The sequence below is a fragment of the Nonomuraea sp. NPDC050643 genome (genome assembly GCF_040654715.1).
Lineage (GTDB): Bacteria > Actinomycetota > Actinomycetes > Streptosporangiales > Streptosporangiaceae > Nonomuraea.
In genome coordinates, this window is record NZ_JBFAIM010000068.1 from 1 (window position 1) to 55,560 (window position 55,560).

Annotated in this window: 58 protein-coding genes and 1 tRNA gene; 36 read left to right on the forward strand and 23 right to left on the reverse strand. The window is 69.9% G+C overall.

Annotated features, from left to right (window positions below; translation table 11 throughout):
- Positions 1-165 precede the first annotated feature (165 nt).
- The 4 genes from AB0I15_RS52745 to AB0I15_RS52760 form a co-directional block, all read right to left on the reverse strand.
- Positions 166-894 (reverse strand): toll/interleukin-1 receptor domain-containing protein, encoded by a 729-nt coding sequence (locus AB0I15_RS52745; protein WP_358114626.1) that lies wholly within the window; start codon positions 892-894, stop codon positions 166-168.
- 575 nt (positions 895-1,469) lie between these two features.
- Positions 1,470-2,693, reverse strand: a complete 1,224-nt coding sequence (locus AB0I15_RS52750) for a DUF4238 domain-containing protein (RefSeq protein ID WP_358114629.1) — start codon at positions 2,691-2,693, stop codon at positions 1,470-1,472.
- The gene (locus AB0I15_RS52755) at positions 2,683-3,420 is read right to left on the reverse strand and encodes a HEPN domain-containing protein (RefSeq protein ID WP_358114632.1); all 738 of its coding nucleotides are present in this window, start codon (positions 3,418-3,420) and stop codon (positions 2,683-2,685) included. Before AB0I15_RS52755 ends, AB0I15_RS52750 begins: the two co-directional genes overlap by 11 nt.
- A 646-nt stretch (positions 3,421-4,066) precedes the next feature.
- Positions 4,067-5,296, reverse strand: coding sequence for a helix-turn-helix transcriptional regulator (locus AB0I15_RS52760; protein ID WP_358114635.1), 1,230 nt, complete (start codon positions 5,294-5,296; stop codon positions 4,067-4,069).
- Positions 5,297-5,397: 101 nt separating this feature from the next.
- Between AB0I15_RS52760 and AB0I15_RS52765 the strand changes: the two genes are divergently transcribed.
- Positions 5,398-5,649 carry a hypothetical protein gene (locus tag AB0I15_RS52765; RefSeq protein WP_358114638.1) on the forward strand — a complete coding sequence of 84 codons (252 nt, stop codon included), beginning with the start codon at positions 5,398-5,400 and terminating at the stop codon, positions 5,647-5,649.
- A gap of 51 nt (positions 5,650-5,700) precedes the next feature.
- Positions 5,701-5,967 (forward strand): hypothetical protein, encoded by a 267-nt coding sequence (locus AB0I15_RS52770; protein WP_358114641.1) that lies wholly within the window; start codon positions 5,701-5,703, stop codon positions 5,965-5,967.
- Positions 5,968-5,982: 15 nt separating this feature from the next.
- Here the strand turns inward: AB0I15_RS52770 and AB0I15_RS52775 are convergent, their stop codons facing one another.
- A complete protein-coding gene (locus tag AB0I15_RS52775; protein ID WP_358114644.1) occupies positions 5,983-6,546 on the reverse strand; it encodes a GNAT family N-acetyltransferase in 564 nt (187 codons plus the stop codon).
- The gene (locus tag AB0I15_RS52780; RefSeq protein WP_358114647.1) at positions 6,539-7,351 is read right to left on the reverse strand and encodes a GntR family transcriptional regulator; all 813 of its coding nucleotides are present in this window, start codon (positions 7,349-7,351) and stop codon (positions 6,539-6,541) included. Before AB0I15_RS52780 ends, AB0I15_RS52775 begins: the two co-directional genes overlap by 8 nt.
- A gap of 202 nt (positions 7,352-7,553) precedes the next feature.
- On the opposite strand from AB0I15_RS52780, the gene AB0I15_RS52785 reads away from it, so the two are divergent.
- From AB0I15_RS52785 to AB0I15_RS52820, 8 genes are all read left to right on the forward strand, one after another.
- Complete coding sequence (locus tag AB0I15_RS52785) at positions 7,554-7,745, forward strand: hypothetical protein (RefSeq protein WP_358114650.1); 192 nt, start codon at positions 7,554-7,556, stop codon at positions 7,743-7,745.
- A complete protein-coding gene (locus AB0I15_RS52790; protein WP_358114653.1) occupies positions 7,742-8,071 on the forward strand; it encodes a WhiB family transcriptional regulator in 330 nt (109 codons plus the stop codon). Before AB0I15_RS52785 ends, AB0I15_RS52790 begins: the two co-directional genes overlap by 4 nt.
- A gap of 175 nt (positions 8,072-8,246) precedes the next feature.
- Positions 8,247-8,411, forward strand: a complete 165-nt coding sequence (locus AB0I15_RS52795; protein WP_358114656.1) for a hypothetical protein — start codon at positions 8,247-8,249, stop codon at positions 8,409-8,411.
- A gap of 2 nt (positions 8,412-8,413) precedes the next feature.
- A complete protein-coding gene (locus tag AB0I15_RS52800) occupies positions 8,414-8,638 on the forward strand; it encodes a hypothetical protein (protein ID WP_358114659.1) in 225 nt (74 codons plus the stop codon).
- Positions 8,587-9,702: a DUF2637 domain-containing protein gene (locus AB0I15_RS52805; protein WP_358114662.1), complete on the forward strand. Its 1,116-nt coding sequence runs from the start codon at positions 8,587-8,589 to the stop codon at positions 9,700-9,702. Before AB0I15_RS52800 ends, AB0I15_RS52805 begins: the two co-directional genes overlap by 52 nt.
- 217 nt (positions 9,703-9,919) lie before the next feature.
- Complete coding sequence (locus tag AB0I15_RS52810; protein ID WP_358114664.1) at positions 9,920-12,268, forward strand: AAA family ATPase; 2,349 nt, start codon at positions 9,920-9,922, stop codon at positions 12,266-12,268.
- Positions 12,265-12,486, forward strand: a complete 222-nt coding sequence (locus AB0I15_RS52815) for a helix-turn-helix domain-containing protein (protein ID WP_358114666.1) — start codon at positions 12,265-12,267, stop codon at positions 12,484-12,486. Before AB0I15_RS52810 ends, AB0I15_RS52815 begins: the two co-directional genes overlap by 4 nt.
- Positions 12,486-13,676 (forward strand): site-specific integrase, encoded by a 1,191-nt coding sequence (locus tag AB0I15_RS52820; RefSeq protein WP_358114668.1) that lies wholly within the window; start codon positions 12,486-12,488, stop codon positions 13,674-13,676. Before AB0I15_RS52815 ends, AB0I15_RS52820 begins: the two co-directional genes overlap by 1 nt.
- Before the next feature lie 65 nt (positions 13,677-13,741).
- On the opposite strand, the gene AB0I15_RS52825 is transcribed toward AB0I15_RS52820, so the two are convergent.
- The 4 genes from AB0I15_RS52825 to AB0I15_RS52840 all read right to left on the reverse strand — a co-directional run bounded on the left by AB0I15_RS52825 (position 13,742) and on the right by AB0I15_RS52840 (position 16,260).
- A complete protein-coding gene (locus AB0I15_RS52825) occupies positions 13,742-14,617 on the reverse strand; it encodes a hypothetical protein (RefSeq protein ID WP_358114671.1) in 876 nt (291 codons plus the stop codon).
- A gap of 688 nt (positions 14,618-15,305) precedes the next feature.
- Positions 15,306-15,382 (reverse strand) — tRNA-Ala (locus tag AB0I15_RS52830).
- Between the two features lie 14 nt (positions 15,383-15,396).
- Positions 15,397-16,125 (reverse strand): HAD-IA family hydrolase, encoded by a 729-nt coding sequence (locus AB0I15_RS52835; protein ID WP_358114674.1) that lies wholly within the window; start codon positions 16,123-16,125, stop codon positions 15,397-15,399.
- 15 nt (positions 16,126-16,140) lie between these two features.
- Positions 16,141-16,260, reverse strand: coding sequence for a DLW-39 family protein (locus AB0I15_RS52840; RefSeq protein ID WP_020542320.1), 120 nt, complete (start codon positions 16,258-16,260; stop codon positions 16,141-16,143).
- Between the two features lie 347 nt (positions 16,261-16,607).
- Here AB0I15_RS52840 and AB0I15_RS52845 point away from each other — a divergent pair, with 347 nt between their 5' ends.
- The 4 genes from AB0I15_RS52845 to AB0I15_RS52860 are packed head-to-tail and all read left to right on the forward strand — an operon-like array spanning position 16,608 to position 21,436.
- Positions 16,608-18,011 carry an MFS transporter gene (locus tag AB0I15_RS52845; protein ID WP_358114677.1) on the forward strand — a complete coding sequence of 468 codons (1,404 nt, stop codon included), beginning with the start codon at positions 16,608-16,610 and terminating at the stop codon, positions 18,009-18,011.
- Between the two features lie 59 nt (positions 18,012-18,070).
- Entirely contained in the window at positions 18,071-18,283 is a 213-nt protein-coding gene (locus AB0I15_RS52850) for a heavy-metal-associated domain-containing protein (RefSeq protein ID WP_358114680.1), read from the forward strand.
- The gene (locus tag AB0I15_RS52855) at positions 18,280-19,206 is read left to right on the forward strand and encodes a hypothetical protein (RefSeq protein WP_358114683.1); all 927 of its coding nucleotides are present in this window, start codon (positions 18,280-18,282) and stop codon (positions 19,204-19,206) included. The genes AB0I15_RS52850 and AB0I15_RS52855 overlap by 4 nt, the downstream gene beginning before the upstream one ends.
- Positions 19,207-19,234: 28 nt before the next feature.
- Positions 19,235-21,436, forward strand: coding sequence for a heavy metal translocating P-type ATPase (locus AB0I15_RS52860; RefSeq protein WP_358114686.1), 2,202 nt, complete (start codon positions 19,235-19,237; stop codon positions 21,434-21,436).
- On the opposite strand, the gene AB0I15_RS52865 is transcribed toward AB0I15_RS52860, so the two are convergent.
- Positions 21,419-22,582 (reverse strand): MFS transporter, encoded by a 1,164-nt coding sequence (locus AB0I15_RS52865; protein WP_358114689.1) that lies wholly within the window; start codon positions 22,580-22,582, stop codon positions 21,419-21,421. The two genes, AB0I15_RS52860 and AB0I15_RS52865, sit on opposite strands and share 18 nt — an antisense overlap.
- 68 nt (positions 22,583-22,650) lie before the next feature.
- On the opposite strand from AB0I15_RS52865, the gene AB0I15_RS52870 reads away from it, so the two are divergent.
- Entirely contained in the window at positions 22,651-24,048 is a 1,398-nt protein-coding gene (locus AB0I15_RS52870) for a PLP-dependent aminotransferase family protein (protein WP_358114691.1), read from the forward strand.
- On the opposite strand, the gene AB0I15_RS52875 is transcribed toward AB0I15_RS52870, so the two are convergent.
- Positions 24,004-24,522, reverse strand: coding sequence for a universal stress protein (locus AB0I15_RS52875; protein ID WP_358114694.1), 519 nt, complete (start codon positions 24,520-24,522; stop codon positions 24,004-24,006). The two genes, AB0I15_RS52870 and AB0I15_RS52875, sit on opposite strands and share 45 nt — an antisense overlap.
- Positions 24,523-24,645: 123 nt before the next feature.
- Between AB0I15_RS52875 and AB0I15_RS52880 the strand changes: the two genes are divergently transcribed.
- The 3 genes from AB0I15_RS52880 to AB0I15_RS52890 are packed head-to-tail and all read left to right on the forward strand — an operon-like array spanning position 24,646 to position 30,677.
- On the forward strand, positions 24,646-27,852 hold the full coding sequence (locus AB0I15_RS52880) for a BTAD domain-containing putative transcriptional regulator (RefSeq protein ID WP_358114697.1): 3,207 nt from the start codon (positions 24,646-24,648) through the stop codon (positions 27,850-27,852).
- Positions 27,853-27,887: 35 nt separating this feature from the next.
- Positions 27,888-28,049 carry a hypothetical protein gene (locus AB0I15_RS52885; RefSeq protein WP_358114700.1) on the forward strand — a complete coding sequence of 54 codons (162 nt, stop codon included), beginning with the start codon at positions 27,888-27,890 and terminating at the stop codon, positions 28,047-28,049.
- 48 nt (positions 28,050-28,097) lie between these two features.
- Entirely contained in the window at positions 28,098-30,677 is a 2,580-nt protein-coding gene (locus tag AB0I15_RS52890; RefSeq protein ID WP_358114701.1) for a LuxR C-terminal-related transcriptional regulator, read from the forward strand.
- On the opposite strand, the gene AB0I15_RS52895 is transcribed toward AB0I15_RS52890, so the two are convergent.
- A complete protein-coding gene (locus AB0I15_RS52895) occupies positions 30,674-31,378 on the reverse strand; it encodes a hypothetical protein (protein ID WP_358114704.1) in 705 nt (234 codons plus the stop codon). The two genes, AB0I15_RS52890 and AB0I15_RS52895, sit on opposite strands and share 4 nt — an antisense overlap.
- 125 nt (positions 31,379-31,503) lie before the next feature.
- Between AB0I15_RS52895 and AB0I15_RS52900 the strand changes: the two genes are divergently transcribed.
- The 4 genes from AB0I15_RS52900 (at position 31,504) to AB0I15_RS52915 (ending at position 35,167) form a co-directional block, all read left to right on the forward strand.
- Positions 31,504-32,904 carry an MFS transporter gene (locus tag AB0I15_RS52900; protein ID WP_358114707.1) on the forward strand — a complete coding sequence of 467 codons (1,401 nt, stop codon included), beginning with the start codon at positions 31,504-31,506 and terminating at the stop codon, positions 32,902-32,904.
- 4 nt (positions 32,905-32,908) lie between these two features.
- Positions 32,909-33,445 (forward strand): MFS transporter, encoded by a 537-nt coding sequence (locus AB0I15_RS52905; RefSeq protein WP_358114709.1) that lies wholly within the window; start codon positions 32,909-32,911, stop codon positions 33,443-33,445.
- A 76-nt stretch (positions 33,446-33,521) separates the two neighbouring features.
- On the forward strand, positions 33,522-34,049 hold the full coding sequence (locus AB0I15_RS52910) for a copper chaperone PCu(A)C (protein WP_358114712.1): 528 nt from the start codon (positions 33,522-33,524) through the stop codon (positions 34,047-34,049).
- Entirely contained in the window at positions 34,046-35,167 is a 1,122-nt protein-coding gene (locus AB0I15_RS52915; RefSeq protein WP_358114715.1) for a Dyp-type peroxidase, read from the forward strand. Before AB0I15_RS52910 ends, AB0I15_RS52915 begins: the two co-directional genes overlap by 4 nt.
- Positions 35,168-35,233: 66 nt before the next feature.
- On the opposite strand, the gene AB0I15_RS52920 is transcribed toward AB0I15_RS52915, so the two are convergent.
- Positions 35,234-36,562 (reverse strand): aminotransferase class I/II-fold pyridoxal phosphate-dependent enzyme, encoded by a 1,329-nt coding sequence (locus AB0I15_RS52920; protein ID WP_358114718.1) that lies wholly within the window; start codon positions 36,560-36,562, stop codon positions 35,234-35,236.
- A gap of 34 nt (positions 36,563-36,596) precedes the next feature.
- On the opposite strand from AB0I15_RS52920, the gene AB0I15_RS52925 reads away from it, so the two are divergent.
- The 3 genes from AB0I15_RS52925 to AB0I15_RS52935 are packed head-to-tail and all read left to right on the forward strand — an operon-like array spanning position 36,597 to position 38,067.
- A complete protein-coding gene (locus AB0I15_RS52925; protein WP_358114721.1) occupies positions 36,597-37,250 on the forward strand; it encodes an FMN-binding negative transcriptional regulator in 654 nt (217 codons plus the stop codon).
- Between the two features lie 9 nt (positions 37,251-37,259).
- Positions 37,260-37,724: a transcriptional regulator gene (locus AB0I15_RS52930; RefSeq protein ID WP_358114723.1), complete on the forward strand. Its 465-nt coding sequence runs from the start codon at positions 37,260-37,262 to the stop codon at positions 37,722-37,724.
- Positions 37,725-37,740: 16 nt separating this feature from the next.
- Positions 37,741-38,067, forward strand: a complete 327-nt coding sequence (locus AB0I15_RS52935) for an antibiotic biosynthesis monooxygenase (protein ID WP_358114725.1) — start codon at positions 37,741-37,743, stop codon at positions 38,065-38,067.
- Positions 38,068-38,351: 284 nt separating this feature from the next.
- Here AB0I15_RS52935 and AB0I15_RS52940 read toward each other — a convergent pair whose 3' ends face one another.
- The 3 genes from AB0I15_RS52940 to AB0I15_RS52950 form a co-directional block, all read right to left on the reverse strand.
- Positions 38,352-38,867, reverse strand: a complete 516-nt coding sequence (locus AB0I15_RS52940; protein ID WP_358114728.1) for an ATP-binding protein — start codon at positions 38,865-38,867, stop codon at positions 38,352-38,354.
- Positions 38,868-38,900: 33 nt separating this feature from the next.
- A complete protein-coding gene (locus tag AB0I15_RS52945) occupies positions 38,901-39,626 on the reverse strand; it encodes a hypothetical protein (RefSeq protein ID WP_358114731.1) in 726 nt (241 codons plus the stop codon).
- A 107-nt stretch (positions 39,627-39,733) separates the two neighbouring features.
- Positions 39,734-40,486, reverse strand: a complete 753-nt coding sequence (locus tag AB0I15_RS52950) for a methyltransferase domain-containing protein (RefSeq protein ID WP_358114734.1) — start codon at positions 40,484-40,486, stop codon at positions 39,734-39,736.
- A gap of 242 nt (positions 40,487-40,728) precedes the next feature.
- On the opposite strand from AB0I15_RS52950, the gene AB0I15_RS52955 reads away from it, so the two are divergent.
- Positions 40,729-41,559 (forward strand): SPFH domain-containing protein, encoded by an 831-nt coding sequence (locus AB0I15_RS52955; protein WP_358114737.1) that lies wholly within the window; start codon positions 40,729-40,731, stop codon positions 41,557-41,559.
- 19 nt (positions 41,560-41,578) lie between these two features.
- On the opposite strand, the gene AB0I15_RS52960 is transcribed toward AB0I15_RS52955, so the two are convergent.
- Both AB0I15_RS52960 and AB0I15_RS52965 read right to left on the reverse strand, forming a co-directional pair.
- Complete coding sequence (locus tag AB0I15_RS52960) at positions 41,579-42,010, reverse strand: PPOX class F420-dependent oxidoreductase (RefSeq protein ID WP_358114740.1); 432 nt, start codon at positions 42,008-42,010, stop codon at positions 41,579-41,581.
- A complete protein-coding gene (locus AB0I15_RS52965) occupies positions 42,007-42,924 on the reverse strand; it encodes an NAD(P)-binding domain-containing protein (RefSeq protein WP_358114743.1) in 918 nt (305 codons plus the stop codon). The genes AB0I15_RS52960 and AB0I15_RS52965 overlap by 4 nt, the downstream gene beginning before the upstream one ends.
- A gap of 28 nt (positions 42,925-42,952) precedes the next feature.
- Between AB0I15_RS52965 and AB0I15_RS52970 the strand changes: the two genes are divergently transcribed.
- Positions 42,953-43,345, forward strand: a complete 393-nt coding sequence (locus AB0I15_RS52970) for a MerR family transcriptional regulator (RefSeq protein ID WP_358114746.1) — start codon at positions 42,953-42,955, stop codon at positions 43,343-43,345.
- Here AB0I15_RS52970 and AB0I15_RS52975 read toward each other — a convergent pair.
- The gene (locus AB0I15_RS52975) at positions 43,318-43,683 is read right to left on the reverse strand and encodes a VOC family protein (RefSeq protein ID WP_358114748.1); all 366 of its coding nucleotides are present in this window, start codon (positions 43,681-43,683) and stop codon (positions 43,318-43,320) included. The genes AB0I15_RS52970 and AB0I15_RS52975 overlap by 28 nt on opposite strands.
- A gap of 80 nt (positions 43,684-43,763) precedes the next feature.
- Between AB0I15_RS52975 and AB0I15_RS52980 the strand changes: the two genes are divergently transcribed.
- Entirely contained in the window at positions 43,764-44,222 is a 459-nt protein-coding gene (locus AB0I15_RS52980; protein WP_358114751.1) for a MarR family transcriptional regulator, read from the forward strand.
- A gap of 75 nt (positions 44,223-44,297) precedes the next feature.
- Here AB0I15_RS52980 and AB0I15_RS52985 read toward each other — a convergent pair whose 3' ends face one another.
- Entirely contained in the window at positions 44,298-44,843 is a 546-nt protein-coding gene (locus AB0I15_RS52985; protein ID WP_358114753.1) for a dihydrofolate reductase family protein, read from the reverse strand.
- A 127-nt stretch (positions 44,844-44,970) separates the two neighbouring features.
- Between AB0I15_RS52985 and AB0I15_RS52990 the strand changes: the two genes are divergently transcribed.
- Positions 44,971-45,345: a MerR family transcriptional regulator gene (locus AB0I15_RS52990; protein ID WP_358114755.1), complete on the forward strand. Its 375-nt coding sequence runs from the start codon at positions 44,971-44,973 to the stop codon at positions 45,343-45,345.
- Between the two features lie 23 nt (positions 45,346-45,368).
- Here the strand turns inward: AB0I15_RS52990 and AB0I15_RS52995 are convergent, their stop codons facing one another.
- Positions 45,369-48,827 (reverse strand): BTAD domain-containing putative transcriptional regulator, encoded by a 3,459-nt coding sequence (locus AB0I15_RS52995; protein WP_358114758.1) that lies wholly within the window; start codon positions 48,825-48,827, stop codon positions 45,369-45,371.
- 134 nt (positions 48,828-48,961) lie between these two features.
- Between AB0I15_RS52995 and AB0I15_RS53000 the strand changes: the two genes are divergently transcribed.
- The 5 genes from AB0I15_RS53000 to AB0I15_RS53020 all read left to right on the forward strand — a co-directional run bounded on the left by AB0I15_RS53000 (position 48,962) and on the right by AB0I15_RS53020 (position 53,282).
- Positions 48,962-49,396, forward strand: coding sequence for a peptidase inhibitor family I36 protein (locus tag AB0I15_RS53000; RefSeq protein ID WP_358114761.1), 435 nt, complete (start codon positions 48,962-48,964; stop codon positions 49,394-49,396).
- A gap of 71 nt (positions 49,397-49,467) precedes the next feature.
- Positions 49,468-50,379 (forward strand): hypothetical protein, encoded by a 912-nt coding sequence (locus AB0I15_RS53005; RefSeq protein WP_358114764.1) that lies wholly within the window; start codon positions 49,468-49,470, stop codon positions 50,377-50,379.
- Positions 50,380-50,413: 34 nt separating this feature from the next.
- The gene (locus AB0I15_RS53010; protein WP_358114766.1) at positions 50,414-51,589 is read left to right on the forward strand and encodes a histidine kinase; all 1,176 of its coding nucleotides are present in this window, start codon (positions 50,414-50,416) and stop codon (positions 51,587-51,589) included.
- A complete protein-coding gene (locus tag AB0I15_RS53015) occupies positions 51,586-52,287 on the forward strand; it encodes a response regulator transcription factor (RefSeq protein ID WP_358114768.1) in 702 nt (233 codons plus the stop codon). The genes AB0I15_RS53010 and AB0I15_RS53015 overlap by 4 nt, the downstream gene beginning before the upstream one ends.
- Before the next feature lie 113 nt (positions 52,288-52,400).
- The gene (locus AB0I15_RS53020) at positions 52,401-53,282 is read left to right on the forward strand and encodes a type II CAAX endopeptidase family protein (RefSeq protein WP_358114770.1); all 882 of its coding nucleotides are present in this window, start codon (positions 52,401-52,403) and stop codon (positions 53,280-53,282) included.
- A 134-nt stretch (positions 53,283-53,416) separates the two neighbouring features.
- Here the strand turns inward: AB0I15_RS53020 and AB0I15_RS53025 are convergent, their stop codons facing one another.
- Positions 53,417-53,890 (reverse strand): carboxymuconolactone decarboxylase family protein, encoded by a 474-nt coding sequence (locus AB0I15_RS53025; RefSeq protein ID WP_358114772.1) that lies wholly within the window; start codon positions 53,888-53,890, stop codon positions 53,417-53,419.
- A 189-nt stretch (positions 53,891-54,079) separates the two neighbouring features.
- On the opposite strand from AB0I15_RS53025, the gene AB0I15_RS53030 reads away from it, so the two are divergent.
- Both AB0I15_RS53030 and AB0I15_RS53035 read left to right on the forward strand, forming a co-directional pair.
- Positions 54,080-54,991: an RNA polymerase sigma-70 factor gene (locus AB0I15_RS53030; protein ID WP_358114775.1), complete on the forward strand. Its 912-nt coding sequence runs from the start codon at positions 54,080-54,082 to the stop codon at positions 54,989-54,991.
- A gap of 93 nt (positions 54,992-55,084) precedes the next feature.
- Positions 55,085-55,513, forward strand: a complete 429-nt coding sequence (locus AB0I15_RS53035) for a DUF5980 family protein (RefSeq protein WP_358114825.1) — start codon at positions 55,085-55,087, stop codon at positions 55,511-55,513.
- Positions 55,514-55,560 lie beyond the last annotated feature (47 nt).

Sequence of the window (55,560 nt, forward strand, 5' to 3'; positions counted from 1 at the left end):
AGCACCGCCCACTGCTCATCACTGAGATCCCCACGCATGCAACGATCATGAGGCCCTCAACCCACCTCAAGATCCAATTCGAAAACACGCCCTAGGCGGCTCGGCGAGCATTTCGCTTCTTGACGCTTACATAGGTAGGTCACTTCCGGCGTGGCCTACCTACGTTTAGTCGACTTCAGACAAGACCGCACCCGCGATCTTTTCGGCGATCTCGGCTACGGAGTCGCGGCTAGTCTCGAACCCTGCGAGATCTGGCAGGATGCCGCTGTACTGTGCGACGTCGCTGAACGTAACGCCATGAAGGACTGGGATCAGAGTGGGCTTGTGAAGCAGTGCCCCGAGCTCCCGCTCAGTCCAGAAGCGGCCAGCGAGGTATGCAGGCGTAAGAAGCGCGATACCTGCTTGGGCACGCCGCAGTCCTTGGTCCATCTGGAGAGCTTGGCTCTTACCGGGACGCATAGCGATCTCGTCAAACCAAACCGCCACACCCAAGGTCTCAAGGCGTTCCCTCAGTTCGCCAGCCACCTCCGCTCCGTCAATCCGCGCGTAGCTCAGGAACACGTCATACTCTCGTGGATCCTGAGCCAAGATCGCCTCTTGGACCCGGTCAGCGAGCTGACGCTCTTCCACCGTGTAATGGACCGTGGGGCGTGACTCTGCGGCATGCAGGCGAGCGGTGAGCTGACCAAATGCCTGCTGGTTGTGGCGATTAACCGCATCGACCTGCCGGTTGTAATCCGCGATCACCTTCTGGTTGTGTCGCTCAGCCTTCCGGTTGTGTTGATCGACGTCGCGCTGAAGCTTGGCTTGGGCCTGCTTGATCTGGCGGTTCTGCTCCTGTTGGGCTTTACGCAGAGCCGCCCGTATGTCACTGGAGCTGACCCTTCTCGGCATCCGTCCCCCTAAGGCACACTTCTCCCGCGTAACGCGGTGGTATTGAGAGTAGAGGGTGCCCCCGACAAGAAACCCGCACAGCCGAGCTCGGCCTGGCAGCTCACGCCTCCGAGCCGTTGAGCTGAGCGCATACGTACCCGTAGCTGTACTTTGCTGCTGTACAAGATCGAAAAGGCCACTTCCCGATCATGGGGAGTGGCCTTCCACGTGCAGTGGAGCCTAGGAGATTCGAACTCCTGACTTCCTGCTTGCAAAGCAACTCGAACATCCACTCAAGAGGGTAACGCCAGCCCTGTGACCTGCGGTGAGAGTGCGGGACTGTACGCCGACGTTCGTGATCGGCCACAGCGGTTGTCACGCAGTCTGTCCCTCAATTGACCGCGATACAGGCGACAGGGCCCAGCATGACGTCCCCAGATCTGCAACCGCGCATAACCGCCACAGTGTTCCTCCAAGGATCAAGCGGGGTGGCTCTCTGTGCCGCCCGCTGTCCTCTGCTTGGTCGCATGCTAGACGTGACATCGGGCAATTCTCGCGCACGATCACGCTCGGGGCGCACTATAAGGCAGCGTGCATTACCTACGTCGCTTCTTTCGGGGACGGGAAGGCTGTTGCTTGCGTTCCGGCTTTATTGCCACTCTTTCTCCTGGGAGCATATTCCTGAGGCGGGGCACCCGTTGTGCACGCCATCCCGACCACCATCGGGCAACGGGCCACTGTGGTGCCAATACCTCGTCCCGCCACCGAGTCGGCTTGTAGGAGCGATAAATTTCCCCCTCTGCGCCCTCAATTTGAGGCAGGGGCCCTTCACGCATAAACGGCTTCTCTGGTGCAGGCGGGACTCGCAGACCTTGCGTGATCTTACGAGATGGTCGTTCAAACGCCCACCTTGATGAACCTGCAATGATCTCACGATTGACCTCAGCCGTTTCGGCATGGTCGAGGTTAGGCGAACCGGAAAGACGCGTAGGCATTTCTGGATGGAAAAGAACCAGCAGGTCCGATGGGCTAAGCGGATACATCACAACGCCTGCCGACTCTACCCCCGCACGTTCGCTGCGTGGTGCTCCTGGGCCACCGAGGATGATTACCGGCTCATCACAAGTAACAAGAATTGGAGGCGTTTTATAAACTGCCCAACTCCGCTGGAGCAGACATTCACAGATCACCTCTGCCATTTGAGCAGAGCTTGCGATAACTGCAGCGCTTGGCTTTTCGGCCCATATCTGTCCTGCCTGTAGGCCATCGAGGAAGTCGCGATGCATCGCCACCGTTTCAGGTGTCGGATCAATACCATGTTTTTGGAGCCTGACTCGGATCTCGTCGTCGCTAACTTGAGCGTACTGCAGTCGGTAGAGGTCGGTCAGCAACTCCTGCTGCTCGGCTCGAAAAGCCTTCCCGCGAGTAATAGTGAGAGCTAGATGCAACACGAAGAGCTCGTAACGTTCACGCTCCAGAAGCCGAACGTCTCGATGCTCTATGAGCTCATCGATCGCCCATTTTGCGTTGCCCTCTATCCGACCTAGGATTGTTTCGAAAAGTAGCGGCGGCATCTTCTCCGCATCAATGTCGGGGTGCTCGATGCGGTAGAAGTCCGTCTCTCGAGCAGCCCTCTCAGGCGAACTGAGGTAGCTGCGATCTTCATCAACCACAGTCACCCGCACCTTGGAGTCTTCAGCCCACCGGCGCAGGTATGATGCCGGAACTAGGTGATGCTTCCTTGGCGGTGACCCTTCAGCGTTCCGGCGCGCCTCCTCAAGAAGACGGTGGATCTCCGAAGAGTATTTCTTACGCTTCACTACCAAGCTCCGTACCTCTCGCGTTTCCCAACTCGCCAGAAGTCTCTCTGAGAAAAACCTTTCCGTCGACCTCCTCGAATATCTCCGATGGACTGTCGGGAACTAGAACGTTCCAGCGCGACTCTCCCGTGCACGAAACAAGCATCTCGTCCACGATACGGTCCGTCCTACGTACGAGCCGACGAACTATCTTGAAAAAGTCTTTCACATCGCGCTTGTTGAGCGTGGGTCCGGGCTTGATGCGGTGAACAACGGCATTGCGCATCTCTATATGCGCGTCAAGCGTCTCACAGACTGTCGCGAACCTCGCACCAGTTCGCCACCTTCTCGTAATATCCTCTACTCCGAGAGCGTCCTTGAAGAGCTTTTCTACATTCAAGCTCTTCGGGCTCGCGAAGTAAAACTCACGACGCCTCGCCAGCATCTCAAGGCGATCCTCAATGTAGGTCCGCCAACCGTCACCTGCTAGAGCCCAAGGAGCCAGTTCGGTGTCCCCATTACGTAGCTCCTTAGCGACCACCTTAGTAAGAGCCCGAGGCAGGGCATCCCACTGTGGCGCATACTTCACCATGTGAGCTACGGATTCCGTAACGATATCTTCGCAGTATGCTTCCCAGAGTGAAGCAACAAGAACATATACCGATTTGTTCAGTACGTATACATGCTTTTTGGCGCCATGAAGATTCGACTTTACGAGCATCTGATGCAGGGAATAGTAGGAGATCATGTCTGCACTGTTCAGCAGGAACGTGTGACGCGCCCGACTCGCTGGCACTTGCAAGTTCCGAATTGCAGCATTCTCATGTAGCTGCGGCGGATCGATCATCCTTCTACTCCATCCAGCCGGACCCGTTACGCTTCAGATGGCATACGAAATAGAGCTATCGATTCGGGATCCAAATCGACTCACAGGTCGAACGCTCTCCACGGCACCGAACGTCCGTGCGAAGTCTAGCTGCCTCAAGTAGCGACTTCATGCCCTTTGTGATCGGCACTGCTCGGAGCTGTTCACAAGCATGAACGAGACAGCCATGACGAAGCGATCGCTGGCTGCTCAGGCGACGCGGTTCGTTGCGCAGAGGACGGAATGTGTGCGAAGAATCTCCAGCTCAGAGGTCAGCTAGGACCGTTAAGGAGGGGTGCATGCCGAGCCTCCGCAGCGCGAGGTGATCGGCCAATGAAGTAGATCCGTAGGGTCACCGATGCACAAGCGCTGAAACACCAGGAAGGGCATCGGTGACCGGTACATTCGCTTGATTCAGCAGCCACGGGGACAGCATGGGCATCGCTGTCACCAGCTTGTCCCCGCTGACTTCATGAATATCCGCAGTTCAAGAGGGAGTGAGGGACAACGGGGACAGCGGGGACACTGGCTACAGCTTCGAGCCTGCCAAGGACTCTTTGATCGCCTCGGAACCGGGAGCGCCTGCCATGGCTAGGTCGTGGGCGATGCGGTGGAGTTCGGTCTCGGCGTAGGCGTTGAGCGCCGTGGCGTCTGGAGCGGCATTCAGAGCCGTGGCGACGGCGGCTTCGGCGTCGCCTTGGAGGGCCTGGGCGCGGGCGAGGCAGGCTCCGAACCAGGCGCGGTCGCGGCGGTAGTGGTCGGGCAGGGTGGACAGGCCGCGTTCAAGGTAGTCGGAGGCGCGGCGGCCGTCGCCGAGTTCCAGCTCGGCCATGCCGCGTTGCATGAGGAACCAGCCCTCGTCGTAGAAGTACATCCAGGGCGGCTCATCTTCGGGGTGCTCGGCGGCGGTCCGGATGAGGTCTTCGGCTTCGGCGAGGCGGGTGCGGGCCTGGTTGGCCTCGCCCAGTTTGGCGTGGCCTCGGCCAGCCATCTGGGCTGCCATGCCCTGCACTCCGTAGGTTGTGCGGCCGTCGTGCCAGCGGGATGCCTCGGCCAGACGGACGCAACGGGGTGCGTCGCCCAGGCTCCAAGCCTGGTGAGCGCGCATATTCAAGGTGGTGGAGGCGAGGCAGGCGTCTCCAGCTTCAATGGCCCAGGAGTGAGAGCGGTCGTACCAGGCCAGGGCGGCGGCGTGCTGGCGGGAGTCCTGGCACATCCAGGCGATGAACTGGGCGTACTGAGCCAGCACGGCCACGGCCCGATCGGCGAGTGGGCCTCGCGCTCCTCGGGCGAGATCGGCCACGGTGGACAATTGGGCGTGGATCAACGGCAGGAGCGGCCGGCTGCCGATGGTGTCCTCGACGCGGCGGTGTTCGGCCAGACAGTGTTCCAGCCACTGCACGGTCGCGACATCGACGAGAGAGGGCTGGTCAATGGCGCGGGTGATGCGTTCGTACAGGTCGGTGTCCGGGGCCAGCGTGGGGAGTGCGAGGGCGGGGACCGGTGTGATGACGGTGCCGAAGAGCTGGTCTTCGGTCAGGCCGAAGGCCTTGCAGTAGAGCGTGGTGTAGAAGGCGTCCGGCCGGTGTGCGCCGGTCTCGTGTCCCCGGATGCGGCGGATGAGGTTGGGCAGCTCGGTCAGGGGCTTGTCGGCGGCCTTGGTCAGTTCGCGGGCCAGGTCGCGCTGGGACCAGCCTTGGGCGTTGCGCGCGGCGAGCAGGCGGGTGGCCCAGACGGGGACCTCCTGGGTGTCGGTCATCCAGTGCACCTCCGGGGATGGGCGGACACGGGGGCGGACATCAAGGGTCGCCTCTCAGTGTCCTCTTCTGACGTGGTACCGCGCATGGCCTTGTTGTAGTCGTGCACTTCGACATCGAGGGTTTCTACTCGTGGACGGCTTCTGACGATGACGGCCGGGGATCGTGCGGCATCACCGGTGAGCTGGAGCGGGCCGCCGCGCGGCTGCGGCAGGCGCTGGAGTCGTTAGAGCCCGGCGCGACGGGCGCGGTGCAGTTCGTGCGTCTTGATCGCTACGCATCGGACCCCGCCTACATCTACGGCGTGACTCTGCTGCGTCTGCGCAGGGAGAAGGCCATCGCCGCCGCCGACTGAAGGCCGGCGGATTCGTTTGTCAGATCAGTCATCGCGAAGGGCGGCGTTCGCATGCGCCGCCCTCACTGCGTCTACCGAAAGCACGTCGCCATGTACGAGTGGACGCCGCACGTCCGTTCCAGTTCTCGTCGGGTCCGGGTGACCGAGACCTCGTGTTGCGATGAGTACGAGTGGTGCTGCGAGGCGGGGAAGTTCTTCGTCCTGCGCCACACCGAAGGCATCCGGTACGAGGAGACCGGCCGGGGCCGCTACCCCGCCGCTCGCCTTGTCTGGGCCGCCCTCGTGATCGCCCACGAGCACACGGAACGAGCGTCCTGAGACCACCCGCCCACCTCACCGCTCGACCTGGACGCTGGCTGTGACGATGTTCTCCACCCTCGTCGGAACGGCCTGCCGCTGAAAGCAAGCCCCCGAGTCACGTCCGGGCACCTCCACCGTACGGACGTGCTCGAACCCCTGCTCCAGGTAGTAGCGCTGCAGCCCGTAGTTGGTCTTCCACACGTCCAGGCGCAGCCAGGGGAACCCTCGCTGGGCAGCCTGGTCCACCGACCAGTTCACGATGTCGGCTCCTAGACCTTCACCGGCACGGTCGCGGGCTAGGAGCAGCTTGTACAGGTACAGGGCCGGTCCATCGGCGTCCGGATCCCAGAAGTCCAGGTCCGGGCGGGTGTTCAGGGTCACCGTGGCGGCCACCTCGCCGTCGGCCTCGAACACCCACGTCTCGCGGTTGGCGATGTTGCGGCGGATTTTCTCTCGGCCTATCTCGTCCCACTTCGCTGTCCACTGCTGAATGCCACGCTCGGCCAACCAGCGTTCGGACTCAGCGCGCAACTCGACGACGCGCTCGGTATCGCTCTCGACGGCGAGGCGGGCCACGAGGACAGGACGATCAGGCATCTCTGCACTCCACCTGGTAGACGTACTTCGACCCGTTACCCGGCCTGATCTGGTGCAGAACCAACACCGGCTTGCCTGATGTGGTCAGCGTCGTACGAACGACTTCGAGCACCGCCATGACCCCTGACAGTTGCAGCCGGTCCGTTTCCTGCCGGGAGGCGATCCGTGGGGTTAGTTCGTCGATATGGTCGCGCATCGGACACCCGAGATCGGCCAGGACCTGAGCCGTGTTGACGCTGTCCGGCTCCATGATCCCGGTGTCCTTGACGAGGTTGTACGCGTAGTAGGAGTCGGCCAGCGACTCCGGCTCGTTGGCCGGCTGATCCGGGCCTGGCCCGATGTAGCGGACGCGGCTACGCACCACAACGCGTTCGCTGTCCGGGATGCCCAGCCGCTCCGCGATCGGTGTTCCAGCCACCAGGTGGCTACCGGGCAGGATGCTCACGCTGATGGTCTGACGGTGGGAGTAGCCGGCGACCTCGACGTCCGCCGTCCAGCCGTCGGTCTTGACGTTCTCCAGGCGCTTGGGATCCTGCCACTTCGTCATGTGCCAGGTCATGCACAGCGACTCGCGGACGTAGAAGCCCTTCTTCGGTACGGCCACGACCAGGCCCTCACCGATCAGCGCCTGGTAGGCGTGCCGCACGCTCAGCGACGACACCTGCTCTTGCTCCATGAGCTCTGACGTGCTGGGAAGCCTGTCCCCTTCGGCGTACTCGCCGCTCAGGATGGCCTGTCGCAGGCCATCAGCGATCCGTGCCGACACGTCCCCGCGCAGCGCGTCGCGCCGTCTCTGGCTGGGCATGTTCGAACCCCTCTTCTTCGCCTTATTCAAACAAGCATGCCAGAGGTGGTTGACGCTACTTGTTCGCCTTGTTTAAATAAGACGCACCAGGGCATGATCAGCCCAGCTGACCAGGCCAAACAACGAAGAAAGCCGGGACGCGGTCCCTAGTCGCCAAACCAGTCCCTCATCCCGGCGCCCCTTCAAGAGAGGTGTACTCATCATGACCTACGGGTCCAAGACCATGCGGATCGTCGCTGACGACTTCGCCGAGCCCATCCAGTGGTTCTGTCTCATGTGCGACGGCATCGAGGAGTCCGCGCCGGACGCCGAGCCGCCGTCGCCGCCCATCTGCCCCACCTGCATCCGCCTCGCTCTCGTCCAGGCCCTCAGCGCGCTGGGGGTGCAGCTGTGAACGACCAGCACACCGACCAGTACGGGGCCGACGAGATCACCGATCTGCTGGACGACCTCATCAACGCCAACCCGGCCTGCGACTCCACCAAGGCCGTACTCTTCACCGGCCCCGACATCGAGACCGACGAAGAGCGCTGGCTGCGGGAGGCGACCGCCAAGGCCATCTGCCAGGCACGCTGCCCGGCCCGCGCCGCCTGCCTGTCCTACGCCATGGCGCTCGACCCGGAGGAGGGTGTCTGGGCGGGCTACACCGCAGAGGAACTGCGGGACGTACGTCCGCTTCTCACCTTCCTGCCGCCCCGCCGCGCGAACGAGGTGGCGTGATGGCCACCCGCTTCCAGTGCTGCGAGTGCGGCAAGCGATCCCGAAGCCCGTTCGGCTGCCGCTGCGGCGGCGGCCGTCCGGCCCAGCGCTGCGTCATTCACGGCGCTCGCTGCCAGCCCGGCTGCCGCGTCTGCCGGATGCTCATCCGCTCCGGCCACTGAACGGAGATCAGCCCATGTCTCACGACCAGCCGCCGAACACCATCACCGACCAGCAGTGGGCGCGGCTCCAGGAGAACGCCCGCAAGGCCAACCCGCACCTCGATCGCTTCTCCGACCCGGAGGCGATCAAGCGTCGCAAGCAGTCCGCCCAGCAGCTCAAGAACCACAAGTGGAGCTAATCATGATCACAATCCTCACCTACGTCCTCACCTTCCTCCTCGGAGGCCTCTTCATCGAACTGGTGCGCATGGGCCAGGAGCGCTACCGGCTCTGGCAGGTCTCCCGCGCCACCGCCCGCCAGGGCGGCTCTCTGGAAGCCGTCGCCTGGGGCTGGGCCGCATCACCTCGGAACTGGTGCAGCAAGCCCGGCTGCCCGCGCTGCTGGGGACGGCGGTGGGGCCGATGAACCCGACCCCCGACCGCCCCGAAGAGCCGCCGAACGGAGCACTGGCCATGAACTCCACCACCAGTCCGCGCCCGCTGTCGGAGGGAGAACAGACCCTGATCTCGGTCACCGCCGCCGCTGTCGGCGTGCTGGGCCTGATCGGGTTCGTCATCTCCTTCGCCACCGTCATGGAGGCGGCCAAGCCCACCTTCGGCCCGCTCGCCTTCCTGCTACCCCTCGGGGTGGACCTCGGCATCGGGGTGTTCTCCGCGCTGGACATCGTCCTGGCCCGGCTGAACATGCGGGTGCGCTGGCTGCGATTCGTCCCCTGGACGCTCACCGCCGTCACGGTCTACCTGAACGTCGCCGCCTACGCCAACGCATCCGGCGGGCCGAACTGGTTCGCCGTCATCGCCCACGCGATCCTGCCCGGCCTGTGGGTGGTGGCCGTGGAGATCGGCACGCACGCCGTACGCAAGCGCGCCAACCTGGCCAGCCCCTCCCGCCGCCTCGACAGCATCCGCCTCTCACGCTGGATGCTGTCCCCGCTGCCCACGTTCGCCCTCTGGCGGCGCATGGTGCTCTGGGAGGTCCGCTCGTACCCCGACGCCCTGAACCGCGAACGCGACCGCATCCTGGCCAAGACCGACCTGCAGGACCACTACGGCCTCCTGTGGCAGTTCAAGGCCAGCCGCCGCGAGCGCGCCCTGTACAAGCTCGGCGAACTAGCCCCCGCCAGCACACCGGTCAAGGCCGAGACGGTACGGCTCACGCCGCCCTCGGCTCCCCAGCGCCCGGCCCTGACCGCCGCATCCGCTCACAAGCCATCGCCCCGTAAGCCCAAGTCGCGCAAGCCCGCCCGTCCGTCCATCGCCCCGTCCGAGGTGGACGACCTCATGCCGCTGGGCTGGCAGGTAGCCGCCGACCACGACGCACGAGGCGTCACCCTGACCCGGGATCGGCTCCGCGACGCCATCCGCCAGACCGGCCAGTCCATCTCCACCGACCGCGCCGGAGCGCTGCTCGCCCGCCTGCGGACCGAGCCCGGTCCGACCGCCGAGAACACGGAGCAGGAGGCGGCCTGATGGACCTCACCCTCGCCCGGCCTTCGACCAGCGACCCACCACCGGTCGGACCGCACGGACCGACCGCCGACATCACGACACCTGCCCGCACGGACGAGACGCGGTCCGACCGCGCATCGTCCCTGACCAAGCCAGTACGGGACGCGGCCTCATCCGCCAAGACTCCGGCCGCGCCCCGCAACCCCGCTCGCAGCTACGCATACGAGGTGCACACATCATGACTCACCACCCGCACGACCACGAAGACCACTCCGACGAGGAGGACGGTCCGACCGCATCCGAGACCGGTGCCGAGGTCGTCCCGCTGGACGCGGCCCGGCGCCGCGCCCGCCGCACCGACGAGCAGGAGACCGACCGCGACGAGGACGAGTTCTTCGACCGCGAGACCATCGCGATCGAGGGCACGGTCCTCGGCCCGCCGGTCGACCCGCCAGACGATGATCTGCCCTACCGCTCCACCAACGACCAGCGTCGTGTCCCGATCATCCCGGCCACGCTGCGGTCCTGGAAGGGCACGCGGTCCATGCTGGTCTGGGCGGCCAAGGACACCGGATACGTCATCGGCTACCACGCCGTCCGCTCACCCAAGTACGCCGCCAAGGCCAGCCTGTACGCCCCAGTCGGGTTCTTCCGCGCCACCGGCAAACTCCTGCACTGGGCCACGGCGGAGGAGGGCAACTGGGCTCTTCGCCAGTACGCCGCTGACCGCAACGACCCGGAGACGTGGCTCAAGCTGGACAAGCAGCGCCAGCGGCAGTCACGGTGGCGCTGGTGGGTCGTGGCTGCCCTCGCCGTAACGGGCCTGGTCGGTTCTCTGGTCTTCCTGCTGGCCGACATCCCGTCGTGGGGCCGCCTCCTGGCGGTAGGCGTGGCGGTGCCGCTGCTGGCCCGCGCCGGTAGGCCCACGGACAAGCCCATCACCGACCGCGTCAGCGAAGGACCCCGCTACCGCAAGCTCACCGCCGAGCTGGTCCGCCGCGCGCTGCTGTCCTGCGGCATCTCCGGCATCAACCAGGCCGTGAGCAAGGACCAGCACGCCATCAGCTTCCCCCAGGACATCCACCGCGACGGCCCCGGCCACCTGGCCATCATCGACCTGCCCTTCGGCGTGGAGGCCGCCGACGTGGTGGCCCGGCGTGGCCGGCTGGCCTCCGGCATGCGGCTCCCGCTGGACCAGGTCTGGCCTGAGCCAGGCGACGGCCACCCCGGACGCCTGGCCCTGTGGGTCGGCTACGAGCCCGCCTCGCAGATGAAGCAATCGTCCTGGCCGCTGCTCAAGGACGGCAAGGTGGACGTCTTCAAGCCGTTCCCATTCGCCACCACCCCGCGCATGGACACCGTCCACGCCTCCCTGATGTTCCGCAACTGGCTGGTGGGAGGCCAGCCCGGCTCCGGTCCTGCGCGCCGGAGCCCGCCGACCCCGAACGGTGGCCGCATGACCGACCAGCCCACACACCTGCGCCTGGTCAACGGTGATGCCGTCCAAGCACCCGCCCAGGCCATGCCGTTCCGCACCTCCTGGACCGCCGACGAACTGATGGCCATGACCTTCCCGGAGCCCCGCTGGGCCGTCCCCGGGATCATCGCCGAAGGACTCAGCCTTCTCGCGGGCCCGCCCAAGGTCGGCAAGTCCTGGCTCAGCCTCGGCCTGGGCATCGCCGTCGCCAGCGGCGCCAAGGCCCTGGACGCCATCGAACTGGAGCCCGGCCCCGTCCTCTACCTCGCCCTGGAAGACACCGCCCGCCGTCTCCAGAACCGCATGGGCAAGATCCTGAGCGGCCAGCCCGCACCCAAGGACCTGACCCTGGCCACCACCTGCCCCACCCTCCCGCAGGGCGGGGAAGAAGCCATCGCCCGCTGGCTCGGCCGCAGCCCAAACGCCCGCCTGGTCGTCATCGACGTCTTCGCCAAAATCCGAGGCAACACCGCGCCCGGCCTATCCGCCTACGACGCCGACTACACCGCCATGAGCCGCGTCAAGCGCCTGGCCGACACCTACGGCGTCGCCGTCGTCCTGGTCCACCACGTCCGCAAGATGGCCTCCGAAGACTTCCTCAGCGAGGTCTCCGGCACCAACGGCATCGCCGGAGCCGCCGACGCCACCCTCGTCCTCAAACGCGCCCGAGGCACCGCCGATGGCGTCCTGCACGTCACCGGCCGCGACGTCGAAGAAGCCGAATACGCCATGGCCTTCCAACCCGCCGCCGGCACCTGGCACCTCCTGGACGGCCCACCCGAAGACCACACCCTGTCCGACACCCGCGCCGCCATCGCCCGCCACGTCCGCACCAACCCCAACAGCACACCCAAAGCCATCGCCGACGCCACCGGCCTGTCCCACGACAACGTCCGCAAGACCTGCCAGCGCATGAACGCCGACGGCCAACTCTGCGTCAACGCCACCGGCCACTACCGCCTGCCCGGAACAGAGGCACCAGGAGCTGTCCCCGCAGTCCCAGCCGTCCCTGACCACGCCACCACCAGCACCAACACCCACCACCACGAGGGACAAGCCACCCTGCTGGCCGTCCCCGCTGTCCCCGCCGATGAGGAGAACCACCTTTGACCACCTCACCGCCGGACAGCATCCGGCCCGCCGACACCCAGCTCTACCGCGTCACCGACGCCATGCACCTCCTGCGCATGAGCCGCACCGTCATCTACGACCAGATCCGCACCGGCCGCCTTCGCTCCGTCAAACAAGGCCGCGCCCGCCTCATCACCCCCGCCGCCATCCGCGCCTACATCGCCCTCCTGGAAAAGGAAGCCGAGGAAGCAGCCTGATGACCAAACGACGCAGCAGAGGCGATGGCGGCCTCCACTGGGACGACAAACGCCAACGCTGGATCGCCACCGCCAGCCTCGGCTACGACCCCAGCGGCAAACGCATCGTGAAACGAGGCAGCGGCAAGACCAAGACCGAAGCCAAGACCAAGCTCAAGGAAGTCCTACGCGACTATGAAGACGGGCTAGCCATCGCGCCAGCTGACTACACCGTGGGCGATGCCGTGAACTATTGGTTGGAGCACGGGCTCAAGGGCCGAGACGCCAAGACTGTACGGCTGTACACAGACTTCGCACGGCTACATGTCATCCCGGCTCTCAGCGCCCGCAAGCTACGAGACCTGTCGGTGGAGGATGTGGACAAGTGGCTGGTCATCAAGGCGGCGCTGCTCAGCACACGGTCCCTCAAGCTGATCTATTCCATCCTCAACCGCGCCGTCAGAAACGCCATGAAGCGGGACAAGGTCAAGCGCAACATCGTGGACCTCTACGACGTCCCCGAAGAACGCGTGGGGCGCCCATCCCAAGCACTAACGCTGCTCCAGGCGGAAGCCGTCGTGACTGCCGCTGAGCAAGCAGAGGTCCGCATCCGCGCCTACATTCTCCTGTCCATGCTCACCGGAGCACGGACGGAAGAGGTACGCGCGTTGACCTGGACACACGTGGTGGCCTTCCACCAAAAGCGAGGAGTGTGGCTGTCCGTCGAGGAGGTCGGATGGGACCACAAGGAGTTCGCCGTCTACGTCTGGCGATCCGTACGCAAGAAGGGCGACACAAAGACCGTCAAGTCGCGCCGCACCCTCAAGTTGCCCGCTCGGGTAGTGAAGGCGCTGCGGGTGCTGATGGAGGACCAGGAGCAAGCGCCAGCCCTGTTGCATGGTGGGACTGACGGGCTGGTGTTCTGTACAAAGACTGGCACGGCCCTGAGCGCCACCAACGTTCGGCGAGACTTCCGAAAGGTCATTGTGAGGGCGGGCCTGGTCAGCGGCGAGTGGACGCCACGCGAGCTGCGGCACAGCTTCGTGTCGCTCCTGTCGGACTCCGGTATGCCGATCGAGGACATCTCACGCCTGGTAGGCCACGCGAACACCGTGGTGACCGAGACTGTCTACCGCTTCCAATTGCGGCCTGTGCTTTTGGAAGGAGCAGACGCCATGGACAACATCTTCCCGATGGACGGAACAGCTTAGCATCCGCCGCCCCTCCGATCCAGCGCTCCTGCCCAAAACGGCGGGAGCGCTTTGTCGCCTCCAAGCTATCTTTGCTCCTCCCGCGTATGCCCAAGAACTGGAGGAGGCTCTTCAATCCTGGAAAATTCCTGAATATACCGTGTGGCATCAGTAGAATCCGCAAAGAAAAGCCCGATGGACAAAAGCTCTAGATAGCAAGAATTAAGATGCTCCAACAGCCCCCACTGGCTATCGAGAAGCTGCCATTCAACGGGATTCCTCTGACCACCCCCATGAGCACCACCAAGCCTATTAGCTACATATTTTATTATCTCTCGCCGGTTGATGGTGGTTCCAGAGATAAGCGCAGCAGGGGATCTCAGAAGATCAGATATTGCATAGGTACCCCATTCTCGCTTACCGCCGAGATTGCCAGCAACTTCCTGGCTGAGAGCTTCCGCGCCCTTCCCATCCGCTTCCGCCCGCGGGATTAGTATCATGACAAGTCCTAGCCCTTGATTATATCCCGGGGCAGTAATCAGCAGATCGCCCTCCTGTGGAGATGGCGATTTGATAGTTAGCTGTTGCATGTCGACTGTCAGGCGTCGAGCGAGAGGGGCGAACGCGTAAGCCACGTACTTACGGTCCACGCTTCCTAGAAAGCCATCGAGCGACGTGGCTCTCACCATCGGCTGCCGAGAAAGACCCACGGCCCGCCATGCGCGTGCATATTCATCTTCAACGAGCATCCTCCGGAGAAGAACACTTTCGCGACGAAGTACCGCCTCGGGCATCTCGAAACTCCATGTACTTCTTATATGCTCGAGGTCCTCTGCTACACGTTTCGCCAGATCGTAGATCTCTCTATCGAGAATCACCTGCACCACTTCACCCTCCCTACTGCCCATGCAGAGTAGTGCGATGAGTAGCGAAGTGTCCACCGAAATAGGTAGAACTATCACGTTGCATAGCTTGTGGGATCTTGTTTACTTCTGAGCCATCTCGTGCGGATTATCGGCGGACAGAGCATTACTGCCCGCTTTGATCACAACGGCAAGGCGCACGTCACCCCTGTGCAGTAGAGTGCGGGAACTTTGCGGAGGAGAGGAAGCATGGAACGGTATGACGGAATGCTTCGGGTGGACTGCACCTGCTGCGGGCTCCTTCAGAAAGTACGCGACCGCGATGGAGCCATGCCAAGGATGTGCGATGAATGCCATCAACACCAAGGACAACTCCCCGAGACGCGCGCCAGGCGCGCAGAGCACCACGAAGCAGAACTCCGTCAGCGCCTCGACGCCTGCCGACGCAGTGAGCAACGAGCACAGGAGAAGGCGAAGGCAGCAGCCGAGGGTATACAGGACCGACTGGCAGAGGCTCGAAGGCAGGCAAGCCGAGCACTTGCCAGTCGCGGACGGCTTGCGGCCCGGATCATGGTAGCCACTGATCAGGCGCGCGGACACAACTGCCCTGCACAAGCGATTGGCCGGGATCCCGAGGTCATTCGATGGGCTGAGTACGACAGCCCTTGAGATCCGCAGACCTCCCATACACGTGCCCGGAGATCAGCAGCCTCATGGCAGTCCGGGGTAGTCACTCAGATAGTCACGCACCCCCGCTACGGAGTAGGCAGCGGGGGTGCATTTTCGCTGGTGGAGCCTAGGAGATTCGAACTCCTGACTTCCTGCTTGCAAAGCAGGCGCTCTAACCAACTGAGCTAAGGCCCCTCGACGAAGATAGCTTACCGGGCTGAGGAAGCTGTCTGCGTCGCACCAAGGTCGTCGCTGAGGATCAAGCTCGGAAAGTCCGCGATCGAGTCCAGGATGTGTGTGGCGCCGCCCTTCAGGAGTCGCTCCTTGCTGTGCACGCCCGTCATGACCCCCGCCACGATCGATGCGCCGGCTCGCCGGCCGCACAGCATGTCGCTTTCCGAGTCGCCGATGACGGCCACCTGGCGTACGTCCTCCACCCCCAATCGGAGCACCGCGTGGAGCACCATGTCCGGCCAGGGGCGGCCGCGGCCGCCGGCGTCCTCGGGGGAGATGGCGAGGTCGATCTTGTCGTGCCAGCCCAGGACGCTCAGGACGCGGCTCAGGGTGACGCGGCTGAAGCCGGTGATCACGGCGAGCTTGATGCCGGTGCCCCTGAGTTTGTCGAGGACCTCCAGGACCCCGGGCATGGGTACGAGACCCGCCCGCTCGAGCGCCCCCTCGTAGGAGCGTTCGAACGTCAGGTTCGCCGCCTGGGCTTGGGCCTCGTTGCCGGGGAAGATGCCCCGGAAGACATCGATCTTGGGACAGCCCCGGGACCGGTGCACGTGAACCATGGCACGCGCGTAAGCTCCGGTCCCGGGCACTATGCCCTGGGTCGCGATCGCCTCGGCGAAGGCGCGCTCGACCATGGCGATGTCACCGACTGTGGTGCCCGCCAGGTCCAGGCACGCCAGCTTGATGGGGACGACGTCACTCATCGCCTCGCCGGTCGGTTAGTTCTCGCTGCCGGTCGCCTCGGTCCAAAGATCGAGCTCTGCGCGGTCGGCCTGCACCTTGCGCCAGATCAGCAGCCCCCCAAGGGCGATCAGCGCCAGAACAAGCAGCTTCTTCACGGTGTGACCCCACTTCTTAGACGGCCTCACCTGCCGGGGTGAGACCCAACGGTTGACATGCAGCCTAGCAAGGGATGGCTGCGCTCCCTGTGTTGCGCACGGACCAGATGTGCGGAATGTGCGAAGGACGGGCGTTCAACCCCTGGTGGGGCCGCTATACCCGTCCCATCTTGGACAACATCCCGGACCGGGTTCGGGGCGTCATCTTGGACAACAGCTCGATCATGCCAAATATCCCGCCCGGGCGCGCGCCGTCGCGGGCGCTTGACATACCCCTTGGGGGTATATTACGTTCCTCCGCATCCACAGATACCCCCTATGGGTATAAGACAGAGAGGAGGGAACTCATGAGTGACAACAAGCGCTGGTGGGCTCTGATCGTGCTCGCCGGCGCCCAGTTCATGGTGATCATGGATACCTCGATCATCGGCGTGGCACTTCCCGACATGCAGCGTGACCTGGGCTTCTCCCCCGGCGGGTTGCAGTGGGTGTTCAACGCCTACGTGGTCGCCTTCGGCGGGCTGCTGCTGCTCGGCGGGCGGCTGGCCGATCTGTTCGGGGCGCGCAGGGTGTTCGTGACGGGATGGGTGGTGCTGATCGCCGGTTCCGTGGTCGCCGCCGCCGCCACGACCGCCTGGGCCGAGATCGCCGGACGCGCCGTGCAGGGCGTCGGCGGGGCCCTGATCGCGCCTGCCGCGATGACGCTGCTGATGATGCTCTTCAGCCACGACCCGCGCGAGCTCGGCAAGGCCATGGCCCTGTACGGCGCCGCCGCCCCCGCCGGTGGCACCGCCGGGGTGTTCCTCGGCGGCGTGATCACCGAGTATCTGAGCTGGCCATGGGTGTTCGTCGTCTATGTCCCGATCGGCCTGGCCACCCTGGCCGCGACCAGGCTGCTGCCCGCCGTTCGTGGCAGGCGCGGCTCGGTCGACCTCGTCGGCGCCGTGTCGGTCACCGCCGGCATCGCCCTCGTCGTGTACGCCATCGTGGCCGCGAACTGGCCGGCCGGTCTCGGCGGTGCGGCGCTGCTGGCCCTGTTCCTGCTCGTGCAGCGTACGGTCAGGGACCCCCTCATGCCGCTCGCGATCTGGCGCACCCCCGGCCTGGCCACCGCCAACCTGGCCATGGCCCTGCTCGGCGCGGCCTGGATCCCGATGTGGTACTTCCTCAACCTCTACCTTCAGCAGGTCCTCGGCTATGGGGCCTTCGCCGGCGGCGCGGCGCTCCTGCCAATGACCGTGGCCATCATGGTCTTCATGATCGGTGTCACGGCCAGGCTGATGGGCCGGTTCGGGGCCAAGGCTCTCATCGTGGCCGGCCTCGCGGTGCTGGCGGCCGGGGTGGCCGGCATGTCCGGGGCGAGCGACGTAGCCGGGGCGGCCGGTGGCTTCGCCGCGTACGTGCTACCGATGAGCCTGGTCGCGGCGATCGGCATGTCCCTGGCCTACATTCCGGCGATGATGTCGGCCATGTCCGGCGCGCGCCCGGAGGAGGCGGGGCTGGCCTCCGGCATCGTCAACACGACCTACCAGGTCGGCTCGGCACTCGGCCTGGCCGTCATGACGGCGGTCTTCACCACATATCAAAGCGCCGCACAGCAAAGCGCCACAGAATCGGTCGCCTCGCTGCTGGAGGGCTTCCAGGGCGCTTTCGGGGGCGCCGCGGTGGTGGCCGTGCTGGGCGCGATATTCACAGGCGCCCTGATGCGCCGTTCATCCGTACCACAAGTAGAAGCGCGAAAGACCTCCTAGATACCCTATGGGGGTATGGTGTCAGACTCTGAAGGACGAGACCGATGAAGGAGCCGACGATGAGCACCGCCACCTACACCGTCAAGGGCATGACCTGTGGACACTGCGTGAGCTCGGTGAAGGAGGAGGTCAGCGAGGTGGCCGGCGTCACAGGCGTCGAGGTCGACCTGGCCACCGGGCTGCTGACCGTGAACAGCGAAGGCCCCCTCGACCTGGTGGAGATCTCCGCCGCGGTCGAGGAAGCCGGTTACGAACTGGCGGGCCGGTCATGAACACGGCCGCCAAGCTCGGCACCTACGCCCTGGGGCTGGCCGTCGTCTTCGGCGGCGCCCTGGGCGTGGGCAGGGTGGTGGGCCCCTCATCGACCAGCCCCACGGCCGCGACGACGGAGGACCACACCTCCACGACGGGGTCGGGGCACGGTGACGGGCACGCCACCCAACCAGTGAAGAGCGATACCCCCGGGGGGCTCCAAGTGTCTCAGAACGGCTACACCCTCAACCTCATCTCCCCGATCCCGACCGGCGTGCCCACGGACTTCCAGTTCACCGTGATCGGCCCCGACGGTAAGCCGGTCACCGACTACCAGGTCGAGCACGACAAGAAGCTCCACTTCATCGTCGCCTCCCGCGACCTGACGAGTTTCCAGCACGTGCACCCGGAGATGGCCCCCGACGGCACCTGGTCGGTCAAGCTGACGCTGCCGAAGGCGGGGTCGTACCGCGCGTTCGCCGACTTCTCCCCCACGGGCGGCGAGAAGCTCACGCTCGGCGCCGATCTGCAGGCCGCGGGCGACTATCAGCCCGAGCCGCTGCCGCACGTCAGCCGCGTCTCCGCCGTCGACGACTACACTGTCAACCTCGCCGGAGACCTGGTCCCCGGCCGATCGAGCAAGCTCACGCTGACCGTCAACAAGAACGGCGAGCCGGTCGACGACCTGCAGCCCTACCTCGGCGCGTACGGCCACCTGGTCGCGCTCCGCGCCGGCGACCTGGCTTACCTGCACGTACATCCTGAAGAGAGCGACAAGGCGGGGCCGGAGATCACCTTCTACGCCGAGGCGCCCAGCCGTGGCGACTACCGGCTGTTCCTGGACTTCCAGCACGAGGACAAGGTCCGTACGGCGAGCTTCACCGCCACGGCCACCCTCTCCGACGGGCACGCCCCCTCCGCCACCCACGACCACGCCCACTGACGCACGGGACGCGAAGAAAGGAGAGGTGATGTCCACCCTCACCGAGGACAAGGCCGTCGAGCTCACGATCGGCGGCATGACGTGCGCGTCCTGCGCGAACCGCATCGAGCGCAAGCTCAACAAGATGGACGGCGTGACCGCCACGGTCAACTACGCGACGGAGAAGGCGAAGGTCACCTTTCCCGACGATGTCGACCCTCGGCAACTGATCGCCGAAGTGGAGAAGGCGGGCTACACCGCCGCGCTGCCCGCCGAGCCGGAGGCGGACGAGGACGCGGAAGAAGAGCCGGTGGACACCTTGCGCCAGCGGCTGGTGACGTCGGTCGTGCTGGCGGTGCCGGTGATCGCGATGGCGATGATCCCGGCGTTGCAGTTCACGAACTGGCAGTGGTTGTCGCTGGTGCTGGCGGCGCCGGTGGTGGTGTACGCGGGGTGGCCGTTCCACCAGGCCGCCTGGACGAATCTGCGGCACGGCGCGGCGACGATGGACACGTTGATCTCGATCGGGACGATCGCCGCGCTGGGCTGGTCGGTGTGGGCGTTGTTCTTCGGCAGCGCGGGCACGCCGGGGATGACGCACCCGTTCGCGTTCACGATCGAACGCACCGACGGCTCGGGCAACATCTATCTGGAGGCCGCGGCCGGAGTGACCGCGTTCATCCTGGCCGGCCGCTATTTCGAGGCGCGGTCCAAGCGGCGGGCCGGGGCGGCGTTGCGGGCGCTGCTGGAGTTGGGTGCCAAGGAGGTGGAGCTGGCCGACGGCCGGCGTGTCCCGGTCGAGCGGCTCGAGGTGGGGGATCGCTTCGTCGTTCGTCCTGGCGAGAAGATCGCCACCGACGGTGCGGTCGAGGAGGGCTCCTCGGCGGTGGACGCCTCGATGTTGACCGGTGAGTCGATGCCGGTCGAGGTCGGCGTCGACGACGGGGTCACCGGGGCGACGGTGAACGTCGGTGGTCGCCTGATCGTGCGGGCGACCCGGGTGGGCGCGGACACACGGCTCGCTCAGATGGCCAGGCTGGTGGAGGAGGCGCAGACGGGTAAGGCGCGGGTGCAGCGGCTGGCCGATCGCATCTCGGGTGTGTTCGTGCCGATCGTGATCGCGCTGGCGCTGGGCACGCTGGGTTTCTGGCTGGGCACGGGCGATGGGGTGGGGGCGGCGTTCACGGCGGCGGTGGCGGTGCTGATCATCGCCTGCCCGTGTGCGCTGGGCCTGGCCACGCCGACCGCGTTGCTGGTCGGCACGGGCAGGGGTGCTCAGCTCGGCATCCTGATCAAGGGTCCGGAGGTGCTGGAGTCGACGCGCCGGATCGACACGATCGTGCTGGACAAGACCGGCACGATCACCGAAGGCAGGATGACCCTGACGGCCGTCCATGTGACCGAGGGGGAGGACGAGGCGGAGGTGTTGCGGCTGGTGGGCGCTCTGGAGCACGCCTCCGAGCACCCGATCGCCCAGGCCATCGCGCGCGCGGCCGGTTCCGACGCCCGGGTGGCGGATTTCGCCAACGTCGAGGGGCTCGGTGTGCAGGGCGTGGTGGACGGACACGCGGTCCTGGTGGGTCGTCCCCGCCTGCTGGAGGAGTGGTCGCAGCACCTGCCGGCCGACTTGGCCGGGGTGCTGGAGGCCGAGCAGGCCAAGGGCCGTACCGCGGTGGCGGTCGGCTGGGACGGGCGGGCGCGGGCGGTGCTCGTGGTGGCCGACGTGGTCAAGCCGACCAGCCGCGAGGCGATCGCCCGGCTCAGGGAGCAAGGGCTGCGGCCGGTGCTGCTGACCGGGGACAACCAGGCGGTGGCCGAGACGGTGGCGGCCGAGGTGGGCATCGACGAGGTGATCGCGGAGGTGTTGCCCGCCGGCAAGGTCGACGTGGTCAAGAGGTTGCAGGCCGAGGGCAAGGTGGTGGCCATGGTCGGCGACGGGGTCAACGACGCCGCCGCGCTGGCCCAGGCCGATCTCGGGCTGGCGATGGGCACGGGCACCGACGCCGCCATCGAGGCGAGTGACCTGACCCTGGTGCGCGGGGATCTGCGGGTGGCGGCCGACGCCATCCGGCTGGCGCGCCGGACGCTGGGCACGATCAAGGGCAACCTGTTCTGGGCGTTCGCCTACAACGTGGCGGCGCTGCCGCTGGCCGCGCTGGGGCTGCTCAACCCGATGATCGCGGGCGCGGCGATGGCGTTCTCCAGCGTGTTCGTGGTCAGCAACAGCCTGCGGCTACGCCGCTTCAAGTGAGCGAGCCCATCTGACGGCCGGCGTCATGAAGGCGCCGGCCGTCACGAACATCGCCCCGGTCAGCAGCCAGCCCAGCGTGCCCCCGCCGAGCACCAGCGTGGTGAGCACGACGGGGCCGAGCATCCTGGCCACGGCCGTGCCGGTGCCGAAGAAGCCCTGATACTGGCCCTGCCGGTCATCAGGGGCGAGCGAGAAGCTGATCTCCCACGCCCCCGAGGCCAGCAGCATCTCGCCGATCACCAGCAGCGCCGCCCCCGCGAGCAGGAACCCCCACCCGTACGGGCTCAGCGCGAACACCGCGCACGCCGCGAACATCACCGCCCCCGCCTGCCTGACCTCCACCGTGGCGTCCCGCAGCCCCGACACCCGCCTGGCCACCCGCACCTGGAAGAGCAGCACTCCCCCGGTGTTGATCAACAGCAGGACCGAGACCACCCAGGCGGGCGCACTCGTACGAGCGGCCACCCAGAGCGGCACCACCAGGCTGAGCAGCGGCATGTAGAACAGCAGCACCGCGTTGATCAGCGTGACCAGCGCGTACGGCCGATCCCGCAGCACCGCGAGCCGGGGACCGTCGGAGACGACCGGCGCGGGCCGCACGGCGGGCAGCCGCACCAGCAGGACGGCGGCGACCAGGAAGCTCAGGGCGTCGAGCGCGAACAGCGACAGGTACGCCGCCGCGGTGTCCAGGTGCAGCGCGACCCCGCCCAGCCCGGCGCCGACGGCCAGGCCGCCGTTGAGCGTGGCCTGGAGGCTCGCCCGCACGGCGGTCCGCTCCGCGGGCTCGACCAGCCCGGCGAGCAGGGCCTGGCGGGCGGCCGACAGCCCGGTCTGGGCGGTGCCGTACAGGCAGGCCACCAGGACGAACGGCGCGAACGAGCGGACGAACAGGAACGAGGCGACCGCCGTGGCGGTGACGACCGCGAGCAGGACGGCGACGCCACGCGGCCCGCGCCGGTCGGCCAGGTGGCCCAGCGGCACGCCGGCCACCGAGCCGACCGCCCAGCCCAGCGTGAGCCCGAGGCCGATCTCGGTGGCCGACAGGCCGACGATCCTGGCGAAGTAGAAGGCGGAGGTGACGAGGTAGACGCCGTCGCCGATGGAGTTCGCGAGCTGGGCCTGAGCCAGGATGCGCCGGGTGTTCATGACACCCATCGTGAGCCCTGATTTGTCCCGATATAAGCTCCAATTTCCGGCTAAATGATTGGGCCAAGGTGGACGTGCACATCAGCCTCGAAGGCCGCGGTGACCTGGCCGCACAGGTCTACCGGCAGTTGCTCGACGCCATCCTCGACGGCCGCCTCAGATCGGGCGAACGCCTCCCCCCGACCAGAGAGCTGGCCCGCGGGCTGGAGATCTCCAGGAACACGGTCGCGCTCGCCTACGATCGCCTGGTCGCCGACGGCTTCCTCGTGGGCCGGGCGGGGGCGGGCACGTTCGTGTCGGCGGAGCCGGTCAGAAGAAGGGCCGCCCCGAAGGGCGTCATACGCCCGCGCCCGGTCTGGGACGAGCTCCGGGCCCCCGAGAGCATGTCCCCCGCCCGGTACGACTTCCGCGCCGGCGTACCGGACCCGCGGCTGTTCCCCATGGAGACCTGGCGCCGCCTGGTGGCCCGCGAACTGCGCGTGAGCGCCGCCGGCTACGGCGATCCGGCCGGGCACGAGCCGCTGCGCGAGGCCATCTCCCGCCACATCGGCCTCAGCCGCTCGGTGCACGCCGGCCCCGGCGACGTACTGATCACGAACGGCGCCCAGCAGGCACTCGACCTCATCGGCCGCGTCCTCGTCGAGCCGGGCTCCGTCGTGGCCGTCGAGGAGCCCGGCTACCCACCCGCCCGCCTGCTGTTCCGCTCGCTCGGCGCGCGGGTCGCGGGCGTCCCCGTGGACGAGGAGGGCATCGACGTCCGGGCCATCCCGCGCTCGGCCCGCCTCGTGTACGTCACCCCGTCCCACCAGTTCCCTCTCGGCACCCCCATGTCGCTGGCCCGCCGCGCCGCCCTGCTGGCCTGGGCCGAGCGCCGCCGGGCGGTGGTGATCGAGGACGACTACGACAGCGAGTTCCGCTTCGGCGAACGCCCGCTCGAACCCCTCCAGAGCCTCGACCGCGCCGGCCGCGTCATCTACGTCGGCTCGTTCTCGAAGACCCTGCTCCCCATGCTCAGGCTGGGCTTCCTGGTCGCCCCCGCCTCGCTGGCCCCGGCCCTGCGCACGGCCAGGCGGCTGTCCGACTGGCACGGCGAGCTGCCCACGCAAGCGGCCCTGGCCCGCTTCATCGACGAGGGCCTGCTGGCCAGGCACATCAGGAAGGCCACCCGCGAGTACGCCGCCAGGCACGCCCTGATCGCCGAGACCCTGGCGGCCGACGACCGCCTGCGTCCGATCCCCGCCACGGCGGGCCTGCACCTGTGCGCCCGTTTCGTCCCCGGTGTGACACTGCGCCCGGCGCCGGAGCCGGCGGTCGAGCCGCTGGAGGCGTACTGCGGCCAGGCACCGGCGCAGCCCGGTCTGGTGCTCGGTTACGGCGCGATCGGCCAGGACGCGATCCCCGAAGGACTGCGCCTGCTGCGCTCACGGATGTCGGCGGCTCCAGAAGCGGCGGCTCCGCTCGCCTGACATCTCCGGGTCGTCGGGCGGCGACGGCTGCTGCACGATCACCACGGTCGTACGCGCGTGCCGTGCGCAGTACATGCTGGTCGAGGGCAGGAAGATGCGGCTGAGCAGGCCGCGCCGCCCCCGTCCGAGGACCAGCAGGTCTCCCTCGCGGGCCAGGTCCACGAGGTGGTAGCCGGGATCGCCGACCCGGCCGACCGCGATCGTCGTGATGTCGTCCGGCACGCCGCCCGCCACGTCGTCGAAGACGCCGGCGATCACCTCGCTGCAGCGCTCTTCCTCGCCCATCCTGACCGCGTGCTGAACGGGCAGCGCCTCAGGGAAGGGGTGGACGGGCGCGCGACTGACATGCACGGCCACGAGAGCCATCCGGTGCAGCCTGGCTGCCCCGATGGCCCAGGCCAGCGCCCAGCGCGCGGCCGGGGATTCGTCCACCCCGACGATGAGCCGCGGACCGCCGGGCAGATCCTGTTCCACGGTGCCTCCTGTCGAAGTACGACCATAGTGCGCCTACCCGCTGGTTACCGGGAGGTGGCACTTTGCGAACTCTGGAGTCGCTCGCGAACCCGGGCGTAGCATGCGGGAGTGGAACGAGGGTGGGTGCAACCCCGTCCCGCCCTCGACCGGCGGCTCGACGGGGCACTGACGCACAGGCTCACCTCGCTCGTGGCCGCAACAGGCTACGGCAAGTCGACCGCGCTGGCAGGCTGGAGCCAGGCCGTGGGCGCCGTGCTGCACCGGCTCGGCCCCGCCGACCGCGACCTGCCGACACTGGCGACGGCGGTTGCGAAGGCGGTGACGACGGCGGTGACGAAGGCGCCGGCGGGCAGGGCGCCGGAGCTGCCCGCCGATCTGGTGACCGCCGCCGGAGCCCCGCTCGGCCCCGACGCCGACGAGCTGTCCAGGGCGGCGGCGCTGGCCGGCGCGCTGGCCGAGGCCCTGTCCCGATGGCCGGGGCGCGCTCTGGTGCTGGTCTTCGACGGCGTCGACGCGATCGCGGGCGCGGCCGGCTCGGTGCGCTACGTGGAGACGCTGGTCCGCGCCGCGCCCAGGCACCTGCACCTGGTCACGGCCTCGCGGGCGCCGCTGCCGTTCCCGACCGCGCGGCTGCGCCAGGATCACGAGGTGCTCGACCTCGACGCCACCGACCTCGCGCTGAGCGCCGAGGAGAGCGCCGCCTGGGCACGGGCGAGGCTGGGCGAGGCGGGCGAGAGCATCGCGGCCACCCTGCACCGCACCTGCTGCGGCTGGCCGGCCGCCGTGCAGGCCGCGCTCGACGCGCTGGCCCGCGAGGAGCCCGCCGGCTGGCCCGACACCGTGGCGAGCCTGACCGCCGGCTCGGCCACGCTGGAACGTTTGACGCTGGCCGCGTTCAAGGACCTGCCCGCGGCCATGCGCGAGTTGCTGCGCGCCGCCACGGTCCTGCCGGTGCTGGCCCCGGAGCTGGCCGCCACGCTGGGCGCGCCGCCCGGCACGCTCGAGTCGCTGACCAGCCGCGGCCTGTTCCTCGAGACCGGCCGCGACGGTCACCGGCTGACCCTGACCAGCGCGCACGTGCTGGCCAGGCACGCGCCCCTGGACCGGCACGAGGCCCACGACGTGGCGGCCGTCGCCGCCCGCTGGTACGTCGAGCACGACCAGCCCGAGCTGGCCCTGCGCGCCGCCGTCGCGACCGCCCACGCCGAGCTGGCCGCCTCCCTCCTCGACGCCCACGGCCTGCGCCTGGCCGAGCGCGGAGACGTGCTGGCCGCCCTGGAGCTGCTGCCCGATGGCGCCAGGCGCGCTCCCCCGATGCTCAAACTGGCGGGCGTCGCCGAGCAGAACCGCGGCAACTGGGCACGGGCCCGCGAGCTGCTCTCCGATGCCGCGGCGGGCCCCGCGTTCGACGCCTTCGTGGCCAGGCGGCTCGGCTTCATCGACTACATGCGCGGCGACCTCGACCGGGCCATGGCCATGTACGAGCGCGGTCATGCCTTCGGCCTGCCCTCGGCCGACGCCGCCATGTGCGCCGCGTCCATGGCCACCGTGCTGTGGATGAGGGGCGACCGGGCGGGCTGCGCCAAGCTGGCCGACAGGGCGCTCGAACAGGCCAGAGCCCTGGGCGACCCGGGCGCCCTGGCCATGGCGAACACGGTGCTGGCCATGCTCGCCGCCCTCGACGGCGACCGCCGCGCCAACGACGCCTACTACGTACGCGCCCTTGAGCACGCCGAACGCGCCGGCGACCTGGTCCAGCTCATCCGCATCCACGCCAACCGGGCCTCCCGCCACCTCGACGAGGCCGCGTACGCCGACGCCCTGGCCGAGACGGACATCGCCGGCCGGCTGGCCGACATGGTGCCGTTCGCCCCCTACGCCGCCCTCAACGTGGCCAACCGCGCCAAGGCCCTGATCGGTCTCGGCCGCCTGGAGGAGGCCGCCGCCGAGGCGGCCGACGCGGCGGCCCGGTGGAAGGCGATGGGCTCCCGGCTGACCGGCGCGGGCCTGAACCGGCTGGCCGCGATCCACGCCCTGCGCGGCGACCGCGAGAAGGCGGCCGCGCTCTACCGGCGGGTGATCGCGGACGCGGAGCCGTCGGGCGAGGTGCAGTCGTTGTCCTACGCGCTCAACGGCCTCGCCGAGCTGCTCGCCGACGAGGATCCCGACGAGGCCGCCCGCGTCGCCGGGCAGGCGCTCGAGCACGCGCAGGGCATCGCCGGGGTGACCGCCAGGGTCGCCGCCGTCCGGGTGGCGCTGGCCGGCGGGCGGCGGGAGGAGGCCAGGGCGCTGCTCGACGAGACCGAGCCCGTCGCGGTGAGCCGCAGGGACCACGCCGCGCGGGCCGCCGTCGCCGAGCTGCGGGCCGAGCTCGAGGGTGACGTCACGCTCGCCGACGAGGCGGTGCGCCGGTGGACGGCGCTCGGCGACCCGATCGGGCTGGCCAGGGCCGAGCTGGTGAGGGCCGCCCTGTCCGGCCCCGAGACCGGGGGCGAGGTGGCCGCGCGGGTGCGCGAGCGCCTGCACGCGATCGGCTGCCGCTCGCTGGACGACCGCGTCGACGCGCTGATCGCCCGGGCCGCTCCCCCGCCGGGCGCGAAGGTGAGCGTCGAGACGATGGGCTCGTTCCGCGTGCTGCGCGGCTCCGTGCCCGTCCCGCGGACGGCCTGGCAGTCGCGCAAGGCCCGCGACCTGCTGAAGATCCTGGTCAGCCGCCGGGGGAGCGGGATCGGCAGGGAACGCCTGGTCGAGATCCTCTGGCCCGAGCAGGAGGACGAGGCCGTCGGGCTGCGGCGGCTGAACGTGATGGTGTCCACGCTGCGCGCCGTGCTGGACCCGGAGCACGAGTGGCCGGCCGACGCGATCGTGGTCTCCGACGAGGGGGCGCTGCGGCTGGAGCCGGCCAACGTGGACGTGGACGTCGAGCGGTTCCTGGGGCTGGTGGCCCAGGCCGTGCGCCTTGACCAGGCGGGCAGGACGGCGGAGGCGCTGGAACGGTGGGCGGCGGCCGAGAGCTCGTACGCGGGGGAGTTCTGCGAGGAGGACCCGTACGCGGACTGGGCCGTGGGGCTGCGTGAGCAGGCCCGGCTGGCGTACGTGCAGGCGGCGGCCAGGCTCGCCCGCGCCCGGAGCGGCGAGGGCCGTCACGACGAGGCCGCCCGCTACTGGCTTCGGCTGCTGGAGCGCGACCGCTACGACGAGCGCGCCCACCTGGGCCTCGTACGCGTCCTCGACCTGGCCGGCCGCCGCGGCGACGCCCGCAGGCGCTACCAGCTCTACGCGGAGCTCATGCGCGAGCTGGAGGTGGAGCCCGCGCCCTACCCCACCTGAACCAGACCTGAACCGCCCGGCGAGATCGTGCACAGATGAGAACGGTCATCGTCCGCCTGGTAGAACCCGAGCAGTCCGGCGGCCAGTTACGCGGGCTGCTCGAAGAGGTCGGGGCCGAGCCTGTCCCGTTCAGCGGCTCGGAAGCCGTCATCGAGCTGCTGCTGGCCGCCGCCGGGCTGAAACCCGATCCGGCCTGAACCTCCCGCGAACCTCGCTCACCACGATGAGTGGTGAGAGGAGGCACGATGAGCGAGCAGGGGAGAAGTTGGCCGTTCGTCGCGCGGGGGGAGCCGCTCACGACCGTACGGGAATCGCTGCGGTCGGGAGCCGGCATGCTGATCGCCGGTGCGACGGGGGTAGGAAAGAGCAGGCTGGCGGCGCAGGTGCTGGCCGGGCTGCGGGGATACGCGATCGTGCGCGCGCTGGGCACCGAGACGGCGTCGATGATTCCGTTCGGCGCGTTCGCGCACGTCCTGACAGGGCCGCCGGAGAGCGGCGAGAACCTGCTGGGCTGGGCCGCGCGCCACCTGCGCGACCACGCGGGGCGCAGGGAGCTGCTGGTGAGCGTGGACGACGCGCACCGGCTCGACCCGGCCTCGGCGGCGCTGGTGCACTTCCTGGCCGAGCGCGAGCAGGCGCGGCTGCTGGTGACGATCAGGTCGGGGGAGCCGCAGCCCAGCCCGGTGACCGCGCTGTGGAAGGACGAGCTGCTGGAGCGGATCGAGCTGCCGCCGCTGACCGAGGCGGAGGTGGGCGAGGTGCTCGCGGGCGCGCTCGGCGGCGAGGTGGCGGCGGAGACCGTACGGCACCTGGCAAGGGTCAGCGAGGGCAACCTGCTGTACCTGCGCGAGGTCGTGCACGCGGGCCGCACCTCCGGCTGTCTGGCCGAGCGGGACGGCCGCTGGCGCTGGCGGGGCGGGCTGTCCATGACGACCAGGCTGCGCGAGCTGGTCGGCGACCGGATCGGCCATCTCGACCAGGACGAGCGTGAGGCGCTGGAGCTGGTGGCGTTCGGGGAGCCGCTCGGCACCGAGCTGCTGGCGGCGCTCACCTCGGTCAGGGCCGTCGAGCGCATCGAGGCGCGCGGCCTGGTCCTGACCGTGGACGACGGCCGGCGGGAGCACCTGCGGCTCGGCCACCCCCTCTACGGCGAGGTGGTGCGCGGTGACTGCGGCACGCTCCGGGCACGGCGGCGGCTGCGGACGCTGGCCGAGACGCTGGAGGCCACCGGGCTGCGGCGGCGCGAGGACGAGCTGCGGGCCGCCGTGTGGCGGCTGGACAGCGGCTCCACGACCGACCCCGACATGCTCACCTCGGCCGCCAAGCTGGCCTGGGGCCGGCAGGACCCGCGGCTGGCGGCGCGGCTGGCCAGGGCCGCGATCGACGCGGGCGCGGGCGTGACGGCGGTCGCGGTGCTCGGCGAGGTGCTCATGGTGCTGGGCGACGCGGGCTCGGCGCTGACCGCGCTGCGCCGGGCGGCCAGGGACGCGGTCACCGAAAGCGAGCGTGCCCAGCACGCCTCCAGCCTCGGGGTCAACCTGGCGTGGGCGGGCGCGGACACCGAGGCGTGCCACGTGCTCGACCTGGCCGCGCAGTCGCTGACCGATCCCGTCTGGCGGCAGGAGGCCTTCGTCTACCGGGCGGTGACCGACTGCTTCGCCGGGCGGCTCACCGGTGCGGCGCAGGCGCTGGCCAGGGCGCGCGAGTGCGAGCCGATGACGCTCCGGTGCGGCGCGCACGCGTCGTCGCTGGAGGCGTGGGTCGACGCGTACGCCGGGCGGACCGAGCGCGGCCTCGCGGTCGCCGCGGAGACGCTGGCGAGCGTGGCGGACTGGCAGGACGAGGCCCCGCACGCGCTGCCGACCTTCCTGGACGCGCTCTGCGCGGCGCGGACCTTCTCCGGGCGGCTGGACGAGGCGGCGGGCAGCGCGGAGCAGGGCATGGGGCTGCCCGCCGCCGAGCTGTCGGTGACCGGGTTCGGGGCCTGGCGGGCGATGGTCTGCCGGTTGCGCGGGGACGCGGCGGAGGCGCTGCGGTGGTGCACCGACGACATGGCCCGGCTGCCGGAGCGGGAGCCGTACCTGGGGCGGTGCGTGGCCGAGCACGCGCACGCGCTCGCACTGCTCGGCAGGCCGGCCGAGGCGGAGGAGTCACTGGCCGAGGCCGAGGAGCTGTCGGCCAGGTGGGCGTTCACCCGTCAGCACGTGCTGCACGCCGCGGTCTGGGTGGCGGCGACGGGCGGCGGCCTGGACGAGGCCGTGCGCCGGTGCCTGGTGGCGGCCGAGCACGCGGAGCGGCACGAGCTGCGCGGCCACCTCATGTTCGCGCTGCACGATCTGGTGCGGCTCGGCGCTCCCTCGGGGCGGCTCTCCGCGCTGGCCGAGCAGATGGAGGGGCCGCTGGTGGCACTGCTCGCCCGGCACGAGCGCGTCGCGGGGGACCCGGCCGGGCTGCGGGAGGTGGCGGCCGAGTTCGAGCGGCTCGGCCTGCTGCTGTACGCGGCCGAGGCCACCGCCCAGGAGGCGGCCGCCTACCGGGACTCGGGCCGGGGCACCCTGGCCAAGGGTGCGCGGACCCGGGCGTGGGCGCTGGCCAGGCGCTGCCCGGGCGTCACGACGCCGGCGCTGGTCGAGCTGGCCACGCCCGAGCTGACACCACGTCAGCGGGAGATCGTCCAGCTCGCCGCCGCCGGGCTGACGAACCGGCAGATCGCCGACCGGCTGACGCTGTCCACCAGGACGGCGGCCAACCATCTGCAGGCCGCCTACGACAAGCTCGGCGTGAACGACCGCACGCAGGTGGGCCGCCTGCTCGCGGCGCTCTAAACGAGCTTCAGCAGGCCGTCGTACAGGGTGTCCCGCTCCCCGGCGGACAGCACCCCGTACGGCGCCGCCGCCCGCAGGTCGGTCTCCGCCTCGATCCTGGCGCGGAGGGGTCCGTCCGTCAGGCTGACGATCTCGGCCGCGGACAGCCCCTCCGCCTGCCAGGCCAGGGCGTGCGCGTCGGCCCGGTGGTAGCGCAGCGCGGCCAGCCGGTTGAACAACAGCAGTCTGGGCTCCGCGCCCTCCGGCTCGTACGCCGGCGTCACCAGCTCCAGCGCGCCGCCCGGCACGCGTTCGGCGGCGTCGAGCACCCGGCCCGTCAGCGTGGCCAGGCCCGGCAGGTCGCCGCCCGCCCAGATGCGCCCCGCGGCGGCGGCGTGCAGGTCGTAGAGCCGGTGCACGAACTTCAGGCCCTTGTCCGTCAGCCGCAGTGTCCCGTCGTCGTACTCGGCCAGGGTGCCCTCGTTCAGGTGCCTGCGCAGGCCGGGCGCGTCGCCGTTGCGGTAGCGGTAGATGACGGCCAGCGCCGCGCGGGTCAGGGGGCGCAGCGGGAGCATGAACCGCAGGTCGGACAGGAAGCCGGGGGTCACGCCCGAGGTCTCGGACAGTTCGGTGACCGCTCTGCTGGCCGCGGCGTGCACGTTGACGTGGACCACGCTGATGATCGGGGCAATGGCCGCAGCATATTCCTGAAATTTCGGCATCAGCCTCGATTATGCGGTGATCCGTAGCCGATCCGCAGGGGATCGTAACGGCCCGGTCCGAAGGTGGGGTCAACCGTCCGGCGCCCGCCGGTGTTCTCCCGGTACCTCACCTGTCTGGAGTCCTCATGACCGCGCGCCGCTGGGCGGCCCTGCCTTTACTGCTGGTCGCGGTCTTCGTGACCACGCTCGACTTCTATGTCGCGAACCTCGCCGTGCCCTCGATCCGCGCCGACCTGCGCGCGGGCGACGCCGCCGTCCAGTTCGTGATCGCCGGGTACGGGCTGGCCTACGCCGCCGGGCTGATCGTCTCCGGACGCCTGGGCGACCTGTTCGGACATCGGCGCCTGTTCGCCACGGGGCTGGCGCTGTTCACGCTGGCCTCGGCGGCGTGCGGGCTGGCCGACGGCGCCGCCGCGCTGGTGGCGGCCAGGATCGCGCAGGGCGTGGCGGCCGCGCTGCTCGCCCCGCAGGTCCTCACGCTGCTCGGCGTGCTGTACCCGGGCGCGGACCGGGCCAGGGCCTTCGGCTGGTACGGCACCGCCGTCGGCCTGGCCGGGGTGGGCGGCCAGGTGATCGGCGGGCTGCTGGTGACGGCCGATCCCCTGGGGCTGGGCTGGCGGGCCTGCTTCCTGGTCAACGTGCCGATCGGGCTGGTGGCGCTGTCGCTGACCCGGCGGCTGCTCCCCCGTACCGATCGCTCGGGCCGCGAGCTCGATCTGGCCGGGGCGGGGCTCGTCGCCGCGGGGCTCGTGGCCGTCGTGCTGCCGCTGGTGGAGGGGCGCGCACAGGGCTGGCCGCCGTGGACGTGGTGCTGTCTGGCCGCCTCCGCGCCGATCCTGGGCGCCTTCGTACGGCGTCAGCGGCGCCTCGCGACCGGAGGGCGGGTGCCCCTGCTCGACCTGGAGGTGTTCCGCGACAGGGCGTTCGCCTGGGGGCTGGTCGCGGTGGGCCTGCTGTTCGGCACCTCGGCGGGCTTGTCGTTCGTGCTCGCCCTCTACCTCCAGGAAGGGCTCGGGCTCGGCCCGCTCGCCGCCGGAGCCGTGTGCACCGCGCTGAACGCCGGATTCCTCGCGGCCTCCCTGCGCCCCCATCGCCTGGGCGCGCCGGTGCTGGTCGCCGGGCTGGCGCTGCTGTATCACGTGGTCGCCCAGGGCGCGACGCCGACGCGGGTGGCGCTGACGCTGCTGGTGGCCGGGGCCGGGATGGGGCTGCTGATGTCGCCGCTGCTCTCCTCGGTCCTGTCCGCCGTACGGCCGGCGCGGGCGGGCGCTGCGGCCGGGGTGCTGGGCACCGTTCAGGAGACCGGGGGAGTGCTGGGCGGGACGATCACCGGGGCGGTGTTCTTCGGGGCCCTTGACCGGGGGTGGCAGGGGGCCACGTTGGCCGGGGTGTCGGTGCTGGTCGTGGGCGCGCTGGGCGTGCTGGCTCACTCGGCGCTGCGGCCTCGCCCCGGAACCCCGGTGGCGGCGGGGTTTCACGTGAAGCAGGATCGGCCCACGGACCGCCCGGATGGCGTGGAATGCTAGGCCCATGGCGCCGCCGCTCCGTTTCGCCCGCACCGCGGTCTTCGCCGTGGTGTGTCTCGGGCTGGGCATGGCGGCGCACATGCTGGGGGGCGCCACCGTACCGGCTCCGGCCATGCTGGGGGCGTTCGGGCTGGCGTTCGGGGCCGCGTACCCGATGGCGGGGCGCGAGCGGTCGCTCGCGGTCATCCTGCCGCTGCTCGGCGGGTTGCAGGTGGTCCTGCACCTGCTGTTCTCGCTCTCCCACGCCGCCGCGCCGCACGAGCTGGCGGGGCACCTTCACTCGAGCCTGGTGCCCAACCTGGGCATGCTCGTCACGCACGGCTGGGCGGTCGGCCTGACCGCGCTGTGGCTGGCGCGCGGGGAGGCCGTGCTCTGGTCGCTGCTGCGCCGCCTGGCCGTACGCCTGCTGGTCATCTGGCTGCCGCTGCTCACGACGCCTTTCTCCACACCCCTGTGGACGGCCGAACCGCGGGTTCCGCGCTCGGCCGTGCTGCGGCACGTCGTCACCCGGAGGGGCCCGCCGCGGGCCGTCATCACCTGACGTTTCCCCTCTTCAGACGACCCCCGCCGACCGGCAGGGCCTGCTTCGGCATGCCGGGCGGAAGAAAGGCATTCCCATGTTCACTCGTCGATCCCTCGTGCTCGCGGCCACGGTGGTGGCCCTGGCCGGCTGCGGCGCCACCACCACCGCCGCCGCTCCCGCCACTTCCTCGCCCAGCTCCCCGCCCAGCTCCTCCGCCGCCGCGGCGGCCGGGCTGACCATCACCGATCCCTGGGTGAAGACCACCAAGGAAGGGATGACGGCCGCGTTCGGCACGCTGGTCAACAACGGCGACGCCCCGATCACGATCGTGTCGGGCACCTCCACCCTGTCCCCCACCATCGAGCTGCACGAAGTGGTGGAGTCCGACGGCAAGATGGTCATGCGGCCCAAGAAGGGCGGCTTCGTCGTGCCGGCGCGCGGCACCCACCAGCTCCAGCCGGGCGGTGACCACATCATGTTGATGAGCGTCACCAAGGAGGTGCTGCCGGGGGCCAGGATCCCGTTCACGCTCCAGGTCGAGGGCGGCAAGCCGCTGGAGTTCACCGCCGTCGGCAAGGACTTCGCCGGCGGCGAGGAGGACTACCAGCCGGGGCACAAGTGATCAGCCGCAGGGGCCTGCTCGCCGGGGGCGCCGCCACCGCGGCCGGCGCCCTCGCGCGCCCTGTCGTACGACGGCAGGAGATCACCCTGGCGCCCACGCGGATCGAGCCGTTCCACGGCGCGCACCAGGCCGGGGTGGCCACCGCGCAGCAGGCCCACGCGATGTTCCTCGGGTTCGACCTGCGCAAAGACGTACGCAGGGAGGCGATCGTCCGGCTGCTCCAGCTCCTCACCGACGACGCGGCCCGCCTCACCCAGGGGCGGCCCGCGCTGGCCGACACCGAGCCCGAGCTGGCGGCGACGCCGGCCCGGCTCACGGTCACGTTCGGATTCGGTCCCGGGCTGTTCGAGGCGGCCGGGGTGGACTCGCCGGTGGCCCCGCTGCCCGCGTTCCGCACCGACAAGCTGGACAAGCGGTGGAGCGGCGGCGACCTGCTCGTCCAGGTGTGCGCGGACGAGCGACTGACCGTGGCGCACGCCGTACGGATGATCGTGAAGGACGCGCGCTCGTTCGCCCGGGTGAAGTGGACGCAGCGCGGGTTCCACGACCCGAGCAGGCGCAACCTGATGGGCCAGCTCGAAGGCACGGTCAACCCCGTGGACCTGGACCGGGCCGTGTGGATCTCCCAGGGCCCCGCCGGGCTGCGCGGTGGGACCACGCTGGTGCTGCGCCGGATCCGGATGCTGCTGGAGACCTGGGACATCGCCGACCGGGTGGCCAGGGAGTTCACCATCGGCCGCCGCCTCGACACCGGCGCCCCGCTCACGGGCACGGCCGAGCACGACCCGCCCGACTACGAGAGGAAGAACCGGCTCGGGTTCCCGGTCATCTCGGAGTACGCCCACATCAGGCGGGCCCACGTGTCCGACCCCGCGCAGCGCATCCTGCGGCGGCCCTACAACTACGACGAGGGCCTCACCGCGGACGGGGAGCCGGACTCCGGGCTGCTGTTCGCCTCCTACCAGGCGGACATCGCCCGGCAGTTCGTCCCCATCCAGCGCATGCTGGCCGAGGCCGACCTGCTCAACGAGTGGATCACGGCGATCGGGTCGGCCGTCTTCGCCATCCCGCCCGGCTGCGCGCCCGGCGGGTGGATCGGGGAGGGCCTGCTGTCCTGACGGACACGGCGACGGCCCGATCCCCGCCGGGCCGTCGCCGGTCGAGCCGTCGGACAGGCGCGAGGCTCACCCGTACCGGCCGCCGGAGACGGGTCGGAGGGCGGCGGTCACGTCGTCGGCGAGGGTCCTGAGCTCCTCCGGGCGCAGCGTGGAGACGGTCAGGCGCACGGCCGGCGGCGTGCCGATGCGGTTGCGGGCCCCGGGCGCGCAGGCCCAGCCACGGGTCAGCAGGCGGGTGATGGCGGTGGTCTCGTCGGCGACGGGGATCCACACGTTGAGCCCGCTGCGGCCGTGCGCCGTGACGCCGCGCTCGGCCAGCGCCGTCACCAGGCCGTCCCGGCGCTCGGCGTACGCCGCGGCCACGGCCGCGGTGTCCACCGCCTCCGTTCGCCACAGGTGGGCGACGGCCCGCTGCAGCAGGTGGCTCACCCAGCCGGCGGCCAGCCGCTGCCGGCCGCGCAACCGGCCCAGCGTGACCGGGTCACCGGCGATCAGGGCCAGGCGCAGGTCAGGGCCGAAGGCCTTGGCGGTGGAACGGGTGAGCAGCCACCGCTTCGTGCTGCCCACCACCGGATGCAGCGGCAGGTCCACGAACCCCGACCCGTGATCGTCCTCGATCAGCAGCACCTCCGGGTGGGCCCCCAGCACACCCCGCAGCGCCGCCGCCCGCTCCCCGGAGACGGCGGCGCCGGTCGGGTTCTGGGCACGAGCCGTGATCACCACGGCCCGTACGCCGCCGCGCAGGGCCCGCTCCAACTCCTCCGGCAGCGGACCCTCGTCGTCGAGCCGCAGCGGCACCGGCCGCAGGCCGAGCACGGCCACCAGGTCGAGCAGGGCCGTCCACCCCGGGTCCTCCACGGCGATCGCGTCGCCCGGGCGCAGGTGGGCGGCCAGCACGCGCTCGACCGCGTCGAGGGTGCCCGAGGTGATCGCCAGCGGGGCGGCGGGCACGCCGTCGGCCCGCAGCCGGTCCCCGGCCAGGGCGAGGAGCTCCTCGTCGTCGCCCGCCCCGTACATGGCCGGCCGCTCCTCGTGCGCCCGCGCCGCCGCGGCCAGTGCCTCGTGTAGCGACGGCAGCAGGCGCGGATCGGGGTTGCCCTGGGACAGGTCGCGCACGCCTGGCGGCACCTCGATGCGGATCTCCTCCCGCAACGTGCTGGCCGGCCGCGGCCTGACCCGGGTGCCGCGCCGCCCGGCGGTCTCCACCACGCCACGCTCCCGCAACAGCCGGTACGCCGCCGCCGCCGTGTTCGGGCTGACCTCCGCCTGGGCGGCCACCTCCCGCACCGGGGGCAGCAGCGCGCCTGGCGCCAGCCGGCCCTCCGACACGGCGGCCTCGACACCGGCCGCGATCTCACTGGCAGTTCCGGCGTTGACCAGATATGTTTCTAGCACAATTTACATTATGTACTAATACAAAGGAGTTTGGGTGCTTATTCAGCCTTGGGATGCGGCCCGCGACGAGGACGAGTGGCGGAGCTGGCTGCGTACGCGTGACTTCGGCCAGATCGCGGTCAACGGCGTGGACGGCGCGCCGCCGGTGGTGGTGCCGACGCACTTCCTGTTCGACGGGGAGGAGATCGTGCTCCACCTGGCCAGGCCCAATCCCATCTGGGCGGCGCTGGAGGCCAACCCGGTGGCGGTGGTGAGCGTGCACGACGACTACGCCTACATCCCCACGGGCTGGCGCTCGGACTCCCCCGTGACCGGCGTGGCGACCAGCTACTACGCCTCCGTCCAGCTCGCCTGCCGGGCCGAGATCGTGGACGGCAAGGAGGACAAGGCGGCGATCCTGCGCCGCCAGCTCGCCCACCACCAGCCCGACGGCGACTACGGCCTGATGGCCGCCGACGAGGGGCCGTACCACAAGATGTTGTCGGCGCTCAGAGGGCTGCGGCTGCGTGTGGTGGACGTGCGGGCCAAGTTCAAGTTCGACGACCACAAGCCGGTCGAGCTGCGCGATCGCGTCGCGGTCGGGCTCGCCGTGCGCGGTCTGCCGCGGGACGCGGGGGCCCTGGCGCAGCAGCGCAGGCGGATGGAGTCGGTCCGGGCTGAAACGGCTGGTCAGGACGGGCAAGGTTAGGATTGTCGCATGACAGCGCAGGGCGGCCCGGAGCGCGAGCAGGTGCTCGCCTGGGTCGAGCGGGTGGCGACGTTCGTCTCCGAGGAGTGGGGCCTCGCGCCGATCAGCGGTCGCATCCTGGGCTGGCTCATGGCCTGTGATCCGCCGGAGCAGACCGCCGGCGAGATCTCCGATGCCATCGGCGCCAGCCGGGCCTCCCTGACGACGAACCTGCATCTCCTGATGTCCATCAAGCTCATCCGCAGGCTCCGCAAGCCCGGCGAGCGCAACGTCTACTACCAGATCGAGGACGACGCCTGGTCAAGGGTCATCCGGCAGAAGCTCGCCGCGTTCGCCGCGTTCGACGAGCTGGCGGCGGAGGGCCTGCGGCTCGGCTGGGCGGACGAGGCGCGCACCGCGCGCATCCGCTCGGCCAGGAGCTCCATCGCCGCCCTCGCCGAGTCGCTCGACCGGGCCGCCGCCAGGCCCGACTGACGCCAAGGAGCCGTGCATGATCGCCAGAGTCTGGCACGCCACCGCCACCCCGGCCGGAGCCGAGGCCTACCGCCGCCACTTCACGAGCGCGGTCCTCCCGGAGCTGCAGAAGATCGACGGCCACCGGGGCGTGCACCTCCTGCAGCGGCCCGTCGACGAGCACATAGAGCTCCAGGTTGTCACCTTCTGGACGTCCCTCGAGGCGATCAAGGCGTTCGCCGGGGACGACGTCGACACGGCCGTCGTCGAGCCGGACGCCCAAGCCGCCCTCCTGACCTACAGCACCACCGTCACCCACCACGACGTCATCATCACCACCCCGGAACCTCCCGCGAGCCGATGAATCCACACTTGTGGATAACCCCCACTCCCTGTGGATAACTTTCCGGCACCCCACCCCCGAGACACCCCCGCCCCAAGGCCCCGGCAGCCACGGCCCGCCATCGTAAAGATCATCCCCGCCGGAGTCCTCCCGGCGGCGCGTTTCCCCAGCTCCGCTTGCCACTACCACAACCCCCGCCGGCACGGGCGCCTTCGGCCGAATCCCGTTCTCCAGCTCGATCCCGCGGCCCCCGCAGGCGTCCCGGAGCCGCGTCCAGCTTTTACCCACACCCTGTGGATAAAGATTCAAGAACGCTTCAGGCTGCCGGCGATGACGCGGGCCACTTCCTCTGGAAGCAGATCGGTCGTGTCCACGACCTCGCCCTCCCGGGCGAGCCAGGACATGGCCTCCCGGTACGCCGCCAAATGCTCCATCCGCCAGTTGCCGATCGTCGCCTCGTCCCTCTCGATGCGCCGGACGAGCGTGTCCTGATCGGTGTGCAGCACGAAGTGCCGGACGGGAACTCTCGCCTTCCGCAGCCCGGACTCGATCTCCTGCCAGTACTCCTCGAACAGGACGGTCTGCGGCATCACCAGCACCCCGCCCACATAGTCGAGGAGCTGGACCGCGGTCTCCACGACGAGATGGCGCCACGGTTTCCAGTGCTGGAAGTTCCCGAGCCGCGGCAGGCCGGACACGGTCGTGAGCATGTAGCCGACCTGCTCGGGATCGAAGTAGCGGGCATCGGGAACCAGCGGGACGAGCTCCTTGGCCGTGCTCGTCTTACCTGCCCCGAACGTCCCGTTCAGCCAGATCACCATGACGAGCAGCGTAACCGGACAGGTTCCACAAGATCACCAATTCCAGTACGACTTGGCCTCCGACTTCCACTCCTTCGGGAAGTACTGGTGGATCTTGAACGCCATCCCGTGACCACGGGCGATGTACTGGTCGCGATCGAGCTTCCTGGCGATCGGCTTACCCGGGCTGCCGTTGTTGTCCCACCAGGACTCCCACTGCTTGATGCAGGTCTGGTTGCCGAGGTACTGGTTGGAGCAGGGCGCGGGCGGCGACCAGATCTGGGTGTGCCCGAAGTCGACGACCTTCCCCGAAGACCGCTCGGTGATCGTCCCCCACGCCTTCAGGCAGTATCCCTGCGAGGGGATGTCCCACTTCACATAATGCTGCGGCCCGGACGTGGCCAAGGTCCGCAGGTTTCCGCACTTGGCGTCGCCGATCTGCTCCTTGGTAACCCGGACGGTGTAGTACGTGCCGTTGTCCCGCCACCCGTCCAGCGTCAGCCAGTCACCCGTACGGACGAACTTCTCCGCGTACGACGGCGGCCACTTCTTCGGATCCCCCCAGCTGATCTCCGACGTGTCGGACGACAGCGGCTTCCACGTCCACTGCCCCGCCGCCTGGCCGTCGGCCCAGTGCTGACCGGCGCTGCGCTCGGCGAACTGGGAGTATTGACCGTAGTTCTCGGCCGCCTGCGCTGGTCCGGTCATCCCCGCGAGCACCGTGACCACCACCGCCCCCACGACGACGGCCGGCCGCGCGTTCATCCTCTGCTTCTTCACCGTCGGCACGGTAGCGGCGCCACCGCGTCACACCCCGACAGATCAAAAATCCTCGAACCGAGCGCGCGCCCCGGCCCTGCCGCACGGGACCGGGGCGCACGTCTGGCTCAGCCGGAGCGCCGCATGAGGGCGAAGACGCCCCACCCCAGGTATTCACGCTGGTAGCGGGCATGCCGCACCGGCGCCGTCGTCAGCTCGGCCCGCAGCTCCCCGGCCAGTTCGTCGCCGGGGTTCGCGTCGAGCCAGCGCCGGAGGTTCAGCCACTGGGCCGCGGCGTACCGGTCCCAACTGTCCTGATCGGCCAGCACCATCTCGACGACGTCCCAGCCGAGCTCCCCGAACCGTTCGAGCAGCCCCGGCAGGGAGCTCAGCTCGTCCTTGGCGCTCATGTAGCAGCCCTCGACGGTGGCCTGGTCGGGTGGGTCGAGCCGCCAGTAGGGCTCCCCGATCAGCATCATCCCCTGGGGACGCAGGCTGCGCCCGAGCAGCTCGACCGTGCCGGGCACGCCGCCGCCGATCCAGGTCGCGCCGACACACGACGCGACGTCGACGGGCTCATCGGCCACGTACGCCGACGCGTCGCCGTGCACGAACGTGACCCGATCGCCGACGCCCAGTTCGCCGGCCCGCTCCCGGGCCGCCGCCGTGAACACCGTGCTGACGTCGACGCCGACGCCCGCCACTTCGTGGTCACGCGCCCAGGTGCAGAGCATCTCCCCCTTGCCGCAGGCCAGGTCGAGCATCCTGGTGCCGGGAGGCAGGGCCAGCGCCCGGCCGAGGGTGGCGAGCTTGTCGGCGGTGAAAGGGTTGAGAATGCGGTGACTGCTCTCGCGAATGGTGAAGCTACGTGGAAGATCCACTTCTGAGGTTCCTAACGGTCGAAGACGCGATATTGACGATTCGCGACCGGACAAAACCGGTCGAACGCGCCAGGACCGTCATCAAATACACCTCATCACGCAGTGGGAACGTATGCCGCGCGTGACGTTAGGGCACACCCACCGGCCACGTCCACCCGATTAACTCCTCAAGGGGGCACTCTGGGTGTCGGCAAAGTAACTAGACTCCCCCTTCCACAACACCCCCTAAGGAAAGCTCCCCCGTGAATCGCATAGCGCTGCCCATCGGCCTGCTCGCCGCCACCGCCCTGGTCGCCGGCTGCTCGATCACCACCCCCGAACCCGACCAGAAGGGCATCGTCTACGACGCGGGCATGTTCTCCGACACCACGTTCCAGAACTGCATCGACCCCGGCAGCCGGGATGTGTCCGGCCCCGGCGACCAGGGGTTCGTCTACCCCAACGGGCAGCGCACCTTCGAGTTCGCCGACAAGGACAGCGCCGAGTCCAAGCCCCTCACCGTGGTCACCAAGGACAACCTGGAGATGACCGTCTCCGGCGTCGCCACGTTCTCGCTCACGACCGACTGCGCGACGCTGCGCAAGTTCCATGAGCAGATCGGGCTGAAGTTCAAGGCGTACGAGGAAGAGGGCTGGGCCCGGCTGCTCGGCGTCTACATCGGCCAGCCCCTGGACCGGGCGATGGACGCGGCGGCGAAGGCGTACGGCTGGAAGGACCTGTTCTCCAACCCCGCGGTCAAGCAGGAGTGGGAGAAGTCGGTGGCCACGTACGCGGCCCAGTTCATCAAGGAGCAGGGCGGCGAGGGGTTCTTCGGCGGCTTCTCCGTCACGCTGCAGCAGCCGCAGCCGCCCCAGGGCGTACGCGACGCGCTCGCCTCCGCGCAGCAGGCGGTGGAGGAGAACACGGCGCAGAAGGCGAAGAACGCGAAGGCCACCACCGAGCTGGAGTCCATCAAGGCACTGGTGAAGGTGCTCGGCCCCGAGGGCGCGGTGTTGTGGCAGGCCATCAAGGACGGCCGGGTCTCCTTCATCGTCTCCGACGGCAACGTGGCGGTCACCCCTCCCAAGCAGTGAGCCCCTCCCCGCCGCCCGGTCAGCGGAGCCTGGCCCCGTACACGTGGTCGACGCTCATCGTCATCAGCACCCTGCGATCGGACACCATCACCGACCGGTACTCCTCCCAGTCCGGATGCTCCCCGGCCGCGCGGCGGTAATAGTCCACCAGCGCCTCCACCTCGGGGCCGTAGGGATCGGACCCCGGCCCGACGAGGGTCGCCAGACCGTCGGCCGTGGCCCACGACCAGCCGTCGGCGCTGGTGACCTCCAGCGAGGCCCGTGGGTCCCGGCGCAGGTTCACCGTCTTGGCCCGCCCCTCGGTCATCGACACGTGGATGACGCCGGCCGCCGCGTCGTAGAAGGGCATGACGGGCGAGAGTTGGGGCCGGCCGTCCGCCTTGATCGTGGCCAGCACCCCCAGCCGGCTCTCCGCGAGCAGCGCCCGCGGGTCGAACGGCACGGCGCTCACGCTCGCCCCTCGCCGGCCTGGCGGAACTGCTCGATCAGCACCGGGTAACCGCGGTCACCCTGCCCGGCGGCGACGGCGCGATCGGCCAGATCCTTGACGAAGCGCGGCAACTCGGTGCTCACGCCGAACAGCTCACTCTCCTCGACGAGGTGTTCCATCGCGGCGACATGCGTGTCGAGCGTGGCGTCCAGCGCCGGATAGGAACCCTCGTCGATCTGCCGCGCGTACCCCGGCAGCCACCCGCCCACCGTCCCGATCAACGTCCTGACCAGCGGGGCGAAGGCGGAGGCGGGCACCCCCGCCGCACCGACCATGGCGGCCCCCTGGAGGAATCCGTTCAGCACGCTCCACATCACCCCCAGCAGGGCCACGTCGTGCAAGGACGAAAGACCGTGGTCGTCGCCGAGGTGCGTCCCCTCGCCGATGCTCCTGAGGACCGGCTCGTGCAGGTCGAAGGCCGCCCGCGGCCCGCTGTAGAAGATGACGGCGTCCGGGGTGCCGATGGCCTGGGGAATGGCCATGATCGCGCCATCGAGGTAGGCGGCCCCGCGTCGCTCCGCCCATCGCGCGATGTCCCGGGCCGCCTCGGACGTGCCCGAGGTCAGGTTCACCAGGATCCGGCCCTGGAGGGCGTCGTCGCCCAGCGGATCGAGCAGCTCGCGCACGGCGTCATAGTCGGACACGCAGACGACCACGACCGAGCCGGCCGCGACGGCCTCCCCGACCGACCCGGCCGCCGTGGCCCCCTGGGCGACGAGCTTGTCCGCCTTCTCCGCCGTACGGTTCCACACGGTCGTGGCGTATCCGTCACGCAGAAAGGCCTCGGCCAGCGCCTGCCCCATCAGACCCAGTCCGATGACCGTCACATCACGATTCTGTGCATTAGTGCTCATGGCAGAATCATCAACGTTCATACCGGTATGAAGGTCAAGGAGGAGCGACGTGCTGATCGGGGAGCTGAGCCGGCGCACCGGCGTCCACACGCATCAACTGCGCTACTACGAGGCCCAGGGCCTGCTGGAGCCCGGCCGCGGGAGCAACGGCTACCGCGAATATCCCGACGCCGCCGTCCTGACCGTCGCCCAGATCAGAAGGCTGCTCGAAGCCGGCCTGTCGACCCAAGAGATCGGGTTCCTGCTGCCCTGCGCCACCGGCGCGGCCCCCGACCTCGAGCCCTGCCCCGAGCTGCTGGACGCCCTGCGCGCCCGGCTGCGGGCGATGGACGAGCACATCGACACGCTCAACCGCTCCCGGCAGACCCTCCACGACTACATCGAGGTCACCGAACGCCGCGTGTCGTCACATCCCTACTCCCCGTGCACGGTGATGACGTAACCCTCAGGCCCGGCGAACGCGAACATCCTGCCGAACGGCCCCTCCTCGGGCTCCGTGACGATGCGCACCCCCGCGTCGCGGAGCTCGTCGTGCAGCCCCTGCGCGTCGGTGGTCTTGAACCACAGAGCGACCCCGAGCCCGGGCTGATCGACGGCGTCGAGATCCACCCCCGGCAGCGGCTCGCGAACGGCGAACGGGATCGGCTCGGTCACGAACACCACGGCCCCGGGTGGCGAGGCGGGCGCCCGGCGCAGCCCGAGCCGCTCCTCGTAGAAGGCCGCCGCGGCGGCCACATCACGCACCTGCAGAGCGACGAAGTCCGGCCCACTGACAGTCATGAGTACTTCCCTTCTCCATGTCAGGACATTGACATAACGACAAAGTAGACGCACCCCCTCCTATATGTCAAACTCCTGACATGCACGATGGGACTTCCTCAAGCCCGGCCCGCACCGCCGACGTCACAGAGCGCCTCGGCTACCGCCTCAAGCGCGCCGCCTCGGCCCTGCGCACCGCGATGGACAGAGCGCTGCGCGAGTACGGCCTGACGGTGCCGCAGTACGCCTGCCTGGAACTCCTGGACCAGCGCCCCGGCCTGTCGAACGCCGAGCTGGCCCGCGGCTCCTTCGTCACCCGGCAGTCCATGAACGTCGTCCTGCGCGGGCTCCAGGACGCCGGCCTCATCACCCGCCCCGCCACCACGGACCACGGCCGCGCCCTGCCCGCCCACCTGACCGAGGAAGGCCATCGCCGTCTCGCGATGGCCCGCTCCGCCGTCTACGCCATCGACCAGCGCATGACCGACGCCGTCCCGGAGCAACGCCTCGCCACCATGCTCACCGACCTCGACCGCATGACGGCGGCGCTGGAGCCGTAGAACGGTCGAGCGGCAAAGCGAAAGGCCGCTTCCCGTCGGTCGGAAAGCGGCCCTGTCGCCGGTCACGGGCGCCAGTCAGCCGGCGTCGGGGACGTACCCCAGGTTGACCACGCCGCTCTTGTACGTCTCCGACCTGACCAGCTTCAGCGGGTGGGTCGGGGTGTCCTCGAACAGCCGCTGACCACGGCCGACGACGATCGGGTGGACGAGCAGGTTGAGCTCGTCGAGCAGCCCGTTGGCCAGCAGCCACCGCACGGTCGTCGCGGACCCGGACATCTGGATGTCACCGTCGGTCTGCTCCTTGAGCTCCCGCAGCCCGGCCGCGACGTCGCCGTTGATGAGCGTGGTGTTGACCCAGTCGGCCCGCTCCAGGCTGCTGGACACGACCCACTTGCGAGCGTTGTTGAAGGCTTCGGCGGGCTCCTGGTCCTTGCCCGTCGTCGTCCAGTACGAGGACCACTCGTCGTACAGCCTGCGGCCCATCAGGAACCCGGCCGCGGTCGACATGCCCGCCTGGACGAACGCCCCCATCTCGTCGTCCCAGTACGGGAAGTGCCACTGGTCGGGCGACTCGACGACGCCGTCGACGGAGATGAAGAAACTCGAGATGATCTTTGCCATTGCGCTGCTCCCTAGTCATCCTGCGAGAAGCAGATTAGGGGGAAATGCGAAGCCGGGTCTTGTACAGAAACGACAGCGCCAAGACCCTGGACTCTGGACCGGACTCCAGGGCGAAAGGGTGAGGCGCGTGAAGATCGGGCAGGTCGCGAGCGAGGCCGGGGTCAGCGTGGACACGGTGCGGTTCTACGAGCGGCGCGGGGTGTTGCCCGCGGCCGAGCGCAGGCCGTCGGGCTATCGCGACTTCGACGCCGCGGCGGTGGAGCGCATCCGCCTCGCCAAGAGCCTGCAGGGGCTGGGCCTCACCCTGGACGAAGTGGTCGACGCGCTGGCCGCGCACGACGCGGGCGGGACGACGTGCGAGAGCGAGCGGTGGCGGCTGGAGGCGGTCGTGGACCGGATCGACGCCAAGATGGCCGAGCTGGCCAGAGCCCGGCACGCCGCCGTGGCCAGCCTGGCGGACTGCCGGGCCGGTCGCTGCCGGTTCGCGGGGATGAGAACCTGACCGAGGCGGTGGTGCGAGCGTGGTCAGCGCTCGTCCGTACCGCGTGCTCGCGTCTCGCTCGGTTCTGACGGTATGCCGAGGTCGGCGAGCAGGTCGCGCGCTCGCAGCAGGTGACGGCCGGCCTCGCCGGTGTCGCCCGCTCGCTCGTGGGCGCGGCCGAGCAGCAAGTGGGTGTGGGCCTCGCCGAGGCGATGCCCGGTCTCGCGGTGGACGGCCAGCGCGCGCCGACCCGTCCGGAGCGCCTGCCGAAGATCGGCCTCGGCGAGCCACAGCCCGGTGAGCACGGTCAGGACGTGACCTTCGAGCAACCGGAACCCCGCCTCGTTGACCACGGTCGTGGCCTGCTCGATCAGCTCGTGTGCCCGGTCGTGACCGCCCAGGTCCCGGTGGGCCGCGGCGAGGCCGATCAGCGCCTCGGCCCTGGCGTGCCCGAGCCCGATGTCCGTGGCAGCGCCGAGGGCCTGCCGGTGGTGCTCGACGGCCTGGAGGTGCTCGCCGAGCCGGTGATGGATGCTGCCGAGGGTGTTGAACGCGTCGGCTTCGAGGCGAGCGTCGCCGATGTCGCGAGCGAGGCCCAGCGCGGCTCGGGCGAGGTCGAGCGCGGGCCGGCCCGTGTCCCGCCGGATCGACGACAGGCACAGCAGCGCCTCCGCCTCCCCGACCGGATCGCCTGACCGCCGGTGCAACGACAGGGCCTCGGCGAGGAACCGATGCGCCTGATCGAACCTGCCTGACTGGTGATGGATCTCGCCGAGGTCGCGCAACGCGGTGGCCTCGGCCTTGGTGATGCCGGCCCGGCGGTGGATGGCCCTGGCTCGCGTGTGCAGGTCGGCCGCCCGCTCCAACTGCCCCATCGCCCGGTGGACGGCGCCCAGGTTTCCCAGTTGCAGCGCCTCGTTCAGCAACGAGCCGTGCCGGAGATTGAGCGCCAGCAGGTGCTCGAAGCAGGCGGCGGCCTCGGCGAGCCGGCCCGATCGGAGGCACAGCATCCCCATGTTGGACAGCGCGGCATCCTGGACCGTCGAACCTTCGAGGTCTTGGCCGGCGCGCCGCACCCGCTGATAGAGGGCGAGCGCGTCCTGGTGCCGGCCCCGCGCCTGGTCGGCGTCGGCCCGGCTGAGCCAGGCGGCGGCCTGGGCGTGCGGCTCGCCGTCGGCTTCGGCGGCCGTGAGCGCGGCCTCGGCGACGGTCAGCCAGTCGACCATGGGGCGACGCAGCCAGAAGTAGCCGCGCAGGGCGTCCGCCAGCAGCCAGGCGACCCGGTGAGGGCCGTGGCGGCTCGTGTGCCGGACGACCGCCACCAGACACGAGAACTCCTCGTCCAGCCAGGCGAGCGCAGGCTGCTCCGCGGGGAAAAGGGCGCCTCTGTCGTCGTCCGGTTCGATCGGCAGACGCGACATGTGGGGATACAGGATTCGGGCGGCGGCGTCCGCGCTGGAGAGGTAGTGGTCGTACAGGCGGGCCCGTGCGGCGGCGCGGCCGGCCTCGCTCTCCTCGCGGGCGGCCAGGTCGCCGGCGTAGTGACGTAGCAGGTCGTGGCAGGTGTACCGGCCGGTGGCACGCTCCTCGACGAGATGCGCGCGGGCCAGCTCCTCCAGCAACCCCTCGGCCGCCGCCGTACCGAGGCCGGCCAGGGCTGCCGCCGCGGCGGCGGTGACGTCCGGTCCGGGCGCCAGCGCGAGCAGCCGGAACACGCGCCGCGCCGCCACCGACAGATGCGCGTAGGACAGGTCGAAGGAGACGAGGACGGCACTGTACGGATCTCCGGCCACGGACAGCGCGGTGAGCCGGTCACCCGTACGCAGCCGCGCCACATAGTCGGCGACACGCTGCCGCGGGCGGGTGGCCAGGTTCGCCGCGGCGATGCGCAGCGCCAACGGCAGCCGGTCGCACAGCTCGGCCAGCTCGGTGACCGCCTCGCGCTCGGCCGCGGCCCGCTCGGCGCCGAGGATCCGGCCCATCAGCGCGGTGGCGTCGTCCAACGGCAGGACGTCGAGGTTCATCCGATGAGCCCCGTCGCGGGCCACCAGGCCGCCGAGCCCGCCGCGGCTGGTCACCAGCACGACCGAGCCGCCCCCGCCGGGCAGCAGCGGCCGGACCTGCTCGGCACTCGCGGCGTTGTCCACCACCAGCAGCATGCGCCGGTCGGCCAGCACACTCCGGTACATCGCCGCGGCCTCCTCCACCTCGGCCGGGATCCGTTCGGGCGGGACGCCGAGCGCGCGCAGCAGCCGGGCCAGCGCCTCGATCGAGGACAGCGGGGGTTGTGGCGCGTACCCGCGCAGGTCGACGTAGAGCTGGCCGTCGGCGAACCGGTCACGGACCCGGTGAGCCCAGTGCACGGCCAAGGCGGTCTTGCCGACGCCGGGCATGCCCTCGACCCCCGAGATCAGGACCATCGCGGGCCGGCTCGCACCGTGGCGGCGGACGAGCGTGTCCAGCCGTTCCAGGTCGGTCGCCCGTCCGGTGAACTGCGCCACGTCCGCGGGGAGCTGCGCCGGCGTCACTCGCCCACTGACGCCGACCGGTCCTGCACCCGCACTGACGCCGAGCGAGCTTGTTCCCCCACTGACGCCGGCCGAACCTGCTCCCGCAGCACCGCTGCCCGGCATTCCTCTCGCGCCGCCGCCGTGCTCGGTCGCCGCCTCCGCCCCTCTGGCGCCCGCCTCGCCTGCTCTGGCGTCCGCCTCCGCCCCTCTGGCGTCCGCGTCCGGCGGAGGCGTGCTCTGGTCGAGGGCGGGATCGCGGCGCAGGATCCGCTCGTGCAACTGCCGCAGCCGCTCGCCCGGCTCGTCGCCGATCTCCTCGACCAGCCGCTCCCGCAGTCCCGCGTACACCGCCAACGCGTCCGCCTGCCGCCCACCCCGGTACAGCGCCAGCATCAGCAGCCCCGCCAGCGGCTCGTTCAGCGGATGCTCGGCCACCGACTGCGACAGCGAGCCCATCACGGCGGCGGGCCCGTCGGGACCGAGCCGCAGCCGCGCGGCGAGCCCGCCGGTGAGGATCGCGAGCCGCTCCTGCTCCAGCGCCGCCCGGGTCCGCTCCGCCCAGTCGCCCGTCAGCCCGGCCAGCGGCATGCCGCGCCACAGGCTCGCCGCCTCCTCCCACAGGCGCACCGCTCGCCCGCCGTCCTCAAGGGCCCGCGCCTCGGCCGCCAGACGCCGGGACCGGTGCAGGTCGACCAGGTCGGGATCGACGTCCAGCAGGTAACCGCCGCCCGTACGCCGCAGCACGTCCTGCCCGCGACCGGCTCCGGCCCGCTCCAGCACCCGGCGCAGCCGCGACACGTACGTGTACACCGCGTTCCGCGCGTCACCCGGCAGGCGCTCGCCCCACACCCGCTCCAGGAGCTGATCCATCCCGACCGGCCGCGCACGGGCCAGCGCCAGCGCGGCCAGCACGCACCGCTGGCGAGGTCGCCCCAGCGGGACCTCCCGGCCGGCCACCCACAGTTCCACCGGCCCCAGAACGCGCAACTCCACGGCTCCGCCCCTCGACGGCCCCCTGAGCGCCAGCCTGGAGCGGCCGTCAGGAAAACGTCAAGGTTCCGGCCGGGTCACGCGCGACAGGCTGAAGCCGGCATTCAACAGGACACGGGAACTCAAGGAGGATCACCGTGAGATTCGGTTCCGTCATCGCCGGGGCCTGCGTGGCCGCGCTCGCATGGGGTGTTTCCGTCGCGCCCGCCCACGCCGCCAACCTGGACGCGAACTGCGACGACAACGAAGTCTGCCTCTACAAGAACTCGAGTTTCCAGGCCACCGCCGGGATCCACGACCGGACGAGTGACGACAACGACTACGACGGCAACAGCTTCCTCAACTGTTCCATCAATTGCGGGCTGAACGACGAGGTCAGCTCGATCAGGAACACCAGGAACGTGCAGATGTTCTTCTACCAGCACCGCAACGGCGGCGGAGCCAAGCTGCACGTCGCCGCCGAAGGATCGCGTGCGAACCTCGCCCAGGATCCCCTGGGCGCCGACACCTGGAACGACCGGATCAGCTCACACTGCTGGCTGGACACCACCCGGCCCGTATGGTGCCGGTGAGCAAAGGGTGCTCCCCCGCTCGGGAGCATCCTCCCACCACGGCGCGCAAAGCCCCCAGAGCCCATGGCGCGGTGTCACGCAGGGCGGCCCTGATCGGCGCCGGCGCGATCTTGATCGGCGTCGTCGCGACCGCTTGCGGCGTCCGCGATGGCACCAACGGCGAACCGCCCCCGCCGACCGGCCCCACCCCGGTCATCACCGCAGCCGCACAGATCTCGCTGCCGCTCGACGGCCATCGGCTGACGCTCGAAGAGGATCTCCTGCTCCAGCGGGCGGAAGGGCACCTGGTGGTGGTGTGCATGGCACGCTTCGGCGTCACGTACGAGCCGCCCGAACCCCGTCCGGGTCTGTCCAGCGCCGGCCACGAACGCCTCTACGGGCTGCTCGATCCGGAGATCGCGGCGAACTGGGGCTACACCGGCGAGAATTCGGCCGGCCTCGGCACGGCGCAGGCCCGGCCGCCCGCGCCCGAGAGGCATGAAGAGCTGCTGACCGGCTCGCCGGAACGCGGCACCGGGCCGGACGGCGGCTGCGTGGGCGAGGCCCGCCGCGACCTGGCCGCCGGCTCTCAGCAGGCGGACGAGAACCTCATCATCGATCTCGCGTACGTGGCCGGGGTGCGAGCCGAGGCGGACGGGCGGGTGAGGGCGGCGTTCGCCCGCTGGAGCGCGTGCATGGCGGCGGCCGGATTCGACTACGAGGATCCGTGGGAGCCGAACAACCACCCGTGGCCCCACGACGACGGCACCGTGAGCCGCCAGGAGAAGGCCGTGGCCACGGCCGACGTCAGGTGCAAGCACGAAACCAACCTCGCGGGCGTGTGGAACACCGTGGCCGCCGCCCACCAACGGCGCCTGATCGAGCAGCACGGAAACCTGCTGAGCGCATTGGAGCGGGCGCGCGGCCACCGGCTCGAACGGGCGGCCGGGATCATGTCGGACGCCGACGCCGAACGCCGCCGGCACGGGCCTGTACGGCGATAGGGGACATGTGGCGAACAGGGCTAGGCTGACCCGGGTGTCTTCGCTGACGGTTCGCCTGCGGCCGGTGGCCGGCTGGTGGCGGCGCGACGTGCCGGTGCGCGACTCCGTTACGACCGCCCTGTTCGTGGGACTGGCCTTCCTGCCAGGACTCTCCGACAAGGGCATCGATCTGGCCGAGTGGCCACGACGGCCGTCCGACGCCGTGGGCGTGCTCCTGCTGCTGGCCCAGTGCCTGCCACTGGCCGTACGCACGCGGTGGCCGGCCGTGTGCCTGGCCCTCGTGGCGGGCGCGTTCGTCGCCCATGAGCTGCTGCGTTACCCGCTGACCTTCGCGAGCATCGCCCTGCTGCTGGCCCTCTACAGCGTCGGCGCGCACCAGGAGCGGCACCGGGGCCTGGTGGCGGGGGCCGCGACGGCGGCGTACGCGGTTTTCGCCCTCGTGCTGCACGCGGAGGGGTCGCCGGAGACGCCGGAGGAATACGTCACGTTCTTCTTCGTTCTGGCCGCCTGCTGGCTGGCGGGCACGTGGATCCGTACGCGGGCCACCCGCGAGGCCGAACGGGCACGGCTGGCCGAGGCGGCGGTGATCGCCGACGAGCGCGCCCGCATCGCCGGCGAGCTGCACGACGTGGTGACCCATCACGTGACGGCCATGGTGGTGCAGGCCGACGCCGCCGGGTTCCTGGTCACCGACGCGCCAGATCAGGTGGCGGCGGGGCTCGCCTCGATCAGCGGCACCGGCCGGCAGGCCCTGGCGGAGCTGCGCTACCTGCTCGGCGTGCTGGACGACCGAGGCGGCGAATCCGCCGGCGGCCCGGTGCGCGATCCGATCGCCGGTGGGCTGGCCGAGCTCGTGGCGCGGGCCCGTTCCGCAGGTCAGCCGGTGGAGCTGGTGGAGGACGGCGCACCGCGCCCCATGACCGGCGCGGCGGAGCTGGCCGCCTATCGGGTCGTCCAGGAGGCGCTGACCAACGCGCTCAAGCACGCCCTCGGCCGCCGTACCGTCGTCAGGATCCGGCACGACCGTGACGAAGTGGACATCGAGGTGAGCACGGAGGGCCCGCCCGCCACCCCGGCCCCGGCCGGGGCGGGCCGGGGGCTGACCGGGCTGCGGGAGCGGGTCAGCGTGGTCGGCGGCGACCTGCGCGCCGGTGGCTCGCCGGACGGCGGGTTCACCGTACGGGCGCGCATCCCCCGGAGCCGGTCGTGAACGGGGAAGAGCCGCGCGACGACCCGATCCGGGTGGTGGTCTGCGACGACCAGGCCCTGGTCCGCGCGGGCTTCGTGACGATCCTGTCCTTGCAGCCCGGCATGGAGGTGGTCGGCGAGGCGGGCGACGGGCGCACCGGCGTGGCGGTGGCCCGGCGCGTACGCCCCGACGTGGTGGTGATGGACGTCAGGATGCCGGTCCTCGACGGGATCGAGGCCACCCGCCTGCTGGCCGGGCCCGGCGTCGCCGACCCGGTGAAGGTGCTGGCCGTCACCACCTTCAACCTCGACGAGCACGTCTACGACGCGTTGCGCGCGGGCGCGGGCGGGTTCCTGCTCAAGGACGCCACGCCCGCGGAGCTCGTGGCCGGAGTGCGTACGGTCGCGGCGGGGGAGTCGCTGCTGTCACCGGCGGTGACCCGCCGGCTGATCGGCCGCTTCGGCTCCCGGATCCGCGCGGCCGACCCGGCGGCTCCGGGGGAGGGGAACCCGCTGGCCGTGCTGTCCGAGCGGGAGCGGGAGGTGCTGACGTTGATCGCCGACGGGCTGTCGAACGGCGAGATCGCGGCGGCGCTGGTCATCAGCCACGAGACGGTCAAGACGTACGTGTCGCGGATCCTGACCAAGCTCGACCTGCGCGACCGGGTGCAGGCGGTGATCTTCGCCTTCCGTACCGGGCTGGTGACCGTCCACGACTGACGCCTCCCGCTGTCCCCCGAGCGAGCTACACGAGGATGTCCACCCCGGCGCGATGCCCGCCCGTTTCCCCGCCCCCTAGCGTCCTTCAGCAGGACGCCTCGGAGGGAGAGATCATGTCAGAGGAGACGACGGGCGAGGCGGTGCCCGCGGCCGGGACACCACGGTGGCTGCGGCCCGCGGCGGTGCGTCTGGTCCTCATGCTCGCGCTGTTCGCGGCCGTCAGCGCCGTGGCGAGCGGCGTCGTCACCGGACTGAGCACGGCTCCGGTCGGCGGCCTGGTGATGGGGGTCGTCATGGCGGCGCTCGCACTCGGCGGTTACGTCGCCGCGGTCCGGTTCACCGAGCGGCGGCGCGCGGTGGAGCTGCCGATCGCCGGCATCCGGGACGCGTGGCGGGGGACGGGCGTCGGCGTGGGCCTGTTCACGGTCACGATCGCCGTCATCGCCGTGTTCGGCGGCTACCGCGTGCTCGGCTGGGGCTCGTTCGGCGGCGCCCTGGCGATCGCGGGGGTGATGTGCACGACGGCCGTCGTCGAGGAGCTGCTGTTCCGCGGGGTGCTGTTCCGCATCGTCGAGGAGCTGACCGGCACGTGGGGCGCGCTGGGCGTGTCGGCGGTGCTGTTCGGGGTGCTGCACCTGGTCAATCCCGGCGCCTCGGTGTGGGGGGCGCTCGCCATCGCGGTCGAGGCCGGGCTGATGCTGGGCGCCGCGTACGCCGCCACCCGCACCCTGTGGCTGCCCATCGGCCTGCACCTGGGCTGGAACGCGGCCGAGGTCGCCGTCTTCGGCACGATCTCCTCGGGGTCGGGCCTGAAGGCGCAGGGTCTGCTGGAGGCCACGATGTCCGGCCCCGCCGCGCTGACCGGCGGCGCGTTCGGCCCGGAGGCGAGCATTGTGGCGATCCTGGCGTGCGGGGTGCCCACCGTGATGTTCCTGCGGCTCGCCCGTCGCCGGGGCCGCCTGCTCCCACGTACGCGCCGCACCCCCAGCCCCTAGCTGTCGGTACGCAAAGATCGTATGCCCAGGAGCATGCAGGAGCCCTCGTTCCTGATCCTGATCGCGCTGGCCGCCCTGCGGGACCCGGCACGGATCGAACGATCCTGAGCCGGGCCCCGGTACTCAGGTGCCGATCAGCTGAACATGCCGGGCACGTACGAACCGCCCGGCTTGCGGGCGATCACGCCGAGCCGGTTGGCCGCGTTGATCTGGGCGACCAGGCAGACCAGCGCGGCGACCTGCTCCTCGTCGTAGTGCTTGCACACCTGGGCCCAGGTCTCGTCCGACACGCCTTGGTGGGCGTCGGCGAGCCGGGTGCCCTCCTCGGCGAGCGCCAGCGCGGCCCGCTCGGCCTCGCTGAACACGGTGGACTCGCGCCAGGCCGCGACCAGGTGGAGCCGGACCGCGCTCTCACCGGCGGCGGTGGCGTCCTTGGTGTGGTAGTCGACGCAGAAGCCGCAGCCGTTGATCTGACTGACGCGCAACTGCACCAGTTCCTGGGTGGCCCTCGGCACCGTCGACTGGACGATCACCGTGCTGGCGCTGGCGAACCGCTTGGAGAACTTGGCGCCGAACTCGTTGGTGTACAGGTCGATACGGGGTTCCATGACATCGTCCTCACTGGTGGGGGTGTGCGCTGCCGCACTGAACGAACAGAAGATGCCGACGCCCCGATCCCTGTGACACCACGGCCAGGTGACGTACGCCACACCCGGGCGCCCGCCGTCTCGGTGTCACAAAACAGCGGGGTCCAGCGTCTGGTGGGTGGCACAGCCGAGAGTGAAGAGGAGCCACGGATGGCCGGCACGTCGCAGAGCACGCCCGAAGATCGCGACGGGGACATGGACCCGGCCACGGAGACGTTCGTCGCCCATCGCAACCTGCTGTTCACCGTCGCCTACGAACTGCTCGGCTCGGCGGCCGACGCCGAGGACGTCCTACAGGAGACCTGGCTGCGGTGGGCGGGCGTCGATCTCGACATCGTGCAGGACCGGCGCGCGTACCTGGTCCGGATCGCCACCCGGCAGGCGCTGGGCCGGCTGCGTACGCTGGGCCGGCGCAAGGAGTCCTACGTCGGCCCCTGGCTGCCCGAGCCGCTGCTGACCACGCCGGACGTGGCCGAGGACGTCGAGCTGGCCGACAGTGTCTCGATGGCGATGCTCCTGGTGCTGGAGACGCTGACGCCGACCGAGCGGGCGGTGTTCGTGCTGCGCGAGGTGTTCGCGCTGGCCTACGACGAGATCGCGGAAGCCGTCGACAAGAGCCCGGCCACGGTGCGCCAGATCGCGCACCGGGCACGGGCGCACGTGGCGGCGCGCCGGCCGCGCGAGGTCGTCTCCCCGGCCGAGACCCGGGACGCGCTCGAGGCGTTCCAGCGGGCGGTCAAGACAGGCGATCTGCAGCGCCTGCTCGACATCCTCGCGCCGGAGGTCGTCCTCCTGACCGACGGTGGGGGGGTCGTGAAGGCCGCACTGGCGCCCGTCCTCGGGGCCGACATGGTGGCCCACGTCCTGAGCCGGATCGCCGCCGCGACGTCGCTGCACCCGGCCCAGGTCAATGGCCACCCCGCGCTGGTCCTCCGCCTCGACGACCGGATCGACACGGTCATCGCGGTACGCATCGAGGCCGGCCTCATCACGGGGCTCTACGCCGTACGCAATCCCGAGAAGCTGGCGTACATGGAGCAGGAGACCGCCCTGCACCGCTGAAGTCGGCCGGGAGATCTTCCCGTAGATCCTTAAACCGTCAATAATTGAAGATGAAACGTCCGAAGCGCACGCACCAAGGAGGCAACTGTGAAAATGATCCACCGTGCCGCCAGGCTGGCACTCGGCACGACGACCGGACTGGCCCTCGTCATGTCCGGCACCACCCCGGCCTCGGCGACGACATGGGAGCTGCGCGATCTCCAGCAGCGGATCTGCGTCAGACCGGACAGCGGCCACCCCAGCACGTACTTCGTCGCCGCAGTCGTCGGACGCTGGTCGAAGACCATCCAGATCGGACTGCGGCACCTGCCCTCGGGTTCGACCAGCGCGGGCGGCACATCGATACCCCCCGGATCCAACTACCCCGACCCCCGCAACGGGGCGACCACGATAAACGGTTTCGTCCAGCTATCGATCGCCCCACTCCCCGCCGGGGTGTACACCCCGCTGCTGACAGCCTCGGACGGGACGGAGTCCCAATCCGTCCCCGTCACGATCAACGCGGCCCAGAGCTGCGTCTAGCCGACGCCCAAAGCGCGCCGGGCGGGGCCACTCCGACCTGGCGGCGT

Coding starts and splice junctions, on each gene's coding strand:
- AB0I15_RS52895 (WP_358114704.1), bottom strand. CDS start 31,378: ATGCCGAAATTTCAGGAATATGCTGCGGCCATTGCCCCGATCATCAGC.
- AB0I15_RS52900 (WP_358114707.1), top strand. CDS start 31,504: ATGACCGCGCGCCGCTGGGCGGCCCTGCCTTTACTGCTGGTCGCGGTC.
- AB0I15_RS52775 (WP_358114644.1), bottom strand. CDS start 6,546: ATGCCTGATCGTCCTGTCCTCGTGGCCCGCCTCGCCGTCGAGAGCGAT.
- AB0I15_RS52905 (WP_358114709.1), top strand. CDS start 32,909: ATGGCGCCGCCGCTCCGTTTCGCCCGCACCGCGGTCTTCGCCGTGGTG.
- AB0I15_RS52890 (WP_358114701.1), top strand. CDS start 28,098: ATGAGCGAGCAGGGGAGAAGTTGGCCGTTCGTCGCGCGGGGGGAGCCG.
- AB0I15_RS52770 (WP_358114641.1), top strand. CDS start 5,701: ATGCGCCGCCCTCACTGCGTCTACCGAAAGCACGTCGCCATGTACGAG.
- AB0I15_RS52985 (WP_358114753.1), bottom strand. CDS start 44,843: ATGGCAAAGATCATCTCGAGTTTCTTCATCTCCGTCGACGGCGTCGTC.
- AB0I15_RS52975 (WP_358114748.1), bottom strand. CDS start 43,683: ATGACTGTCAGTGGGCCGGACTTCGTCGCTCTGCAGGTGCGTGATGTG.
- AB0I15_RS52850 (WP_358114680.1), top strand. CDS start 18,071: ATGAGCACCGCCACCTACACCGTCAAGGGCATGACCTGTGGACACTGC.
- AB0I15_RS52755 (WP_358114632.1), bottom strand. CDS start 3,420: ATGATCTCCTACTATTCCCTGCATCAGATGCTCGTAAAGTCGAATCTT.
- AB0I15_RS52820 (WP_358114668.1), top strand. CDS start 12,486: ATGACCAAACGACGCAGCAGAGGCGATGGCGGCCTCCACTGGGACGAC.
- AB0I15_RS52780 (WP_358114647.1), bottom strand. CDS start 7,351: ATGCCCAGCCAGAGACGGCGCGACGCGCTGCGCGGGGACGTGTCGGCA.
- AB0I15_RS52965 (WP_358114743.1), bottom strand. CDS start 42,924: ATGAACGTTGATGATTCTGCCATGAGCACTAATGCACAGAATCGTGAT.
- AB0I15_RS52835 (WP_358114674.1), bottom strand. CDS start 16,125: ATGAGTGACGTCGTCCCCATCAAGCTGGCGTGCCTGGACCTGGCGGGC.
- AB0I15_RS52885 (WP_358114700.1), top strand. CDS start 27,888: ATGAGAACGGTCATCGTCCGCCTGGTAGAACCCGAGCAGTCCGGCGGC.
- AB0I15_RS53035 (WP_358114825.1), top strand. CDS start 55,085: ATGATCCACCGTGCCGCCAGGCTGGCACTCGGCACGACGACCGGACTG.
- AB0I15_RS52795 (WP_358114656.1), top strand. CDS start 8,247: ATGTCTCACGACCAGCCGCCGAACACCATCACCGACCAGCAGTGGGCG.
- AB0I15_RS52980 (WP_358114751.1), top strand. CDS start 43,764: ATGCACGATGGGACTTCCTCAAGCCCGGCCCGCACCGCCGACGTCACA.
- AB0I15_RS53020 (WP_358114770.1), top strand. CDS start 52,401: ATGTCAGAGGAGACGACGGGCGAGGCGGTGCCCGCGGCCGGGACACCA.
- AB0I15_RS52860 (WP_358114686.1), top strand. CDS start 19,235: ATGTCCACCCTCACCGAGGACAAGGCCGTCGAGCTCACGATCGGCGGC.
- AB0I15_RS52745 (WP_358114626.1), bottom strand. CDS start 894: ATGCCGAGAAGGGTCAGCTCCAGTGACATACGGGCGGCTCTGCGTAAA.
- AB0I15_RS52940 (WP_358114728.1), bottom strand. CDS start 38,867: ATGGTGATCTGGCTGAACGGGACGTTCGGGGCAGGTAAGACGAGCACG.
- AB0I15_RS52930 (WP_358114723.1), top strand. CDS start 37,260: ATGACAGCGCAGGGCGGCCCGGAGCGCGAGCAGGTGCTCGCCTGGGTC.
- AB0I15_RS52855 (WP_358114683.1), top strand. CDS start 18,280: ATGAACACGGCCGCCAAGCTCGGCACCTACGCCCTGGGGCTGGCCGTC.
- AB0I15_RS52785 (WP_358114650.1), top strand. CDS start 7,554: ATGACCTACGGGTCCAAGACCATGCGGATCGTCGCTGACGACTTCGCC.
- AB0I15_RS52800 (WP_358114659.1), top strand. CDS start 8,414: ATGATCACAATCCTCACCTACGTCCTCACCTTCCTCCTCGGAGGCCTC.
- AB0I15_RS53025 (WP_358114772.1), bottom strand. CDS start 53,890: ATGGAACCCCGTATCGACCTGTACACCAACGAGTTCGGCGCCAAGTTC.
- AB0I15_RS52935 (WP_358114725.1), top strand. CDS start 37,741: ATGATCGCCAGAGTCTGGCACGCCACCGCCACCCCGGCCGGAGCCGAG.
- AB0I15_RS52845 (WP_358114677.1), top strand. CDS start 16,608: ATGAGTGACAACAAGCGCTGGTGGGCTCTGATCGTGCTCGCCGGCGCC.
- AB0I15_RS53030 (WP_358114775.1), top strand. CDS start 54,080: ATGGCCGGCACGTCGCAGAGCACGCCCGAAGATCGCGACGGGGACATG.
- AB0I15_RS52910 (WP_358114712.1), top strand. CDS start 33,522: ATGTTCACTCGTCGATCCCTCGTGCTCGCGGCCACGGTGGTGGCCCTG.
- AB0I15_RS52865 (WP_358114689.1), bottom strand. CDS start 22,582: ATGAACACCCGGCGCATCCTGGCTCAGGCCCAGCTCGCGAACTCCATC.
- AB0I15_RS52810 (WP_358114664.1), top strand. CDS start 9,920: ATGACTCACCACCCGCACGACCACGAAGACCACTCCGACGAGGAGGAC.
- AB0I15_RS52760 (WP_358114635.1), bottom strand. CDS start 5,296: ATGACCGACACCCAGGAGGTCCCCGTCTGGGCCACCCGCCTGCTCGCC.